This window comes from Lachnoanaerobaculum sp. (genome assembly GCF_057250505.1).
Map to the genome: position 1 here is coordinate 1 of NZ_DBHIEQ010000014.1, position 57671 is coordinate 57671.

The window sequence follows — 57671 nt, forward strand, 5'->3', positions numbered from 1 at the left end:
GAGAACTTTATAACTTTGATATGATAAGGCTTACAGGGCAATCCTGTAAGATAGGGTTATTTAGAGATGCCTTAAAAGAATTTGTACCCGGCAATATGATGCAAAGCGGTGGGAGTGTTAAAAAGGAAGAGTTAAAACTTGCCTGTGTGGACGGACTTATGAGGTATCTTTATGATAAAAGAACCGGATATGCGGGATTTGATATAAGAGATGAGGAGGCTCTGATTCCTTATAAGATAAAAGCATTGTCATACTCAGGCAGACAAGAGGTCCTTATTGACGGTTTTGAAAGCAACAAGATGACCGGAAGTTTACTTAGAAGCCTTGAAGATATATTGCTTAGAATGTATTTGTATGATGCTTCTGAAAATGTACGATTCGAGTATCTTTTCCATTTCAAAAAAGATGAGGCAAGAGAGACCGACAGAATGGAGCTTGCAGGAAGATATAGCGGATATATTAAGCAGGAAGATACGGATGATATACAAAATGGAGAACTTAAGATATTTGCCTTTGTAGACTATAAAAAATGGGGATTTCAGATAGTACCGGTATATAGGTTGAAAGATATATTATATGCAGGAGAGGGTCAGGAGTATAAGTTTGAAACCGATGAATGGATTTGTGACTTTTTTGATGGAGAACACTAAATGTAAAGGAGAAGCTGATGGAAAACAGATACCCTTTGTTTGAGACCGGAAGGATCTTAAAAAAAGAAGCACTTGAAATAATAAGAGACTACCCAAGAGATCTGCTCTCAATTCTTTATGACGGATATACAGACGGAGTTATAAGAGGATTAAGATTAAGCTCAGACCATGAGAATAAACATATTATCATCGGAAAGGGACTTGTAAAACTGAAAGGTGAGGTGTATCAGATACATAAAGAAATAAAAGTAGCATACACCAATACCGAGCAAAGGGAGTATTTAAAGTTAAAGTGTAAAGAGGTAAGGGATAAAGACTTTATAATAAGTGAAATAGAGGCTTTTCTGTCTGAAGAGAAAGAAAGTAGTGATGGAGAGATTTTACTTTGTGACTTTTTGCTCAAGTCGGGGTTTATATTAAGGGATACTTATATTGACTTTGCCGATATGAGATCCGAGTATGACACTATACATCTGATGAATGCAGATTATGCAGGTTACGGTGAGAAGTCATTTAATATAGATGTATTAAAAGCATATGCTAAAGAATACCTTAATACAAAAAAATGTGAAGAAACTGACAGAATCTTTTGCTATATGGTCATAAACAGTATGGAAGGAATAGAAAGAAGTATTATAGAAAACTATATTGCAGTTAAGGAAGGGAAGCTAAAGGGAGCTCACCTAAGCAATAAAGAAATTTATACCGGACTTTTGGATATATTAAACAGTGCAAAAGGTCCGGACGGACATAGGACTACAGGATTTAGCCCAAAGAAGATTTTGGTGGAGTAGTAGCAATTAGGAGGAGAAGATGTCAAACATAATGGACTGCCCTTACGGACACAGGTTTTCAAAAACAAGGTATGGAACAATATGCCCACACTGCGGCTTTGATCTGGACACTCCTGAAAAAGTTTATGTAAGTTTAAGGAAAGAATGTGGACTTTCCCTAAAGGAAGAGAGACCGGTATGTGCATGGCTTGTATGTATAGAGGGTGCAAGAAGAGGGAAGAGTTATGTAATAAGCTTCGGAGAAAACTTTATAGGGACTGACAGGGATAATGAGATACAGGTTTTAGGGGATGAGAAGATGCTTGGTAAGTTTACCTTAATATTTTTTGACAAAGAGACCAAGGAAGCTAATTTGATTCCTGCAAGAGCGGACGGTATTGTATATATGGATAATAAACCTGTTTATAACAAGTATGTTCTTAAAAATAAAGATATTTTGGAAATAGGTGACAGCAAGTTCATATATGTGGATTTCCTGACTGAATGTAAGAAGTATTTAAATGACTTCGAATATGAAGATACAGATAATGAAGATAAAGAAAGGTTAACTCAAAAAGAGAAAAGATATAGGAAACTAAAAAAGGAAAAGCTTACAGAAGAAGAAAAATACAGGGACAAAAGGCTTGGTAAAAACCTTTCCATGGATGAAGAAAAGCCGATTTATGCATGGCTTGTATGTATAGAGGGGAAGCGTCAGGGACGCTCTTATAATATTACAGAGGGAAAAAACTATATAGGCAGTCATGATACAATGAGCATACAAGTTCTTGGAGATGAAGAGATAAGGGATAAAAAACATGCTGTTATAGCATATGATGAAAGAAATTTGCGGGGAACACTCCTTGGAGAAGAGTCCATGGGATTTGTAAGGCTAAATGAAGCGGCAACATATACATCAAAAGATTTAAAAGAAGGAGACATCTTGGAGATTGGTAAGAGTAAGTTTTTCTACTTTGACTTTGCAAAAGAATATCATCAGTGGTAGAGAACATGGAACAATAAATATAAAAAAGAGTAATTATGGAGAAGCTATGAAAGGGAATTTGCCATATTTTTATATAAAAGAAAACTTTGAAAATGCAAGGGGGATACGAATATATACAGCGGAGAATATTCCAAGGAATATAGATGCTCTTAATGAAAGATTTTATGAAATGCCAAGAGAGTTTGTTCTTGAAATAGAAAAAACAAAGGATTTTATATTCCCTGATTTGATGATGAATGTATATCCTCTTATTTCAGAAAGGTTTAGAGAGGTATTGCTCCTTTTTGATATAGAAAATTTTACAAAAAGGGTTATTTTGATAGATAAAGATAGTGGGAAAATGAAAAACTACTATTTACTTTATACACAAAACTTGTTAAATGCTGATTTCAATAATTTATTTAGAGCAGTCAGGGAAGAGGATGAAAAGATAAGTTTTATTGTAAATCTTGATTTTGCAGAAAGTTTAATAAGAAGAGATGTTAAGGGGATAGAGTTTGTTGAAGTGGAGGAGAGTGTATGAGAGAAAACCTTATAAAGCTTGATATTTTTGATGTACTTGCAGTAATAAGCTATGAAGCAAAACATGAAGTAGGCAAGCATGGCAGAGCAATAATAAGAGCCATAATAGAAGAAAGAAGAGAAGAAGAGTATATTAACACTGCCAAAAATACAAGATGGGTAAGGGTTAATGCCATTGATGAAACAGATAAAGAGAGTACGATATTTTATGGATTAGTAGAAAGAATATGCTTCTTTAAAGAAAGTGGAAGTTTCATTGTTGAATTGGAATTAATCACAGGAAGCTCTTTAATGGAAGAAAAAGTACATACAAGAGGATTTTCTAAACATAGTGGAGAATATACCGATATACTTAATACCTTAAAAGAAGGCTATGAAGAGTCATATTATATAATTGGAGAAGAAGGAAATGGTAAAGTTTCTGATTTTTTGGTTCAATATAGAGAGAATGACTGGAATTTCATAAAAAGGATTGCAACTTTAAAGAATACAGTAATAATGGCAGATTATCAGAGTAAAGGGGTCAAGTATTTTTTCGGTATGCCCAAAAGAGAGACCAAAGTTTTAACTTCACAGGATGTGCGTGTTGTTGTAAATAAAGAATATACAGTTTATGAAGTTAAAACAAGAGAAATTCATTGTTTAGGGGACAGAGTAAGCTTTAACAGAAGGGACTACCGCATAGTAAAAATTGTATCTAAAACAGAGGGAAGTGAACTTTACCATACATATTATTTAACACAGGATATAGACTATATAGTAAAAAAAGAAAGCAAGTATGATTTGAAAATAATAGGAGCATCACTTTACGCTAAAGTTACAAATGTAGAAAAAGAAAAGGTCAAAATAGCAATAGATGATATAGAAAATAATGACGAAGAAGTGGGAAGATGGTTTGATTTTTCCACTGTATATTCGTCAAGTGACGGAGCAGGTTGGTATTGTATGCCGGAAGTGGGAGACAGCGTAAGACTGTATTTTCCTACAGAAAATGAAGAAAATGCCTATGTTTGCAGTGCAGTACATGAAAATGAGGGAGACGGAATAAGAACCGATCCTGAAAATAAGATTTGGAGAAATAAGTACGGAAAAGAAATAAGACTGACACCGGAAGGTATAACTATAAAAAGTGATTCAGGAGATTATATTGAACTGAATGACAGTACAGGAGTCAAGATAGTAAGCAGTGGAAGTATTTTGATAAAAGCAAAGGACACTGTTGAGATAAGCAGTGAGGATTCAAATATATCCATGGTGGCAGGTAAAAGGATTATGCTTTTGCAAGATGATACACAAATAATATTAAAAGACGGAATAACTGTGAGTGGTGAAGGTATTCATATAAGCTGAAAAAATATGCTTTTGATGTGAGCGGAAAGGGATTTTTTATGCTGATTATAGAAAATTTAGAAATAGAAATAGCAATACCTATTTATCTGGTTGAAAACTTTGTTATAAAAACTGTTCCGAACATGCATACCGTCTGTAATATTAGCGGAGTGCTTGAGAAAAACCTTGGGGAAACAATTCTTACAGACAAAAAGGATATGGATATTCATATAAAATACAAAGGAAATACTGTATTTCGAGGATTTGTAGAAGAAATAAGTATTCATTCATCAGCAGATGTACATTATTTTGAACTTAAGGCATATTCATACAGTAAAAAATTAGATAATAAAGAACATACAGAATTATTTCAAAATATAGAAAAAACTTATGGTGACCTTGCCCGTGAAGTGGCTAGAAGATACTCAGGAGACATCAGTAAATACAATATAAAGGATAAGGAAATTAAAAGTCCTGTGCTTTGCTATAAGGAGAGTGCCTGGGACTTTGCAGTTAGAATGGCATCCTGCATAAAAACATTTATCTATCCAAGTATGGAATATGATAAGCCACATATTCATATGGGAATACATACAGGGAATATGATTGAGCCGGGAGGTATTATAAGTGAGAGTAGAGATCTGATCAGGAAAAATGAGGATACAAGCCGAATAGAGTATAGGCTAAGAACATATAACTCTTATGATATAGGTGATAACATAGCGTTAGATAATAAGATTTTAACTTTATATAAAAAAGAGGTGGAGTTTACAAAGGGAGAGTTGATATTTAATTATCAAGGGGTTGAAAGATCATGTATAGAAGATATGATATATCCGCTTGAAAATGAAAATATGATAGGTTTGAGTCTTATGGGGAAAATCAAGAGGTATAAGGATGGAAAAGTATATTTAAGACTTGATATCGAAAAAAAAGAGCCGGAGTATGGATTTGATTGGTATCCTGAGACCGGAAATGTATTATATGCGGTACCTGATGAAGGAGAAAAAGCACAACTTTATATAGCAGGTATGGATACAGGAGATATGTATGTAGTACGAACCTTCGGCAGTAAAGGTAGTGATGAAAATAAAAAGCAATTGGAAGTGGGAGAGAAAAGTCTTAATTTCTCAAATGAGGGAATAAGCTTCATTGCAGATGATATACTTACCATGAATGACAGAAGATTCAAGCTTACAGGCAGTGGAGATGTGAACATAAGTGCAGCTGATAAACTGACAATAAAGGCAAGAAATATAAGACTAAACAGTAAAGAAGAGATAGTGTATATAAGCAAGTAAAATTTTGTAGCAGTAATGGAGTACAAATCCGAAGAACGAGGTGCAAAGTGGCGGACGGTATACAGAAAATGTATGAGCATCAGGAAATGAAGGGATATGGAGGATATGAATATGTGGTAAGAGGTGCAGAGGTTTCCTGTAGCTATGGAAGCAAAACATGTGTATTAAACTTGAAAGATGATCATGGAGTGCACACTTAGATGGAAGGCCTTTAATCACAGAAAATGACAGTACTACTGATAATATAAAAGGCTTTGGAATGTGCAATAAAAACAGGAGTAAACCTTGTGAATGTAAGCCGGAGCTTGGAAAGTGGTGGGCTACTGACAATTCAAACATGAAAATATTTGACACTGCAGTTGGTGAGGAAAGTGATGCGGTTACGGAGGACTCTTTAGCTACATGTAATAAGGGTGGTTTAGTTTCATTTAAGACATCAGGGCAAACTTCACCAAGCTACGATAATGTAAAAATAAAAGATGCTGTAGAAATAGTTGAAGATGAAAAGAAAAATTGGAGACGAAAAAGTGACAGAAAAGACTTTATAGGTCATGTAAAGGTTAAGAATTCAGGTTTATATAACTTCGGTATAGAATTTTATGATATTAAGAGTGGTAATAGCCCCGGAAGTATATTTGTTTATGAAAAAAGTTGGGGAAAGACCAAGTATATAGGTGCATATGAGATAAAAAGTCATGCAGGAAATAAAGAAATGAAATTTCCTGATGATGTACTTCAAATTAATAAAGATAGTTATGGATATGTATCCGATTCACACTATTGGTTCTATTGGATAGATATAATTCTTTATGGAGGCAAAGATTATTATTTTGAAGTCGATTGCCCGGGAAGGGATGGGTTTGCATGCAAGTTGATTGGGAATCAGGATAAAATGATCTCCAATAATATAGGAATGGCAAAATGGACACTATCACCTAAATGTAAAGATTGGTCTACTAAAAATCTAGGCTTTTCTATTATGAAACAGTATATAATATACTTAGATCAAGCATATATTAATATGTTATATTATTCATTATTGGACATTGAATTTAGAAAAGAGGTAAAGGGTAGGACTGAAAACATTATTAAAGGAGCATTAAAGACAGCTGGTATAATTACAGTAGGAGCTATAAATGATAAAGTAGGAATAGCTGTTAGTATAGTGGATTTTTTGGCAAATATTTTAGATTCATCTGAGATGCATATATTATGTGAACAGCTTTTGATTAATATTGATAGCAAATATATAAAGCTGATTATACATGAAAAAGATAGCCATTTAGCCACAATTAGAGGTGATGGTGTAGATAAAAGAATAGTTGTATCAGCGTGGACTGACGGTAATACTGCATTAGGAGAAAAGTATTTATGGGGTGAAATACAAATGTATGAAAGACTGGGAATAATGAATGAATTACAAGAAGGTAAAAAAAATGTAGATGATGTGATAATTAATCAGGGTAGTATCGAGCAATGAAGGTACATGATGTATTGAGGGATGTATATATGAAATCAAAATATAAAATTTTTGCGATAATTATAGTTGGAATAATTGCTGTTTTTATATTATATATAGCTTTAAACTTTAGATGGCATTTAGTTTTAAGGGATAATAAAGTTATTGAATATAAAGCCGGGTTAGTAGATAAAAATATAAGAAACTTGACTGTATACATACCTGAAGGTACAACGGAAATTATGGAGGATGCTTTTTCAGGTTGTGAGTGTATAGAGAAAGTATATATTCCGGAAAGTGTAAAAATAATACATCGAAGAGCGTTTATAGGTTGTAAAAACTTAAAAGAGATAAATTTACCGGAAAGCTTGGAACAAATAGACAGAGATGCATTTAATGGGTGTATAAGTTTGGAAGTAATAAGAATTCCTGAAAGTGTAGAATATATTGGTGAATCAGCATTTAGCGGATGTACTAATTTAAAAGAAATATCATTGCCACAATCACTTAAAAAGATAAAAGAGATGACATTTTATGAATGTAAAAACTTAAATAATATAGAGTTCCCACAAAATATTACAGATATTGAAATGGGTGCATTTATGGGATGTGAAAATTTGGAGGTCGTAAAACTTCCGGATACTTTAAGTCATATAGAAGGCTATGTGTTTTCCGGTTGTAAAGCTTTGAGAGAAGTGGAATTACCAAATAATTTAAAATATATAGATGATGCAACATTTAATGGATGCACAAGCCTCTCATCAATATACTTAAGTGATTCTGTTGAGGAACTTGGGTATAATACTTTTGGAGAATGTACTAAACTTAGTGAAATAAATATACCTGACAGTATCAGCCGAGTAGGAGCATATTGTTTTGAAGGTACGGAATGGTATAAAAAACTTCCTGTAGATTCAGAGGGATTAAAATATTATAAACATATATTATTTCAAGCAACTTACAATATGGAAGATGTTTTGGTTCCAACCGAGATTACTGTAATTGCAGGCGGTGCATTTATGGGACATGATGAATTAAAAAGAGTTATTTTATCAGATAGATTAAAGAGTATAGGAGCGTATGCTTTTTCAGGGTGTAGTAACCTTTATAATATAGCAATACCGGAAACTGTGAGATATATCGGTTCAGCAGCATTTTCCAATTGTAAAAGTTTGGAAAATATATCAATACCTGAGCATATCACTCATATATATAATAATACTTTTGAAAATTGTGAGAAATTTCAGCATATAGAACTGCCTCAGGGACTTGAATATATCGGTAAAGAAGCATTTAAAGGTTGTACTTTGATAAAAAAGACTGTTATCCCAAAGAATGTAAAGCAACTAGATGATGGTGCATTTAGTTTGTGTATAAACTTAGAAGATGTAGAGTTTGAGGGGGAACCGATCTATATCGGAAATTCTTTTTATGACACAAAGTACTATAATAGCATAAAAGAGGATGAGTATAGTTGCAAATATATAGGGAATCATCTTATAGAACTTGTAGATAAAAAAAGAGGAAAGGTTATCATAAAAGACGGAACAATCAGTATAGCAAATAAAGCATTCTCTCAATCCAAGATAAGAGAAATAGTTTTTTCAAAAGAACTGAAAATGATTGGAGAGTCCGCTCTAGGTCATTGCTATAGATTAGAAGATGTAGAGTTTCCGGACGGGCTGATATATATTTCTAAGCTGTGCCTTATAGATTGCAGAAATTTAAAGAGAGTGTATATACCTAAGTCGGTGGATGATATAGGTGAAAGTATACTCTTAGGATCAGGTAATGTAAAAGAAGTCTTTGTTAGCAAAGAAATAGCGGAGAAGATTGATTTTTATGAGAATGTGAAAGTGAGATACATAGATTAAATGGCAGAAAATTATTATGATAAGCAAATTATCCCTCTAAAAGTAAGGAACTCCGAAGCTGAAGCTATGTCTTTGGATACGGGGTACTATATAGAAGGCAGACTTGAAACTTTTAGCAAAGAACAGTACTTTGATGACTTGTTAAGTATATATATTCCTGAATCTTTTATAGATATGCCGGATGAAATAAAAGAAATAAAATATCCTACAAATTTTAGACCTGAGATAATAAAAACAAACCTTGCCGGAGATGTAAATCTAAGCATTAGCCTTCTTAAAGTCGGTGAAGATATGGAAATAAAAACTTTGGTAACCGATTTTAGAAATCTTCTTGCAAAAGCACATAACGGTATAAAGTTTTTGGAATACGATGAATTTGATAATGACTGCTGTGTAAAAATGTATTGCTTTGATTTTATTATACCAGGAATAGATGAGAGAATATATCATAAAACAGGTTTGGGAAAAATAGGTAGAGAAACAGTACAGGTTATGTTTAATTGTAGGGAGACATTGGCATGGACATGGAAAAAAGCTGTGAATGACATACTTCAAAATATAATACCGGTAAGAAAGTAGACAAATGAATAGGGAAAAGCAAAAAAAGGAATATTTTAAAAGTTTCAGATACAGATGGATCAGCGAAAAAATTCGGGAGTATAAAGATTATAATATACAGGATTTATCTGAAGAAATAAAAAACATACTGTCAAATGTGATAGAGGAAAAGCGGATATATAAGCTTAAGTATCTTATATTATTTTTTCTTAATACGAGTCTTTATACAAAAAGCTATAAATTTATGCTATATGCCTCAGATGAGGGCTTGTATATAGATAAACCTTTAGGTATCAGGTATTGGATTCCGGATTTTATGAAAAAAGATTCCTGTAAAATTCGTGAAGGAATGATGGAGGGTATAGGAAAACATTTATTAAGTGAGACGGAGATAGAAGAAGGGATAAGGTTTGTTTTAAAGGGATATGAAGATATCATTTCAATTCTTTGGAAAAAAGCCTTGGAAAGGGTGTTTGATACTGATGTTTTTGAAGATATACCTAAAGAGTCAATAATTCTTATTGGTGAGTATATGGGAGAATTAAAACAGATAAATTTAAACACAAAGTGAATAAAACATTAAAAAGGAAGGAGTGTCTAATGAAGAGAGTAAAGGGAAGTTCCATAAAGTTAAAAAGTGATGTAAATATATCAGCCGATAAAGTATTGCTTAAGGGGAAAAAATCAAAGACATATGAAGAATTAAAAGAGCCTTATAAGGATATGTCAAAGGACTTTGAAAGACTGCTTCCAATGATGCTTGGTGCAATGCCTGTCATGGCAGGAGTGCCAAGTGAGAAAGACAAGCTTATGTTAAAACTTATGGGAAGTTTGGCAGCCTGTGCAGGAGTAAAGATAATCAAAAATCAGGATGGAAGTTATGGTGCGGTTTATACAGGTGTGTTAAACCGTGTAAGAAATAATGCAGTGCCGGCAGCTTTAGAACTTAGTGATGTACAGCTAAAGGAAGAAATCTATAAAATCATTTCAAAGATGCTTGAAAAGAACGGTCCGGCCTTTGCCTCATGGAATGAACTTTTAAAAGATCTTATGAAAAACAACAGTATGGAAGATTTTTTAAAGGGTGCAAGGGGTGCATTATGTGCCATGACGGGAGATCCGGTAAATGCAAATACCGGAAACTTTACATATAGTAAAGAAGATATTATGCTCCGTTCAAAATTTCCGATAGGTTTTATAAGGTCTTATAACAGCAGTGAAAAAAGAACGGGAGTACTTGGAAAGGGTTGGAGACACAGCTATGAAATATCTATAAGTCAAGAAGAAAACGGATATATATTACATTTATCCGACGGACAGGATGAAGCATACTTTGTGGATGAAGAAGAAAGAATACATTCTGTTTTTGATGATTTCAATCGTTTAAAGAAAACGCAAACAGGATTTATTTACAATGCTGAAAGCGGACTTATATACCTTTTTGATAAAGCCGGGAAGCTTTTGCGTATAGAAAGAAAGGATGGTGAGGAGGTCTATCTTTCTTATGATGCAAAAGGCAGACTGATAGAAGTATCTGAAAAAAGTGGAAGCAAAATAGCCCTTTATTACAATGACTTCGGAAAATTAAGTGAGATAAAAGATCATACCGGAAGAAAAGTAGAGTACAGGTATGAAGGAAATCAGCTTGGGAAAGTATACCATGAGGGAAAACTTACATACAGCTATTACTATAAAGATGAACTTTTGGAAAAGATAAAAAATCCAAGGGGAATCTATGTACTTGAAAACCTTTACGACGGTGAAAACAGGGTAAAGATACAAAAATTTGCCGACGGAGGAATAATAAGATATGAGTACAACAGTGAGGAAAGTAAGACCTTTGTCATAAATCAGAATGGAAATGCAGAAGTACATATACATGATGAGAATTTCAGAAATATAGAAAGTGAGTACGCAGGTGAGTCGGAAAGCTTTACTTATGATACAAGAAATCTGTTGACCTCATATAAGGATAAAAAAGGAAATATAACATCCTATGAGTATGATAAGGAAGGAAAACTTACAAAGGTTACTTTCCCTGATAATCAAAGTGAAAGTATAGATTATGACAGTGAAGGGAATGCAGCAGTTCATTATATAAACGGTGAAGAGATTGAAAAGTATTTCTATGATCATAAAGGAAGAATCATAGAAAGTAAAAATACTTTAGGAGAAAGCACAAAGTTTGATTACAGCAAAGAGGGCAACACAGAAAGCCTTATAATAACTTTGCCTGACAATTCCAAAAGAAAAGTTTACTATGATAACAGAGGGAATATATCAGGTATCGAAGAAGAAAACGGTAAAGTAACTACTTATGAGTATGATAACCTTAATCGTGTGATTGCAAGCATTGACGGAGAAGGTAATAAAACAGGGTTTTCCTATGATGAGAGAGACTTATTGACCGCTGTAAAGGATGCTTTAGGAAACACCTGTAGATATAACTATACAGAGAACGGGAAGCTGTCTTTATTTGAAGACTTTAGAGGTGGTATAACAAAGATAAACTATAATGAGCTAAATAACATAAATGACTTTACCCTGCCTGACGGCGAGAGCTTTAGGATGGAGTATGATCTTTGCCAAAATCTTATAAAGGAAGTATATCCTGACGGAGGAGAGGTAGAGTATGCTTATAATGCAATAAATCTGGTAGAAAAAAAGACTTTACAAAATAAGGGGGAGTATAAGTATCACTATGATGCAAACGGAAAGCTGATAAAGATAATTGATCCTTTGGGAAATATGGAAGAGTACTCATATGATGAAATAAACAGGCTTATATCCTACAGGGACAAATCCGGAGAGAAAACCGAGTATGAGTATGGAAAACATAGCCTGAATATAACAAATAATCTTGGAACACATAAAATAAAGTATGATATTTTGGGAAGGATAATACTTGAAACAGATGTGTACGGTTTTACAAGAGAATATGAATACAATGAACTTGGAAAAATAAAAAAGATAAAGTCGGGGGAATTTGAAACTCTTTACGATTACTATAAAGGTGGTCTTCTACAAAGAAAAACATATCCTGATAAAAGATATGAAATATTTACATATGATAAAAATTTGAATGTAGTAAAAAGGGAGAATGAAAAGGGAGATTATGTTTTATTTACCTATGACAAGCTGAACAGACTTATAGAGGTAAAGAATAACTTTTCACAAAAACAAAGTTTTGAATATGATGCCATGGGAAATGTAATAAAAGAAACGGATACCATGGGACATGTGACAAAATACAGTTATTCCCTTGGAGGGAAGCTTACATCAGTTTTGGATGCTATGGGAAACAGAACTGAATACGGATATGATAAGGTAGGAAGGCTTATTACCGTATATAGGCATAAGGGTGATAAAGAACTTATATCAAGTGTTGAATCAGTAAATACTTCTCTAAAAGAACATATAGATGCAGAAAACATTCCAAGGGTTACAAGATACAAAAGAGATCTTATGGGAAATATAGTGTCTGTTACAAATACACTTGGATATGAAGAAATATTTTCATATGATCTCTTAGGAAGAGTGACAGGAAAGAAAGACAGAGAAGGTTATAATACAGCCTATTCCTACACGGAAGCCGGAGATATCAAAAGTATTATATATAATGACGGGAAAAGTGTGGAGTACACCTACAACAGCCTAAGAGAGTTAAGGCAGGTAAAGGATGCACTCGGTACTATAAATATAGAGAGTGATAAGTTTGGCAGAACCACAAAGGTAGTGGATTATAGCGGAGATGAAGTAAGTTATAGATATGGAAAGTATGGTGAGAGATTAAAGACATTATACCCTGACGGAAGTAGTGTGTCATATGAATATGATAAATATTTAAGAATGACAAGCCTTACCTCAGGAAATAAAAGAGTGGATTATACTTATGATAAAGATGGAAGACTTATCAGAAAAGATATGTCTGATGAAGTAAGCAGTATCTATGAATATAATGAAAGAGGACTCTTAAGCAAACTTTCTCATTTAAAGAAGAATGTAAAGCTTGAAGAGTATGCCTATGATTATGACCCTTTAGGGAATAAAACAAAGATTGTAAGACATAGGGATGTAAACCCAAATGGAATAAAGGAAAATGATAATAAAGAAAAGATCATACATAAACTATGGAATGATTCAGCTACCTTTTATTACAGTTATGATGCCCTAAGCAGACTTATAGAAGTAAAAAGAGGAGACAGACTTGTAAGTAAGTATACCTATGATGCCTATGGAAACAGGGAATCACTAAAAAGGTCTAATGATTTAGATATAAGATATACTTATGATGCTCTTGACAGACTTATAAAAGAGGGAGGATTACAGGGAAATAAGACATACGAATACGATAAAAGAGGAAATCTTATCGGCATAACAGATAGAGGGAAGAGAGTAAGAGCCTACGAATATGATATCACAGGTAGGCTTGGCTTAAGTTACTCAAAATCAGGAAAAGCAAGAAGCTATAGCTATGACGGGCTTGGAAACAGGATAGGAATAAAAGAGTATGAATTTGAAAGAGGAGGTTATGGAGAGAGTAAATCTATAGATATATGTGAACTTGACTTATCACAAAAAGAACCGATACACTGTGAAGAATATGTACTTGACAGAACGAGGGCATATCATAACCTTTTGCAAAATAAAACCATAAAAAAAGGCGTTCAGGCAATACAAAGCTATGTATGGGACTTTAATGTTGCATATATGGAAGAAGGAGAAAAAGAGTTTACATATCTACAGGATGAGCTTGGAAGTACAATTCGCCTTTTTGAGCAGGGAGGAGAAAGTCAAGCTATATACGGTTATGACGAATTCGGAGAAGATACCTATTACACACAGGGACATGTGCAGCCATTCGGCTATACAGGATACAGATATGATAATGTAGCCGATACATACTTTGCCCAGGCAAGAGAGTATGTGGCAGGAGTTGGCAGATTTGCAGGAGAGGACTGGATAAAGGGAAATATAGAGCAGCCATTTAGCCTGAATCAGTATGGGTATTGTTTTGGGAATCCATTGGCATTAATTGATTATAACGGAAAAACTGCAAGGGAACATGCTGAGGATGACATTTTACAAAATGAAAATGGTTCACCTTATGTGGGAGTATTTTATTTAAATATCGAATCAGGTGCTAATGGCTTTGGACATGCTGCAATGATGCTGCTTAGAAGTGACGATACAGGAGATTTATATAGTTTTGTGGGTGATATTCATAGTCCTTTAACTATTTTTAGGGGATATAATGATGCTAATGTAAATTATGCGTATGGTATAGATTTAAAAGAAATATTAAACAAGAAAAAAGAAAATTATGAATTTAATGTTAACACCAGAGAAGGTAAAGAAGGCGACAAGTACAATAGAGCAATATATTTTCCAATAACAGATGAATCCGGAAAAGCAATGGCAGATGCAGCAAGGGATACTATCTTAAAAACCAATGGAATAGGGATTGATGAAAATGATTATAAATTATTAACAAATAATTGTGATCAAAATGCAAGAAGGTGGATTCAGGCAGGAGGAATAATCTTGGAAACGGGAGATCGTGTAGCACCGAATTGGATATATGACTATAATGTTAGGCAGATGAACATAGGAAGAAAAGTTAAGTATGTAAATGCACAATATGGTGATTTATATGATATTTGGAATAGATTACATCCTCAACTTTATTTTGTCTCAGGTAATAAGAGATGCATTACATCTGATTAGGAGAAAATGTTATGAGAAGGACGATAATAAAAGCATGTGCTATTTTAATAGGCATTTTGTGTATGTTTTATATGTATAAGGGATATGTCGGCTATCAGATGGTAAAAGGAATAGTAGATCAGCCACCAATAGTATTTTCAGTGCGGTTTAAAAATGGAGACAGAGGAACCTTTAAATATAATATCAAGAATAGAAAATATGAACGAATTTCAGACTATATATTTCAGGAATTGTCTTATAGTGATGATTATGAAAAGATTATAGGTGTGATATGGGAAGACAGATTTCAGGGGTTGGCAGAACTTGATATGGAAGATTATACATTGAGGCCAATTATATCCCTTAAAGATTTAAATAAATGTGTTAAAGAGGTTAACCTGAAAGAAATTGAATATGATGGTCCCGGAGTTACGCAACTTCGTATGCCAAAATACTATAAAGATGGATATACATTTTTTTGGGGTTACTATTCAACAGTCATTTGCTATATAAGAGAAGAAGAAGGAAAGTGGAATATACGAATATTAAATAATACAGATTCTACAGGACATAACTACTTTCTAAAAAAAGAACCGGAAACTTTATTTTTGGAAACAGAGAAGCCATTTGTAGAAAATAAAACTGAAACAGGAATTATTATAAAAAAGACAATTGATAAAGATGATGAGATTGTGTTAGTTGATGGTACTGATGAAAATGCTTTTATTGATATGTCGGATGATATGACTAAGATTGTGTATTATAGTGAACCTAAAATCTATATGTATAACCTAGAAACAGATAAAAATAATTATATTAGTAGTCAATATTTGATTTGGCAACATATGTTATACCTTAAGCTGTCATCGGATGGAAGATATCTATTTTACACAGTTGGGGATATTCCATTTTTCTGGAGTGATTACTATAGGATGAATTTCTTTATAGTGGATACTAAAACCGGGAACAAAGTGAATTTAAATAGGTGGGAGAAAGGAGATAGGTTTTATGGAATTGATTGGTAGAGAGGAAGCTTAAGTTACTCAAAATCAGGAAAAGCAAGAAGCTACAGCTATGACGGTTTGGGAAACAGGATAGGTTTTAAAGAATATGAAAAACAGATAGGCTATGGAGAAGATGGGCTTAAGACTATCTTGGGAGGAGACAAGAATGCCAAGTTTAACTATTGTAATTTTGACTACATTTTTATGTTATATAATGCAGTATATTTTTTGCTTTGTAGTAGATAAGAGAGAAATAGAAAAACATGAAAAAAAGATAAAACTTAATAAATATACTGAAAAATTGTTTTTTCTATGGAATAGGAATGAAAAATTATATTGGTTGGTATATATTATAATTATAAGTGAAAGTATACTTTTTATTGTGATCTGGGTTCTTTATTTCCTAGGTGATATAAATATTTTCAGAAAATTTTTAAATATATATGTAGGAATATGTTCAATATTTGATACGATACTTGTAATAAAGATTTTGATAAAAAGAGTAAAAGATTATATTATGAGTAAAAACAGATAAATATATTTTAGTATATTGGTTCAGCTATGGAGAGAGTATGTGGAAGTGATAGGAGCAGTGTTTGGGTTTGCCGGTGGAACAATGCAATAAGGAGTGAAAGAACAGTAAGAAATTTAAAAGATAAATAGATCTACCAAAGTTGGAAAATGCTTTACAGAATAGGAGAAATTTATGCCTGATATATTGACTTTATTATTAGGGACTTTTGCATTGTATATATTACTGTATGGTGTCTGTTGGGGAACAGATAAAACTGATATAGATAAACATAAGAAAAAAATAAAGCTTAATAAGTATACAAACATGTTATTTTTTTTGTGGCCAAGGAATGAAAAAGTATATTGGCTAATATATATAATAATAATTACTGAAAGTGTCGCATTTATATTAGTGTGGATATCATACTTCTTAAATGCAGTATCCTTATATAAAATATTAATTGATTTGTATATACGAATATATTTATCTGGAATGGTTATTCTTGGTGTAATAATTTTAAAAAGAAGAATAAAAGATTTTATAAGTGGTAAGAGCAGATAAACCCAATTAGAATTCGGTAAAAGCAAGAAGCTACAGCAATAACAGGCTTTCAAACAGCAAGTTGTGCCATTGTCCCTATATGGCACATTTTTTTTATTTGTGGTAGAATGACATAAAACTGTTTTAAAAATAGGAATGGAAATATGGAAGAAAATAAAAAAGATGATAATAAATATGAAAAAATATGTTATATGTGCAGGAGGCCTGAGTCAAAGACAGGAACCATGATATCAATGCCGGGAGGAATAGATATCTGTCCGGACTGCATACAAAAGACATTTAATTCAATGCAGAGTATGGATATAAGTAAGCTTTCAGGGAAGATGAATATGGATGATATTAAAAATATTGATCTGAGCAGCTTAAATATCCCGAATATGAATGTAAATCCAATACCTGAAAGAGCCAGAGTAAAGAAAAGAGATGAAAAGAGGACAGAGCCGCTGTTTACGATGAAGGATGTACCTGCGCCGCATAAGATAAAAGAGATGCTTGATGAATATGTTATAGGGCAGGAGCAGGCAAAGAAGGTCATTTCGGTTGCTGTTTATAATCACTATAAGAGGATATTCCTTGATAAGGATAAGGAAGGAACAAGGATTGAAAAGTCAAATATCCTTATGATAGGACCTACAGGAAGCGGAAAGACATACCTTGTAAAGACACTTGCAAAACTTCTCAATGTACCGCTTGCAATAGCGGATGCGACATCACTTACAGAGGCGGGATATATCGGAGATGATATAGAAAGCGTAATATCAAAGCTTTTGCTTTCTGCAGGTAACGATGTGGAGAGAGCGGAATGCGGCATAGTATTCATAGATGAGATAGATAAGATTGCAAAAAAGAAAAATACCAATACCAGAGATGTTAGCGGTGAGAGTGTACAACAGGAACTTTTGAAGCTGCTTGAGGGCAGCAAGGTGGAGGTACCTGTAGGTACCAATCAAAAAAATGTCCTTGCACCGATGGAGACTGTAAATACCGATAATATACTCTTTATCTGTGGAGGTGCATTCCCGGCAATTGACGATATTATAAAGGAAAGATTACAAAAGAATACAAGTGTAGGCTTTAATTCAGATCTTAAGGATAAGTATGATAATGAAGCGGACCTCTATTCAAAGGTGACTAATGAGGATATCAGAAAGTTCGGTATGATTCCGGAGTTTATAGGCAGACTCCCGGTGGTATGTACACTTTCAAAGCTTGATAAAGAGGCATTCAAAAAGATACTTACCGAGCCTAAGAATGCTATCTTAAAGCAGTACAAAAGGCTTTTGGAGCTTGATGAAGTGGAGCTTGTATTTGATGATGACGCAATGGACTATATTGCACAGCAGGCTATGAAAAAGGATACCGGGGCAAGGGCGCTTCGCTCTATTATAGAAGAGTTTATGCTTGATATAATGTATGAAATACCTAAGGATAAGAATATCGGCAGGGTTATAATTACAAGAGATTATCTGGAACATAAGGGCGCTCCGAACATAGTATTCAGGAATGCATAGGAGGGGTTATGTCTGTTATTTTGATACCGATACTGTCCTGTCTTGACCTTATACTAAAGTATGCGGTGGGTTCATTTGATGATAAGGATTTGCCGAGGACATTTGCAAAGAAGATAGAAATAGATAAATTTCACAACAACGGATTTCCTTTCGGTAAGATGAAGGAAAATCAAAAAGCGGTAAAGTATGTTCCTGTGCTTATCACATCGGTACTTGTAGGTTTTCTTTCATTCTTACTTCCTAAAAAGGGAAATAAGATAAAAAAGCTGTCGCTATGTCTTATTATTGCAGGTGCGTTGAGCAATATATTTGACAGATTTACCCGCGGATATGTGGTTGACTATATTCGTATCAAGGTGAAAGGTCTTGATAAGGTGATATTCAATTTGGGAGATATTTTTATACTGGTCGGAAGCTTGATGATGCCTTTCGGAACAAAGAAAAAGATAAAAGAAATACCGGTAGATACTAAAGCTACTGAAGAATAATATAGGAGTAATTTTGGAAACGAGTGACATAATACAGTTAGTAATAGTGATTATATTATTGTCTGCTTCAGCATTTTTTTCATCTGCTGAAACAGCCCTTATGACTTCAAATAAGTTGAGAATGAGAAATCTGGCTGAGAACGGAAACAAGAGAGCGGCAAAGGTACTTAAGGTTACGGAGAATACCGATAAGATGCTTTCCGCCATACTGATAGGAAACAATATAGTAAACCTTACAGCGTCTTCAATCTCAACAGCACTTACATTGAAGATATTCGGAAGCAAGCTTGTGGGTATTGCAACAGGTATATTGACATTTCTCATACTTGTATTCGGTGAGATTACTCCAAAGAATGTGGCATCAAAGAATGCGGAGAAAATGGCGCTTGCCTATATAGGGGTAATTTCATTTTTGGTTACTTTATTGACTCCGGTAATCTTTATTGTAAATACCGTTGCAAAGTTTGTTATCTCCATATTTAATAAAAACGGTGATGATAATAATGCCGTAACCGAGGAAGAACTTAGGGCGATGGTGGAGTACAGCCACGAAGAGGGAGTCATTGAAAACGAAGAGAAGAAGATGATTGTAAATGTGGTGGACTTCGGTGATACCGTAGCCGGAGATATCATGGTGCCGAGAGTGGATATGGTGATGGTTGATGAAAAGTCAAGCTATGAGGAGATATTACAGGTGTTCAGAGAAGAAAGATATACAAGAATACCTGTATATGAGGAGACTCCGGATAATGTCATAGGAATATTGAATGTAAAGGATTTTCTTCTTATAGAAGACAAGGAAAACTTCGTTATGAAGGAGCTTTTAAGAGAGCCGCTTTATACCTATGAGTACAAAAAGACATCCGCACTGATGATGGATATGAGAAAAACAGGCGCAAACATAGTAATAGTGCTTGATGAATACGGTATAACTGCAGGTCTTATCACTTTGGAGGATATGCTTGAAGAGATAGTCGGTGAGATAAGGGATGAGTTTGATGCCGATGAGGATGAGGGTATAACCAAGGTTTCAGATTTGGAATATCTGATAGACGGTTCAACAAATCTTGACGATATCAACGACAGAATAGGACTTAGCCTTTCTTCAGAGGAATATGAGTCTATAGGCGGACTTATAATGGAGAAGCTTGGAAGATTACCTGTAGAGGGTGAAATAATCAATTTCGACAATATTGTACTTACTGTAAAGAAGATGGACCATGCAAGAATAGAAAAGGTCTGCCTGAAACTGAAGCAACCTGTAGTTAAGGAGCAGTGATGAAGCAAAAACATATTTTATTTGATTTGGACGGAACTATAGTGAAATCGGACCTCGGTATCACAAAGGGAGTACAAAAGTCTCTGGAGCATTTCGGCATCAATGAAAAGCTTGAGGATTTGAAAAAGTTTGTCGGACCTCCTATGGTGGAAAGCTATACAAACTTTTACGGGTTCAGTCTGAAGCAATATAAAGAAGCGCTTGATGTATTTCACGATTATTACAGAACTGTAGGTATATTTGAATGTGAGCTTTATGACGGTATAGAAGAGATGCTTGATAGTCTGTCAAAAGAGTATAAGCTTTATGTGGCTACTTCAAAGCCTGAAAGAGAGGCAAAAAGAGTTATAGAGCATTTCGGACTGGACAAATACTTTACATTTGTTGGTGGTTCAGACGGAGATTTTAATACAAAGAGAGCCACAAAGACTGCAGTAATTGAGTATGTGCTTGAAACAAACAAAATAATGGACAAGACTTATGCTATAATGGTGGGAGACAAGAGCCATGATATAGTAGGTGCAGGTAATGCAGGTTTAAAGAGTATCGGAGTACTCTACGGCTATGGCGGACTTGATGAGTTTGCAGAGGCAAATTATATTGTAAAGAGTGTTGAAGATTTAAGAGAAATGTTTATATGTTAAAAAAAGGTGACTTGTTAAATATAGGATATTATGATTATGGCCAATATTTCACAGGAAGTCTGGACGGGTTGAGATTCAGGCTGGGCAGAGACCCGCTTGAAAAAGTTAATTTCACACCGAAGGATAAGAGGGGCGAGGCCAAGCTGAAACTGACAGTGTGGCCTGAGCCCTTTAGTTTTGACCATACAGATGATGATAAGAAAAAAGACCATTATTTTGAATATTCAAATGAAGGTATTGAGAATATAATTGCGTTTTTAAACAATGTGGCTGAGATTGTAAAGTCAGGTAAGGAGAAAGCATGGGAGCAATAAAAAGAGAGAGCAGAGAGCTTGCATATGAGGGAACAATAGTAAAGGTATATAAGGATCATGTGGTAATTGACGGTAAAAAGGCAGTGTGGGACTATATACAGCACAACGGTGCGGCTGCGGTAGTTCCGATACTTGATAACGGCAAGATTTTACTTGTGCGTCAGTACAGAAACGCACTTGACAGATATACACTTGAACTTCCGGCAGGTAAGGTGGATGCAAAGGATGAACCCAGAAGAATTTGTGCTTTTAGAGAACTTAGGGAAGAGACAGGCTACAGAGTGGATTCGCCTGATGAACTTGAGTTTCTTATAAGGATTGATACAATGGTCGCATTCGGAGACGAGGAGATAGACATATTTGTAGCCAAAAATCTCAAAAAAGGCGAACAGGACCTTGATGAGGATGAGAGTATTGATATTGAAGAGTGGGAGCTTGATGACTTGTTGGAGCTTATCTATAAGGGAGAAATAAAGGATTCAAAGACTGTGGCTGCTATACTTGCCTATAAGAACAAGTATCAGGTATAGCTTTTATTTATAACCAGGGCAAGAAAACATCTTATTGACCAAGGAATACAGAACTTGTAAAATACTGCTTATTGATGACGGTTATGGCTTATGTATATAGGGTATAACATTTTAACAGATAGTATTAGAAAAGTCAGGTGAATTATGAATATTGAAACATTATGCGTACACAGTCCGAATGAAGATAAAATTGCTCATGCATACGGAGCGATGACGGTGCCGATATTTCAGACGGCTACCTTCTCACATCCGGGAGTAGGAGAGAGTACGGGTTATGACTACTCACGTCAGTCAAACCCTACAAGAACGGAGCTTGAGGAGAGTATATCCGCACTTGAAGGTGCTTATGATACGGTCGCTACATCCACAGGAATGGCTGCCTGCTTGTTGGTATTGGAACTTTTTAATGCAGGTGACAATATAATATCACAGGAAGATATATACGGAGGAAGTACAAGACTCTTTAATACTCTCGGAATAGAGCGCGGCAGAACATTCACATATGTGGATACAACCAAAAAAGAGAATGTACTTAATGCTATAAATGAGAATACCAAGGCAATCTTTATAGAAACTCCAAGCAATCCTACAATGCTTGTCACAGATATAAAGGAGATGGCAGAGATTGCAAAGGAACACGGTCTTTTACTTATAGTAGATAACACATTTTTAAGTCCTTATTTCCAAAACCCTCTAAAGCTCGGTGCGGATATAGTTATTCACAGCGGTACAAAGTATATTGCAGGTCACAATGATACTCTGGCAGGTTTTGTATGCAGTGCAAATGCCGATATTGCGGAAAAGATAAGATTTATGTATAAGACTGTAGGACCGAGTCTTTCGCCTTTTGACAGTTTTTTGGTGCTTAGAGGTCTTAAGACTCTGGCGGTGAGAATGGACAGAGTACAGGAGAATGCGTTAAAGATAGCGGAATTTTTGAAGAACCATAAAAAGATTACAAATGTATACTATGTCGGACTTCCTGACCATCCTGGATATGAGATAAACAAGGCTCAGTCAAGAGGTTTCGGCGGAATGATCGCATTTACTACAGATACCGCAAAGACCGCACTTGATGCATTTGAAAAGATAGAGATAATAAAGTATGCGGAGAGTCTTGGTGGTGTGGAGTCTTTGATTACATTCCCGATGATACAGACTCATGCGGATGTACCTGTGGAAGTAAGAGAGAGACTTGGAATCACAGACAAATTCCTTAGACTTTCGGTAGGAATAGAAAATGCCGATGATCTTATAAGAGATTTAGAGAGAGCGTTGGCATAGAGGAATATTTTATGTACGATTTTGATAAAATTATAGACAGGCACGGCACAAACTGCTTGAAGTTCGACTTTGCAAAGGAGAGGGGAAAAAACGGTGACGAACTTTCACTTTGGGTTGCAGATATGGACTTTCAGGTAGCAAAGCCTATCACAGATGCCTTGCAGGCTCAGGTAAACCATGGAATATACGGTTATAGTGAGGTGAAGTCGGACTATTTTGATATAGTAAAAAATTGGTTTAAAGACAACTTTGACTGGGAGATAAAGAAGGGAAGTCTTGTAAAGACTCCGGGTGTCGTATATGCAATAGCAATGGCGGTAAAGGCATTTACCAAAGAGGGTGAAGCCGTTATAATACAGCAGCCTGTTTATTACCCGTTCAGTGAGATGATAATTGCCAATAACAGGAAGCTTGTCAATTCCCCTTTGGTGTTAAAAGGCGGCAGATATGAGATTGATTTTGAGGACTTTGAGAAAAAAATAGTTAAAAATAATGTGAAGCTGTTTATACTGTGCTCTCCTCACAATCCTGTGGGAAGGGTATGGAGTGTAGAAGAGCTTAAAAGAATTGGAGATATCTGTATAAAGCATGATGTTGTGATTTTAAGTGATGAGATTCATGCGGATTTTGTATATGAACCGAATAAGCATCATGTATTTGCTTCACTTGGAGAAAGTTATGCGGCCAACTCGGTGATTGCAACGGCACCAAGCAAGAGTTTCAATATAGCGGGGCTTCAGGTTTCAAATATCTTTATAGAAAATAAGAAGCTTCGTGACGCTTTCAGGAATGAGATAGTAAAATCGGGATATTCACAGTTAAACACTATGGGACTTGTTGCTGCAAGAGCCGCATATGAGTTCGGTAAAGAGTGGCTTGATGAGGTGAGAGCCTATATAAAGGATAATCTGATATTCTTTAGAGATTACCTGAAAGAAAATATTGGAGAGCTAAACTTAATAGAGCCTGAGGGAACATATCTTGTTTGGGTGGATTTTGGAAAACTTGGGCTTAGTGAAAAGCAAAGAGAAGACTTGATAGTGAACAAGGCAAAGCTTTGGATAGATTCGGGAGCAATGTTCGGAGCAGACGGAGAGGGCTTTGAGAGGTTCAATATCGCCTGTCCGAGAAGCTATCTTAAGAAGGCACTTGACAGTCTGAAAAAGGCTGTAGAAGAATACAAATAAAAGTGTGCTTTTATATTTTGCAAAATTTATTTATCACTTGACGAATATGAGTGCCAGTGATATAATCACAATGTATAAATGGAGAGGTTGTAAACGATCCGGTGTTACAACCTCTTTTTTATAAATATTCTTTAGCACTCTTTTATCATAAGTGCTAACAAAGGAGGAGGCATGATTTTAATACCAACATATAATACGGTAGTTTTACCGGGTTCAAAAATATATTTCAGAAAAGATTATTTACAGGAAGCGGGAGTGGACAAGATATCTGTCGGTGAAAAGGTAACATTTCTTTACTTAAAAGAGTCAAAGGATAGAGATATCACCATGGAGGATGTTTATCCTATAGCGGTGGCAGGTCATGTGCTGTCTGTAGATGATGAAGGCGGTGCCAATTTGGAGGCGTTTAACAGGATAAATGTTGAATATATAGACTTTGAAACCCAAAATGTAGTGGGAGTTCAAAGGCCGGAAATAGATGATTTGGACCCGCAAATTGCCAATACAATGCTCATAGATCTTAGAGACGAGCTTTTAAACTATGTGACTAAGTTTCAGTGGGGACTTATGGCAAGAGGTTATGTACTTGCATGGAAAAATATGAATGAGTTGATGGTGGGACTGTCACCTTTTATGAATATCACACCTGAAGAAAAGTATGCCGTACTTGCTGAGGATTCCACAAAGGCAAGAGCCGAGCTTATAGCAAAGTATGCCAGAGAGTTTATGGCAATCAATGAAGTCAGCGAAGAGGCGAAGCAGGCACAAAAAGAGATTCATGAGAAGGCATACAGAGAGGACGCAATCAAAAAGCAGATAAATTTCTTACAAAAGGCCTTGGATGATATGCACCCTGAGAATGTCTCGGAGGTAAGAAAGTTTGAGGAAAAGATAGAAAACTCAGGCATGAACGAGATTGCAAGGAAGGAAGCCGACAATGTATTAAATCGTATGAAGCAGGAGGGAAAGGACAGCCATGAGTACGGACTGCTTTACAACTATCTTGACTTTGTAACTTCACTGCAGTGGAAGAAGGAAGAGCCTAAGGAAATAGAGCTTGATAAGGCTATGGAGGTTCTGGACAGAGAGCATTACGGTCTGAAAAAAGTAAAGAAAAGAATTATAGAGCAGCTGGCTGTAATGTCGCTTAATAAAAGTCAAAGCGGTTCTATACTTCTGTTTGCAGGTGCTCCGGGTACAGGAAAGACAAGTATCGGAAAGAGTATCGCGGAGGCTCTCGGAAGAGAGTATGTGCGTATTTCTTTGGGCGGTATAAGAGATGAGGCGGATATAAGAGGACACAGAAGGACTTATATAGGAGCTATGCCGGGAAGAATAATGGACGGTATGAAAAAGGCAGGTACATCAAATCCTGTAATGGTACTGGATGAGATTGATAAGCTGGCATCATCTTATAACGGTGATCCTGCAAGTGCATTGCTTGAGGTGCTTGATCCTGAGCAAAACAATACCTTTACCGACCACTATATGAATGTACCTTACGATCTTTCGGATGTATTGTTTGTATGTACCGCCAATTCACTTGATACTATACCGGGACCTCTGCTTGACAGAATGGAGGTTATCAGATTTACAGGATATACCGCGCTTGAGAAATTTTCTATAGCAAAGGATCATCTGATTCCTAAGGCAAAGAAAAAGGCCGGTATAAGTGATGAGAATCTTATAATAGAAGACGATACGATAAAAGCACTGATAAACGGCTATACTATGGAAGCCGGTGTGCGCGGACTGAAAAAGCAGATAAGCTCACTTTGCAGATATGCTGCCGTAGAGCTTGTAAGAAATAATAAAGAGATACTTGATGTAAAGCCTGAGGATCTGAGCGATTACCTTGACCAAAGACCTATAAAACATGAGAGCATCTTGGAGAAAAAGCAGGCCGGTGTGGTAACCGGTTTGGCTTGGACTGCAGTAGGCGGTGAAATACTCTTTATTGAGACTATGCTCACAAAGGGTAAAGGTAATATAAAGGTAACAGGTCAGCTGGGCGATGTAATGAAGGAAAGTGTGGATATTGCACTAAGCCTTGTAAAGTCCATGTACCTTGAAAAGTCGGAAATCTTTGAGAAAAACGATATTCATATACATGTACCTGCAGGTGCCGTACCTAAGGACGGACCGAGTGCAGGTATCACAATGACTACTGCAATTGCATCACTTATCAACAATATTCCGGTATCTCCTGAGTATGCCATGACCGGTGAAGTGTCACTTCGCGGCAATGTAATGCCTATAGGCGGATTGCCTGAAAAACTTATGGCGGCTGCGAGAGCCGGAATCAAGAAGGTATTTATCCCTGAAGAAAATGAGGATGATTTAAAGGAAGTGGCTAAGGAAGTTTTGGATGAACTTGAGATTATTCCTGTAAAAAGGGTTGAAGATGTACTGAAGATTGTTCTAAAATAAGAGTAATAAAATTTTGAAAAGAGGTAGTGTATGCTGAACTTTAAACATGATATCCCGACCAAGTTGTATTTCGGTGAGGGACAGATAAAGAAATTGGCAAGCTCATTGGAGAGATTCGGTAAAAATGTACTGCTGGTATACGGTGGCGGATCAATCAAGAAAATAGGTCTTTATGATGAAGTTATAAAGATTTTAAAAGAAAATAACTTCAATGTCACAGAATGTGACGGTGTGGAGCCGAATCCCAGGATTACTAATGTAGAGCGTGGTGTAAGGCTTTGTAAGGAGCATAATATCGATGTGGTTTTGGCTGTAGGAGGCGGAAGCACCATCGACTGTGCAAAGGCTATTGCAGTGGGACGCTACTATGAAGGCGATGATTTATGGGAGATGGTAAAGACAAGTTGGCATCTTGCAAAGGCTCTTCCTCTTGTAGATATTCTTACAATCAGTGCAACAGGTTCGGAGTTTGATGCAGGCGGTGTAATCACAAATATGGATACTAATGAGAAGCTTGGTGCTGTATACACATATCCTTCAGTCAGCATATGTGACCCTACATATACTTTCAGCGTATCAAAGTATCAGACCGCGGCAGGCAGTGCGGATATAATGAGCCACATATTTGAATGTTACTTTTCAAGGACTATGGACAGTGACCTCTCGGACGGTATAGCGGAAACGGTTCTTAAGTCAGTAATGAAAAACTGCAAGATTGCACTTGAGGATCCTACAAACTACTCTGCAAGAGCCAATTTGATGGCTGATGCTTCCGTAGCCTGCTCGGGAATTCCGGGGTACGGCAAGCAGGAAACGGGTTGGCCATGTCATGCGATGGAACATGAGCTTTCAGCATACTATGACATTACACATGGTGTAGGTCTTGCCATACTTACAATCAGGTGGATGCGTCATATCCTTAATAAGGATGTAACTGCTACAGAGAGATTTGTAAAGTTTGCAAAGAATGTAATGGGGCTTAGCGGTGATGACGACAGAGCATTGGCGTTTGCAGGAATAGATGCACTGGAGTGCTATTTTAATGAGACCGGCATACCTATGACCCTTGGTGAACTCGGTATTGAAGACAAGTATTTTGAAGCTATGGCTGCTCATGCAAATGTGGACGGATATTTAAAAGATGCTTTTGTTGCACTTGATAATAATGATATAGTGGAGATTTATAAGGCCTGTTTATAAAAAAGACTTGATTTATTTTACCTAATGTCTTAAAGTATCAAGCGTAATCGGTGAGTTCGAGACCTTCCTCACCTAAAACAAAACTAAAGGAGAAGATATGAAAAATATTACAACCAAGATGATGGCACATGGTGCCGTCATAGCAGCAGTATATGTGGTGCTTACACTTGCATTTGCACCTATAAGCTTCGGTGCAATCCAGTTCAGAATTTCAGAGGCACTTTGCATTTTGCCTTTCTTTACAGTGGCTGCAGTGCCGGGAGTAAGTATAGGATGTCTTTTGGCAAATATACTTGCCGGAGCGGCACTTCCCGATATTATATTCGGAACATTGGCTACACTGATAGGCGCGATAGTAAGCTACAGACTTAGAAGTGTTTCAAAGTGGCTTGTATGTGTGCCGCCGATACTTGCAAATGCAATTATTATCCCTTTTGTGCTGAAGTATGCTTACGGTTTACCTGATTTGATACCGTATTTAATGCTTACAGTCGGAATAGGTGAGGTGCTTGCAGTAGGTGTTTTAGGTAATTTATTGATGCTTGCTCTTGAGCCGAAAAGTTCGTTTATTTTCGGTCATGAAAACAAGGCTTATCAAAAAGCTTAGAAAATTGAATTTTTTATAATGAAATATCCTGACAAAGTCACAAGGACAAAATGCCTTGTATTTGTCAGGATATTTTTCGTTTTATGTAGAGATTAAATTTTTTAAAAAAATTATACATATTATTTACATTTTAGTTTTTTCTGCTATAATTTACTACAATATGTATATATAGATATTGTTTAGCCGATAAGTGCGATTAAAAAAATTAAAGTGCTTTATCTTTCGTCCGGACAAATTAATAAGATAAAAACACTTTAAAAATAAAAATAGGAGAAACAAAATGAGTATGAAAAAAGCAATGAAATTTACTTTGTTATTAAGCATAGCTATATGTATCCAATTATTTGTATTTGCTTCAAATGTAAAAGCGGAGCAAAAAACATATACAGATAACGAAGTAAATATCAGCAAGAAAGACTTGATTATATTACTTGAAAAGCTTTCCGGAAACTTGGATTCCGATGTGGCTGATATAGGTAATTATGCAAATGCGAATGAAGAGTATATTAAAAGCTCTGTAGAGAAATTAAAAGGACTAAATATAATAGATGAGCATGTATCATTTGCAAATCTTTATGAAAGTCCGAAAAAGGAAGATGTTTATTATATACTGGCAAGGTATATAGGTGTTGAAGCGGCTGAGGGAAAAACTTCTTTTATTGATGATGAGAAATTACATTCATGGTCAAGAGGTTATATAAAAGAACTTGAGAACCTTGGTGTTATTGAAGGAAAAGATAAGTACTTTGAGCCGGATAAGGTCTTAAACAGAGGAGAATTAAGGAATATAATTAAAGAACTCTTCCTTACAGTTATCAATAACTCTCAAAGTTTTAGAAGGGATGAGAATAACAAGTCAAAGGCTTTTATAGTTGTAAATTCCAATAATGCCTTGATAGAAAATATCAAAATACAAACTCCGATACTTATAAACTCAAAGGCGAGTAACGGAAAATTAAGAATAATAAACTCAGATATAAGTAAAATCTATATTGCAGCCGGAAGCCAAAATTTTGAAGTACAACTTTCAAACTCCAAGCTGCAATCGGCAAAAAGCCTAGGTAAAAATATTTCCTATACAAATTTGGGACCTGACGGGAAGGTAGGACCTTTGCCAAATCCGGAAGAGTATAAACCTGACGGTAGAAGGTCGGTTAAAAAGATAATAAAAGGAAGCAGAAGTCACAGTTCATCAAGCAGTTATTTTGGAAACAACAGTCAAAAAGAAAATAAATCTCAAAGTGATAAAGAGACCGAAGAAAAAGTAATACCTCACGATAAGGATGTAGCAAAACCGGAGGAAAAAAACGGTGAAGGAATTGTTCCCGATAATAAAAAAACTCCGGGTGAAGTTTTGCCTAAAATAAATGAAGGTAATCCTAATGAAAGCGGTAAAGACAGTTCAGCAGAGAATTTGAGCGAAGACTTTATAATCCTGAATAAACATTTGTATGCGGATAAAACATTAAGATATAAGGCTGCTGATGGAGTGAACCTTGACGACAAAGCACTTATAGGACTTAAATTAAGCGGAGAAAATAACGGAGTAAAGCTTAATGTAAAGTGGGAAGGTGATAGTCTTCATCAGGTAAAAAATGCTCAAAAAGGGGAATATCGTCTTGCTGTAAGCAGCGAAGAGGATCTTATAATCAACGACAAGAACTATGGCAAGGTAAAATTTATAGTTAAAATAATTATAGAATAGGTGAGTTATGAATAGAATAAGTAAAAAACTTGCCTTGTTTTGTGCAGTGCTTCTTATAAATCCCTTGGTTTCTACAGCTAAACCGGGATTTGCGGCACAAAATAAAGGGGATAGAGTTTCTGAGTATGTAAAAGAGGCAGATAAAAAATTAAATTCGGCTGATACCGATGCCGAAAAAAATGAAGACAAGCCCAAAGAGCTGAGGCTTATAATAGAGCTTGATAAGGACTCCTTGGTAGAAGAAGCCATAAATAAAGATATGGACTATGATAAACTGGATGATTCCTTTATAGATGAAAAAAAGCAGGAGCTGAAAGAAGATCAGGATAAGCTTGTAAAAGATATAAAAAATGAGGATATAAAGGCGGATACTAAGGAAGTAAGGCACTATGATACCATATTTAACGGAATATCACTAAGTGCCGATGCGACTGAGATAGAAAAAATAGAAGCGCTTCCGGGAGTAAAAAGTGTGTATGTATCACAGGAGTTTCAAAGACCTTATCTTAAGTCATCCAACAGTATAATAGGTTCGGGATATGCGTGGAATACACTTGGATATAAAGGCGAGGGCAGTGTTATTGCGGTAATAGACTCAGGTATAGACTACAGACATAAGGCACTCAGGTTGGATGAATCTGTACATCCTATGTATACAAAGACAGATATAGAAAAGATAATAGCTGAAAACGGATTAAAAGGCTCTTATTATTCGGATAAAGTACCTTATGGCTATAATTATTATGATTTTAATAAGAACTTACGTAACAGTTACGGTGTAATGCACGGTATGCATGTATCGGGAATAGCTGCCGCTAATGATATTGAGAGCGGGACTTTCGGAGTGGCACCTAATGCACAAATACTTGCGCTTAAGGTATTTTCAGATGACCTTGAGTATCCTACAACATTTACCGATATTTGGTTGAAAGCCTTGGATGATGCTATAACATTGAAGGCGGATGTAATAAACTTAAGCCTTGGAACGGCAGCAGGATTTTCAATGGAGAACAGAGCCTATCCGGAAAACGAGGTTATAGAAAAGGCAAGAAAAGCCGGAATTGTGATTTCAGTTGCTGCCGGTAATGACGGAAATATTACATCCGGCAATATAAACAATGCAGAACCTTTAAAAGAAAATTATGATACCGCTTTAATTGCAAATCCTGCTGTAAATGAAGGAACTATAGCAGTCGCATCCATGGAAAATACTAAAAGGCATATGTATGTCATAAGGTGGAAGGACAGTTGGGATGCCTATGTAAATGAAGAGATGGATTTGCATAAAGGAGAAAATCCGAAAAAGATTATAAGTGCAGAAATATCCGATATAAAAAACGGAAAATCGGATCTTATTAAAAAAGAAAATATAGAAGGTAAACTGGTATTCTTTGAGATTCCTACAACAAGAGACAGCTTAGGATTCGGGGATAAGCTTGAGGCTATAGCTGAATTAAAACCTGCCGCCATTGTTTTTTACAATAACAGGGGCATGGCTGAGCAGATAGGCGGTAATCTTGAAGTTCCGGGTAATGCGGGAAAGCTTACCTGTATCCGTATAAAAAGAAGTACCTATGATAAGTTAATGGAGGAATACGGTTATAATAATAATCTGAGACCTGAGATATTTACGGAAATGACGGATGTCGACAATGTAGCGGGAGGAAGCGTTTCAAAGTTTTCTTCATGGGGGCCCACTCCGGACCTTAGAATCAAGCCTGAGATAACCGCTCCGGGAGGACATATATACTCAAGCGTTGAAGATAATAAGTACAAGGATATGTCAGGTACCTCTATGGCGGCTCCTCAGGTAACGGGAGCTACAGCCATACTTAAACAATATATAAAGGCAAAGCATATACAAACAGATAACAGTTCGGATTTTATAAAACTTTTACTTATGAATACCGCAACTCCTTTAAAGGATGAGGGAATATTTGAAGATATACCTTATTTTGTAAGACAACAGGGAAGCGGTGCTCTAAATATTGAAAATGCGTTAAAAACCACTGTAGTAGTAAGGGCACAGGGAACCAATGACAATATAGCCGACGGAAAGCTCGAGCTTAAAGAACTTAAGGATAAAAGGTTTGATGTAAGACTCAGTCTTGAAAACTTTGGTGACAGTACAAAAAGCTATGATATAAATTCAGTTGCACTTTATGAGCCTACAGACGGTACATACAGGCTGCAAAGATCTGAAATATTACATTCAAATGAGTCTAATATAAGTAGAGAGATAAGCGTGGAAGCACATTCATCCGCAAGTATAGATTTCACTATGGATTACTCGGATGCAGAAAACCTTGAAGAGGATAACTTTATAGAAGGTTTTATAAGTCTTAAGGACAAAGAAGGTATATCAAATCTTAATATACCTTTCCTCGGATTTTACGGAGATTGGGGCAAACAAAGAGCTATAGATGCATTTCAGCTTCCTGAGATAGGAAGCGAAAAAAGAAATGTACAATTTTTTGTAAATAAAAATGCCGGAGTAAGCTCTTCAATGCTTGGAACAAGTATGATGCTTAAACTTCCACTGTACAATAATGAAATATATTTCTCACCGAACAGTAAGTACTATCCCGATGTGGCGGCAAGAATAGCACCACTAAGAAATATGGAGCAGGTAGAGTATTCGATACTTGATGCTAAGACAGAGGAAACTTTAAGAGTTTTAGGTGCTTCAAAGCAGGTAAGGAAGCTTAGCAGACTTTCGGTCAATAAAAGCTTTAAGTTTATGCCGGAGTCGGTATGGGACGGAAAACTCGGCGAAGGAATTGCAGAGGACGGTGCGGAGTACATATATTGTATTAAGGCAAAGCTTAATAATAACAATATAGGAGGCAGTGGAGAACAGATATATAAATTCCCCGTACGTGTAGACAGTATGGCTCCTAAGCTAAGTACAGACAAGGAAGTGCAGGTAAATGATATTGACGGCAATATGAAGGAGATAGTATTTAATATTCATGATAAGGGCATAGGTATAGAGAATGTATATTTGCAGTCAATAAGATATGCACAGGACGATAATTCCGATAAAAGTATAAGGTACGGAAAATCTTTTGTTATAAGATTTCAAGATGAACCTGTGAAGGATGGAAAGGAACTTATAAAGGTTGAAGACGGCAAGCTTAATATACCTTTAGAAGCGGTACCTGACAGTCCGACTGCAAGAGGGGAAGTATATGTTTATACCAACGGTTACAGAAATTCGGATATTGAAGTCCATTGCCCGTATTTTGCGGATACTTCAGATCTTATAATAGATGCCGTTGACTATATGGATAATAAAAGCAGAACCACTCTTTCAGATGTTAGAGAAAGCAATTATAATCAGATTAATTTCCTTAACTTTTTTGACTATATAAGCAATAAAAATGCAAGCGTTTATGTAAACGATATAAAACTTGATGATATGACTTACAGTCTGATAGAAAAGGAAGCGGTGATTAGGATAAAGCTGGCGGATGAAGAGTCACATTTGCATAAACTTACTTTGAAACATGATAATATCGAAGAAAATATAATTTTGGATAATAAAGTAAATTCCGAAATATCAAAAAAATATAATTTCAAATATGATGAGGACAAGCTTTGTTATGAATTTACAATAAATCCTGTTGAAACAAGCTTTGATATTACAACAGTATTTAGAGACGGGAAACCTATGCAAAATACTCATGAGAGCATAGAAGAAGCAGGTATTACAGATATTACAATTAATAATGCTACCACATCAAATGCGGAAAGAAAGCCATATCCTGCAGTATTCCTTAAAACACCTGAGTTTTTTGATGTACTTGGCAATACAGAAGGTGAAGAAAAGCAGATAGATGTATCAGGTTTTGTAGGATATGTGGACGAGGATGACAGTGTAGAAAATGTACAAATAAAGCTTGTAGATAATGATGGAAATGAACTCTCAAGTCCTATAAATATTGGAAAAGAGGATCTTGTAAAAAGCAATATTATCTATAGAAAAAATGGAAATATAATATATAAGGGCGAGGCGTATTCTTTTGAAAGCAAACTGAAACTTGAAGCATTTAATGTTAATATAAAAGTTGAGGTAAGTACTAAAAACGAAAAATCGGCAAGTATTGTTAGAAGGTTATTCTATGATAAGATAAATCCTTCTATTGATTATAAGGTATATGAAAGAGAGCTTGATTCCGATACGGTAAAGATAAAGGTTCGCTCACGTGATAATTCATTTAAATTAAGTCTTTATAACGGAGACTCACTTATAGGTACTGACGATAAAACCTCAATTTCTTATATTGAAGGTAAAGACGGTAATACTACGCAGATAGTTACACAAATAGAAGTTCCGCTAAACGAGGGGCAAAACAGTATAAAAATAAGTGCCATAGATCTTGCCGGGAACAAGTCTGAAAAGACCATATATATTTACAGGGCAAAAAATAATTAGCACATAAAAAGGAGAGTCAATTTGATATGAGGCTCTCTTTTTTATATTTTGCACAATCTATCTTGCCATATATCGACCGAACAACGGTTTAGTATTGCATAAGGATATTTTAGGATTTATAATGTATTTACAGACGGAGAAAGGAGACATATAGATAACTTTTATAAATGATAGTTTAGCCATCAAAGTCCCCAATATAAAAGTTGTAACAAGTAATATCTAAAAATTCAATTTTATCTTAGATTTCTAATTATTATTCAAACCGAAACCAAAGGATTTATACATATGAGAATAAGAATATCATCTGCTTGCATAGCACACACTGCTTTAGTGGATAGAAAGAAGGTACATACAGGTGTTTTCTATATTTTATTAAAGACCGTCTATAAGTATATGTAAAAATCAAATATCAAAAAGATTTATCAATGAAAAAGTGTCACAGAAAGGCTTAACTAGGTAGCCTAACATTGATAAAACAAATCAAAAAGAGAAATGCCGTGTAAGTATAACTGCCAGAACAATAAAAAGTTTTGGCAGTTTTTTAAGTAAAATTATAATTATGTTTAAATAACTATAATTTTAAACATTTATACACATTTATACTGTATACTGGTGGTAAAGACTATTTATATTTGAATTATATGGAGGCAATGTGAAGAAAAGAGTTTTGATAGGTATTGTAATAGTCCTATGTGCTGTGCTTGGGATTATATTTTTGCCGAGAGAGATAGAAGAGATAGTCGGTTCAAGTGAGAAAATCTCTGAAGCGCAGATTTATCAGGTAAAGGATGATGAGGTGGCGCTTGTATACAACTACTCACTGCAAAAGGCAAAGGCCGTATACAAGGACGGTGTGGTATATATACCTTTGAATTGGACGAGGTCAATACTTAATGATAAGTTTTATTACAGTGATGATGAAAAGCTGCTTTCGTATGCACTGCCTACAGAGATAGTATACGCAAATTTTGAAAATAAAGATAAGAACGGTAAGCCACTGCTTCTTGAAAAGGAAAATAAGACATATATTTCAATAGAGACAGTAAAGACATATACCGATATTTGGACAGATATATTCACAGACGGTGATATCAAGAAGATATATATAAATGATAACTTCGGTGAATATGAAGAGTGTAATGTAAAAGCAAAGTCGGCACTTAGAGTTGATGCAAGTATGCTTTCCGCAAGTATAGAAAATGTCGAGTTTGAGAAAGACAGCAAGGTAACTGTAGTAGAGCAAAAAGGCAAGTGGGATAAGGTGCTTACAGAAAGCGGTGTTATGGGCTATATAAGAAGAAAGCATCTGAAAAATATAAATAAAGGTAACAGAGTCAGCAGCTTTGTAAAGCCTGAGTACACATCTATGTCGATGGATGAGAAGGTTGTGCTTGGATGGCATCAGGTTACAACTGCGGCAGCCAATAAAAACTTTACAAAGGTAGCGGATAATACAAAGGGGATGAATGTCATATCTCCTACATGGTTTAAGCTATCTGATAACAAGGGTAATTATACTTCTATAGCGAGCAAGGATTATGTGGATGCGGCACATAAGAAGGGCTTGAAGGTTTGGTCGCTTATTGACAATTTCAGTGATAAAATCAGTACATTGAAAATCCTTTCATCTTCAACCGGTAGAAAAAAACTTATTGAAAATTTGATGAGTGATACCAAGAAATACGGATTTGACGGAATAAATATAGATTTTGAATATTTGACACAGGACAATGCTCCTCATTTTATAGAGTTTATACGTGAGCTTTCGGTTTCATGCAGGAACAATAAGGTGGTACTTAGTGTAGATGTACCGGTTCCGGCATCATACAATACATTCTATCAAAGGGCTGAGCTTGCAGAGGTAGCGGACTATGTTATAAACATGGGTTATGATGAGCATTACAGCGGCTCTGATGAAGGCAGTAGTGCCTCTATAGATTTTGTGAAAAATTCAATTACAGACAGCCTAAAGGAAGTACCAAAAGAGAAGCTTATCAATGCGGTACCTGTATATACCAGAGTGTGGACTAAGGAAAACGGTAAGGTAAGTTCAACCGCCTTAGGCATGACAGGAGCGTCAAACTGGGTCAAGGAAAATAATGTAAGTCTTAATTGGGATGATACTGTAGGTCAGTATGTCGGTCAGATAAGTGTGGGCAGTGCCACCAAGTATATCTGGATGGAAGATGAGAAGTCCATGAAGCTTAAAATGGATGCTGTAAAGGAAGCGGACCTTGCAGGGGTGGCGGTCTGGAAGCTTGGACTTGAACCGAAAGAGATTTGGGACGTTATATCATATAAATGATAATGGATATTTAAAATAAAATGTAGTATAATACAATTGTTTGCAGAACTTCAGTCATTATGATGTGACTGATTTTTTGTGCAATTTTGAGGAATGAAAGGGTGGCATGGTAAGAAAATTTAAAGTCGGTCCTATATTTTTTGGACTTACCATATCGATATTTACAGCGTTTAATGCTTATGCAGGCAGTGACGGCTGGAAGTTGGAAAATAACAAATGGAAATATTATAAAGAGGATAAGGCACTTAAAGCCTGGCAGCGAATAAATAACAATTGGTATTTATTTAATGAAGACGGAAGTTTAAAAACAGGCTGGTATTTGGATGCTTCAAATAATTGGTATTTTTTGGACAGCAGTAAAACTTCAAATGAAGGAGTGCTTTTATCAGGTTGGAAGTGGATAGACGGATACTGTTATTATTTTGAAGGAACAGACAAGGCTACAGTTGGAAAGATGTATGCAAATACTGTCGTCCACGGATACATAATCGATGCTGCAGGTAGATGGGTGAATGAAAGCGGAAAGGCATATTATGAAGCCGGTAAAGGAATAAGTACAGATAATGCTTCATATAGCTCATCAAATACAGCAAAGAAAGCGGGTACTGTGGGAAGTTCGTCAGGATCAGGAAAAAGCGGAACATCAGGAAAGGGCGGCGGTTCAAGCAAGAGCGGAGACTCAGGAAAAGTAAGCGGATCAAATACCGGTGGAAACTTGGGAGGAAGCGGGTCCTCGGTAAAAGGCAGAGGTTCGTCAAACTCGGGAAAAAGTGAAAGCCCGGAAGGAAGCGGATACATAAGCCAAGGAAAAAGTACGAAAGAAGGCAAAGTATCAAACGGATCAGGTACCGGTAAAATAGGAAGTTCTCTAAAAAGTGATGATGCGGCTGTTTCAAATGGAAACAAGACCCCGGATATAAGTGTTTTGCCGGGTAACCTAAGCGATAAAGCCGATAAGATTAAAACAGGAAATTTAGTAGATGATGCAAATACTAAAATAAAGAAAAGTACCTCACAAAATTCTGGAGAGGGTAATTTAAGACCTGATGAAAGTACTGATGAAAACAACAATAAAAGTACTGAGTCAGATAAAGTAGAGAATAATGTAAGTCAGCCTGAAAATGTAAAATCAAACGACAGTCGTATGAAGCCTGCCACATCTTCCAATGCAGAAATAATAAAAGAAACCAAGGATAATAAGAAAACCGAACAGGAAAGAAAAAAGAGTATACAGGATAAGGCTGAAAGCATAAAAGAAGCGCTTATTACCGCAAAGAATGACAATGTTGTTCAGTACACCGATGAAGAAGGTGAAATAAGAACTGTTATCTGGGCAAAGGGTATAAATGCGCCGGTTATGGGAGTAGGCGGAGATTTTAGAAAAGAAGTTACACAGGGCGGTTTAGATACCTATGTAATCTATAAGGCTCCTTTTTCAAGCGGAGACGGATGGTATGATGTTAATAAGACAAGGAGCGGTGGAAATATTGATATAGATAAAAACCTTTGTTTCGCTGCGGCGGCATCAAATATGCTGCATTGGTGGTTTGATCAAAACAGTGAGAACGTTGACAATTACATAGAAAAAAACGGAGATATAATACGTGCCGGCAGACGACTCTCAGAACTGAAGAATTCTTTTGAAAGTCAGGAAGAGAGTAAAATATTTGAACTTTATAAGGTTTTGTACGGTTATAATGAGAGAGGTTTTTATTCGGATCTTTTAATGGATTTGTTTATAAACGGGTACAGACCTAAACTTAGCGGTGCAACAAACATAGAAAATGATAATCTGATTCCTGATAGTAACGGAGGATTTTTCTATGATATATTTAAAGGTGAGAAACTTACAGACCGCACTTATGGAGGCAACTATGAATCTTTAAGTGAAATCCTTAAAGAAGTGCTTGGAGACGGCGGTTTAGTCGGCTTATCTCATAAGGTATTTTCAAGAAATAATCATATAGTAACCCTATGGGGTGCCGAGTATGATTTAAACGGAAAGTTAAGAGCCGTATATGTCAGTGACTCGGATGATCAGGATGAAAGCAATGTCGGAATGAAACGCTATGAAATTCGAAATGTGGGCGGAATTGCAAAGTTATCCACAAATATTACTGATAAGTCGGCAGGTGCCGCTGTAGGATATCTGCATATACTCTACCTTGGAAGCAATCAGTGGAATAATTATTTCAAATAATATAAAGGTCTGAATCATATACAAGTAATCTTGTTATATTGATTCAGACCTTTTATTATATTATCTTTTTTATATTATTTTCCAGAATTTTATCAAGCGCCTCTGAGAAATGACCGTTTGAAACCAATACGTCAATGTCATTAAAATCTGATACCTTAAAAAATCCTACCGCTTCTTCCTTAGTATTGTCACATAAAAGCACGGTTTTATCGGCATTTTCTATCATACTCTTTTTTACAAGTCCCTGTGAGTCGTCTCCCTCAAAAATTCCCTTGGTACTTATCGCCTTACATGACATGAAGGCAAGCTCTGCATTAAAGTTTTTGATAAAGCTTGACGCGAATTCTCCTACAATTGAAAGGCTCTTGTGCTTTAATACGCCCGGACAAAGAAAGCATTTGAGGTTCTGAGCATTTGAAAGCTCATTTGCAATATTTATTCCGTTAGTAATGATAGTTATATTTTGTCTCAACTTCAACATAGGGGCCAATTGGCAAACTGTGGAGGATGAGTCAAGAAATATGACCATATCATCCTTTAAAAGCGGTGCGGCCTTACCTGCAATAATCTGCTTTTTGTCAAGATTTTCTATTCGTCTCATTCCGATAGGGCTTTCATTGGCGGACTTGACAATTACCGATACATAGCCGTGAGATCTCTTTATAGTGCCTTCTTCTTCAAGTGCAATCAAATCTCTTCTGACAGTTGAGCGTGAAGCATAGACACGTTTGCAAAGACTGTCTATGGTAGATATACCGTTGCACTTATTAAGTACATCCAATATCTGTTGTTTTCTTACATTTGAATCCATAAAATCCTCTTAATATGTCTTTTTATATTGATTGCATTAGAGAGCATGGCAATCAAAATATAGGTTTGAACAAAAAAGTTCATACATGAACATTATATCATAAAATAAAAAAAAGTATTCAAGAATATATCCATATATATATTTTTATTATTAAATATGATATATTCTAGTTAATGAAAAACATTTTCGGTAATACCTTAGGAAGATGAAAGTAGAACCAAAAGTTAGAAAAAATAAATTATTATATTAAAAATTTTTCTAACAAAGAGGCCATAACTGACAAATGATTGAAACAAACTTTCAAAGCATAGTTTAAGGCGATCTTGAAATTTTATTTTCACGGGGGTGTGAGTTTTCTAAAGTATTATCGACTTTATTATTGAAAGTTGGTGAAGTATGAACAAGGTATTGGCTTTCGATATGGGTGCGACTTCCATCAGAGGTATTGTTGGATATATTGCTGACGGAAAGCTCATCACTGAGGAAGTTATGAGAATGTCCCACAGTATAAAGAACAAAGACGGCAGGTTATATTGGGACTTCGATGCGATTTTGGACAAGATAGTAAATACAATCATCGAGAACAAGGATGTGTCCTGTATAGGTATTGATACATGGGGTGTAGACTTCGGTATGATTGACAAATACGGAGAGCTTATAGATACTCCTTTCTCATACAGAGATGAAAAATACTCTATAGGAAGAGAAGAAGCAAAGTCAAAGATAAGTGAGCTTGAGATATTCAAAAACAGCGGTAATCAGATAATGACTATAAACACCGTATTTCAACTTCTCACTCTGAAAAAGCTCAACCCTGATATATACGAAAAGGCTGACAAGCTGCTTATGATGCCGGATCTTATCTTCTATATGCTTACAGGCAAGAAGATAGGAGAGGAAACCATATGGTCAACTACAGGACTTTACGATATGGGCAAGAAAAAAGTTTCAGATACTATATTTGAAAAGCTTGAGCTTAAAAAGAGTCTGGTTCCTGAGATTGTAAAGGCTACAGAGGTAGTGGGAAATACAAAAGATTCAAGGATAGAAGTGTTAAAGAGTTTGAATATAGATGTGATTCCTGTTTGTACACATGATACTGCAAGTGCACTTCTTATGACGGATTCTTTCCTTGATGAAGACAGTATGTTCTTAAGTTGTGGAACATGGTCACTGATAGGCAGTGCGGTAGATAAATGTATCATAACCGATGAGGCATATGAGAACAATCTTACAAACGAGCTGGGATTTGATTCAAAGCCGATGTTCTTTAAGAATATCACAGGTCTTTATCTGCTTGAAAAGTATAAGTCACAGCTTGAAAAGAAGCTTGGAAGAAAAATTTCATTTAATGAAATAAGTGCTTATGTAAACGGCTTGGACAAAAAGCTTCCGACTATAGATATGGATGTGGAGGTCTTTGCAAGAGAAAGTATCGATGTAAAGACTGAAATTGATAAATTCATTAAAAATAACGGAGAGAATATTCCGGAGGATGAATTTGACTATTTTGCGGTTATTTATGAGAGCATGGTAAATAAGTATATCGAAGTAAAAACCGATATTGAAAAGATTTTACATAAGAGTTTTAAAAGAATACATATCATCGGTGGAGGTGCCAAGTCAAGTGTACTTACATCAATGATTGCAAACAAAATGGGCGTAGCGGTAAAGGCGGGACCTTATGAGAGCTCAGCCCTCGGAAATATACTTCTTTCACTATTACATATGAAGGAAGTAAAGGATTTAAAAACAGGTATTGAATTGATCTTAGGATCATGTGAGATAAAAACAGTGGATTTCAAATAAGGAGGAAGTATGAAACATCCAAAAATCGGTATCAGACCTACAATTGACGGTAGATGGGGCGGCGTTAGAGAGTCGCTTGAAGAGCAAACAATGGGAATGGCAAAAAGAGCTGCAAAGCTTATAGAAGACAACTTAAGGTATCCTGACGGAGAGAAGGTGGAGGTTGTTATTTCACCTACAACTATCGGCGGAGGTGCCGAGGCGGCTGTTTGTGAAGAATATTTTGCAAATCAGAACGTAATCGGAACACTTACAGTTACACCTTGCTGGTGCTACGGAACAGAGACAATGGACTTAAACCCTAACACAATCAAAGCGGTTTGGGGATTTAACGGTACCGAGAGACCGGGAGCCGTTTATCTTGCAGCTGTTATGGCGGCATATGCACAGAGAGGACTTCCTGCATTCTCAATCTATGGAACGGAAGTTCAGGATAAGGATGATGAAAGTATCACTCCTGACGTTGCAAAGAAGATTTTGGACTTTGCAAGAGGTGCCGTATCTGTAGGAATTATGAAGAATCAGTCATATGTAAATATCGGTTCGGTTTCAATGGGTATTGCAGGCAGTGTTGTAAATGTAGACTTCTTACAGAAGTATCTCGGAATGAGAACGGAGTGGGTTGATATGACAGAGGTTCTTAGAAGAATCACACTTGGAATATATGATCCTGAGGAGTTTGAGAGAGCTTTTGCATGGGTAAAGGCAAACTGCAAAGAGGGATATGATACCAATGCCGGAAAGGACTTCCCTGAGATTATTAAGAAGTCAAGATATATTAAGGATGACGAGCAGTGGGCTTTTTGTGTAAAGCATGCAATGGTTGTAAGAGATATTCTTGAAGGAAATCCGAAGCTTGCAAAGCTTGGATGGCATGAGGAAGCACTTGGAAGAAACGGTCTTGCAGGCGGATTCCAGGGACAGAGAATGTGGACTGACTGGCTTCCTAACGCAGACTTTACAGAGGCTATTATGGCATCAGGATTTAACTGGAACGGTAAGAAGATGCCTACACCTTTTGCAACTGAGAATGATACATTAAACGGTATTGCAATGATGTTCGGATGGCTTTCTACAGGAAAGGCTCCTATATTCTCAGATGTAAGAACATACTGGTCACCTGAAGCAGTAAAGAGAGTTACAGGCAAAGAGCTTAGCGGATATGCTAAGAACGGTATCATCCACCTTATCAACTCAGGTGCAAGCTGTCTTGATGCAAGTGCGGCTGCAAAGGATGAGAACGGCAACGGAACCATGAAAGAGTGGTGGAATCTTACAGATGAGGATATCAAGGCTTGCTGTGATGCAACCGACTGGTGCAGAGCAAACTACGAGTACTTCAGAGGCGGCGGCTTCTCATCACACTTTAAGACAGCTGCAGAGATGCCTGTAACAATGATCAGAGTAAATATCGTAGAGGGCGTAGGACCTACACTTCAGGTAATAGAGGGTAATACTTGTGTACTTGAGAATGACGTTCACAAGACACTTGATGAGAGAACAGACAGAACATGGCCTACAACATGGTTCGCTCCTAAGATCGGAGTAGGTGCGGCAGACTCGGTATACAATGTTATGGCAAAGTGGGGTGCAAACCACGGCGCTACTGTAGAGGGTCATGTAGGAGACAGACTTCTTACACTTGCTTCAATGCTTAGAATTCCTGTAGCATTCCACAATGTAGAAGATGACAGAATATTCAGACCGCATTCATTTAACGGATTCGGTACAGCAGATTTAGAGGGACAGGACTACAGAGCATGTGCTTACTACGGTCCGCTTTATAAGTAAAAATTAAATACAGGAGGGCAGTACATGCCCTCTTTATAGTAAAGGGGAAAGATTATGTTGATGGAGAAGGAAAGACTGCTTTTAATAGAGTACGGAAAGAAATTGGTAAAAGCAGGTCTTACCAAAGGTACAGGCGGTAACTTAAGTATATTTGACAGAAAGAACGGACACGTGGCAATCACTCCTTCAGGAATAGATTTCTTTGAGATACAGCCTGAGGATATAGTTATTATAGATGTGGACGGCAATGTAATAGAAGGAAACAGAGTGCCTTCATCAGAGTGGGCAATGCATGTAATGCCTTATAAGTATAGAGATGATATTGATGCGGTTATTCATGCACATACAATGTATGCAACAGTTATGGCATGCTTAAGAGAGGATTTGCCTGCAACTCACTATATGATCGCTGTAGCCGGTGAGAATGTAAGAGTGGCTAAATATGCCACATACGGAAGCCCGGAATTAGCTAAGAACGCTTTTGAAGCTATGAAAGACAGAAAAGCCGTTATTTTGGCAAACCATGGAATACTTGCAGGTGCAAATGATCTGCTTAACGCATTCAATATAATAGAAGAAGTTGAGTACTGTGCCGAAGTTTATACAAAGGCAAAGGCAATCGGAGAGCCGGTGGTACTGCCTCATGAAGAGATGACTTTGATGGCTGAAAAGTTTAAAACATATGGTCAGAGGGTAAGCATAAAAGATAAATAGGAGGGAGATTTTATGTCAGCATTACTTACAATGAAAAATATAAAGAAATCTTTCTCAGGTGTTGCAGCACTGAAAAATGCCGAACTTGAACTTAATAAGAGTGAAGTCGTAGCGCTGATGGGTGAAAACGGTGCGGGAAAATCCACTCTTATGAAGATCCTAACCGGAATATATTCAAAAGATGAGGGTATTATAACCTTTGAAGGAAAAGAAGTTGAATATAAGTCGGTATCCGAATCGGAGGAGGCAGGTATTGCTATTGTTCATCAGGAACTTAATATGATGAACGATTTGACGGTAGCACAAAACCTCTTTATAGGTAAGGAAAGAAAAAAGGGCTTCTTTATAGATGATGCAAAGATGGCACAAGATGCCAAGGAGCTTTTTAGAAAGCTTAATGTAGATATAAATCCGAATGTAAAGATAGGAAATCTGACTGTAGGAAAGCAGCAGATGGTCGAGATTGCAAAGGCTATTTCAACCAATGCAAAGGTTATCGTGTTTGATGAGCCTACGGCAGCCCTTACAGACTCTGAGATTGAAGAACTTTTCAAGGTTATAAACGATCTTAAGGCTAAGGGTACGGGAATAATTTATATCTCACACAGAATGGACGAAATCAATGTTATCTCGGACAAGGTTATTGTTATGAGAGACGGAGAGTATGTCGGAACACTTGTTACAAAGGAATGCACGAAGGATGATATCATAAAGATGATGGTAGGAAGAACAGTCTTTATGGAGCCGAAAAGCAAGTCCGAGGTGGCAGAGGATGCGGAGGTGGTTTTAAAGTGTGAGAATCTCAACAGGGGAAAGTATGTAAAAAATGTCTCATTTGATCTGAAAAAAGGTGAAATACTCGGATTTTCAGGACTTATGGGTGCAGGAAGAACAGAAGTTGCCAGACTGATATTTGGAGCCGATCCTATGGATTCGGGAAAGATATTTATCCATGGTAAAGAAGTAAGTATCAAATCTACAAAGGATGCGGTAAACGCAGGTATAGGTTATTTGTCCGAGGACAGAAAGAGATTCGGTCTTCTTGTAGATAAATCTGTAGAAGAGAATACAACAATCGCTTCACTTGAAAAGTTCGCAAACGGTCTTTTCATAGACGGAGGCAAGGAAAAGACCGTCAGTGAAAAGTATGTTCAGGAACTTAAAACAAAGACACCTAATGTAAAGCAGATTATAAAGAAGCTTTCAGGCGGTAATCAGCAAAAGGTGGTTATAGCCAAGTGGCTGGTGAAGGATTCGGAGATACTTATATTTGATGAGCCTACAAGAGGTATAGATGTAGGCGCAAAGAGTGAAATATATGATTTGATGGAAAGATTGGTCAAGGAAGGTAAGTCCATTATAATGATTTCTTCAGAGTTGTCTGAGGTGCTCAGAATGAGCGACAGAGTCATTGTAATGTGTGAAGGCAGAATAACAGGATGCCTTGATATATCAGAGGCCAGTCAGGAGGGAATCATGACATGTGCAACAAATAGACAGGGGGCAAAATAATGAACCTAAAAAAGATTTTTTCAAATCAGCAGGCGGTTGTTATCGCTGCACTGGTATTGATATGTATAGTTTTTTCATTACTGACAAACAAGTTCTTACAACCTACAACATTTACAAACATTTCAAAGTCGGCATACTATGTAGCGTTTATGGCAATCGGAGTTACATTCGTTATCGCTACAGGAGGTATTGATCTTTCAATAGGTACGGTTGCCATATGCTCGGCACTTATAGGCGGAACCTTTATGGAAAAGGGCGTACCTATGTTTGTAGTTATACTTATAATGCTTTTAGTAGGCGGAATCTTCGGACTTATAAACGGTATCTTGGTATCACACTTTGAGTTGCCGGCATTTATCGCCACACTGGGAACCATGATGGTATCAAGAGGTCTCGGATCGATAGTATCACAGACAAAGACAATCTCATTCCCACAGGGAACCAGCGCAGGTGCATGGTTCAGAGAGATATTTATGGTAACAAAAGACGGCGGAGTGTTACCTAAGAATTTCCCTACAGGTTTTATACTTTTAGCAGTATGTGCCGTTGTAATGGCAATAGTACTTAACAAGACAAGACTTGGAAGATATATACTTTCAATAGGTTCAAACAAGGAAGCTACAAGACTTTCAGGTATAGATGTAAAGAAATATGAGACTTTGGCATATGTGTTCTCAGGATTGTTCGCAGCACTTGCAGGACTTGCATATGTAGCGGTATTCTCAACAGCACAGCCTAACACAGGTAACGGATTTGAGCTTGATGCTATCGCAGGAGTAGTTATCGGCGGTACATCACTTTCAGGCGGTGTAGGTTCAATAGTCGGAACAATTATCGGTGTATTTATTATGACGGTACTTAAAATCGGTTTTCCGTATATCGGAGTACAGTCACACTATCAGCTCTTCATCACAGGAATCATATTGGTATTCGCTGTGTATATGGATATCTTAAATAGAAAAAGAAAGGGTTAATAAGGAGGAAATTATGAAGAAGAGAATTTTGGCAGTTGCAGTAGCAGGTTTGATGGCAATGTCACTTGCGGCATGTGGAGGTAGTTCAGGAAGCGGTTCAAGTGAGGCTGATAAGACAACAGCAGCGGCAGACAGCTCACAGGCAGACGCATCAAAGACAGACGGTGCAGGCGGAAAGAAGATCAATGTGATCGCAAAAGGATTCCAGCATCAGTTCTGGAAGGCGGTAGAAAAGGGAGCAATGCAGGCAGGTAGTGAATTAGGTGCAGAGGTAACTTTCCAGGGTCCTGATAACGAGTCGGCTATTGCACAGCAGATTGAGTATCTGGATGCCGCAATTGCACAAAAGCCGGCAGCTATATGTTTTGCTGCACTTGATACACAGGCAAGTCTCGGTTCAATCCAGACAGCAATGGATGCAGGTATTCCTATCATCGGTTTTGACTCAGGTGTTCCTGATGCACCGGAAGGAGCTATCAAGGCAAATGCATCTACAAACAACTTGGAAGCAGGAAAATTGGCAGCTGATGAGACATATAAGCTTATCAAGGACAAGATTGACGGCGCTTCAGGTACGGTAAGAATCGGTGTTGTTGCACAGGAATCAAACTCACAGTCAATCGTTGAGAGAACAAAGGGATTTGTGGAGGAGATGAAGAAGAACATCGGAGAAGATAAGGTTTCTGTAGAGGGACATGACAGCTTAAAGGCTGAAAAGTCAGGTGCTCCTGTAGTTATCGATGTAGGTATCCCGGCAGAGGTAAAGGATGCAGATGCAGCGGCAGTAGCATCTGCAATCTTAGAGAAGTCTGACCTTATCGCAATCTATGGTTCAAACGAGTTTGCAGCAAACGCAATCATCACAGCTAATGAAGGTCTTGATAAGATCGGTGACGGCAAAGTTACAGCAGTAGGATTCGATGCAGGTAAGAAGCAGCTTCAGGCAATCAAAGACGGTTTATTTGCAGGTAGTGTAACACAGGATCCTGTTCAAATCGGATATAAGGCTGTAGAGCTTGCAGTTAAGGCTGCAAACGGCGAGAGCGTATCAGACGTTGATACAGGTGCTTTATGGTATACAAAGGATAACATGGAAGATCCTAAGATTGCTCCTTGTCTTTATGAATAGAGGCAATTATGCTTAAAGGTATACCTAAGATAATTTCACCAAAACTTTTGAAATACCTTTGTGAAATGGGCCACTCTGACAGATTGGTAATAGCAGACGGCAATTTCCCCACACATAGTGTGGGGAAAAATGCCCATATCATAAGGATGGACGGTCACGGTGTATGTGAGATACTTGATGCCATACTTAAGCTTTTCCCGCTTGATACCTATGATGAGCATCCGGTAAGAATAATGGAAAAGGTGCCGGGAGACACTGTCGAGACACCTATTTGGGACGAGTTTGAAAAGATAGTATCACAGTATGATACAAGAAAAGATATCATAGGCGGAATCGAGAGATTTCAGTTCTATGAGGAAGCAAGAAAGGCATATTTAATAATTGCCACATCTGAAGAAGCACTTTACGGCAACATAATGTTACAAAAGGGCGTTGTATAACAAATTAGGGGGATTCATTATGGCTAACAAAATTGTATTAAATGAGACATCTTATCATGGAAAGGGTGCAATCTTAAATGTTACTGCAGAGGCAAAGCTTCGCGGATTTAAGAAAGCATTTATCTGTTCGGATCCTGATCTTGTTAAGTTTAATGTGACAAAGAAAGTTACTGATTTACTTGATAAAGAGGGGCTTGAGTATGAATTGTATTCCAATATTAAGGCAAATCCTACTATTGAGAATGTTCAAACCGGAGTTGAGGCTTTCAAAAAATCCGGAGCCGACTATATAATAGCTATTGGTGGAGGTTCATCTATGGATACCTCAAAGGCTATCGGTATAATTATTGCAAATCCTGAGTTTGAGGATGTAAGAAGTCTTGAGGGACTTTCACCTACAAAGCACCCGAGCGTTCCGATATTTGCAATACCTACAACAGCAGGTACCGCGGCAGAGGTTACTATAAATTATGTTATCACAGATGTTGAGAAGAAAAGAAAGTTTGTCTGTGTAGATGCACATGATATTCCTGTAGTGGCATTCGTAGATCCTGATATGATGTCAAGTATGCCTAAAGGACTTACAGCATCAACAGGTATGGATGCACTTACACATGCTATCGAGGGATACACCACAAAGGGTGCAAATGTTATAACAGATATGTTCAACCTTAAGGCTATTGAGCTTATTGCAAAGTCACTTCGCGGTGCGGTAGAAAATACCACCGAGGGAAGAGAGGGCATGGCTGTAGGACAGTACCTTACAGGAATGGGATTTTCTAACTGCGGACTTGGAATAGTTCATTCAATGGCACACGGACTTGGAGCATTGTATGATACACCTCACGGTGTGGCAAACGCTATCATTCTTCCTACAGTTATGGAATACAATGCCGATGCGGTAGGCGAGAAGTTAAGAGATGTGGCTAAGGCTATGGGCGTTGAGGGCACAGAGAACATGAGCGAAGCCGAGTACAAAAAAGCGGCTGTTGATGCGGTAAAGAAGCTTTCTGAAGATGTAGGCATTCCGAAGGATTTGAAAGAGATCGTAAAACCTGAGGATGTAGACTTCTTGTCACAGTCAGCCATGGATGATGCCTGCAGACCGGGCAATCCAAGAGATCCGAAGTTTGAGGAGATCAAGGAATTATTCTTAAGCTTGATGTAAAATTGATACCTTCTATATTATTTTAATAAAAGGGTGTATACTTACCTTAGGGTGAGTATATGCCCTTTGTGCTTTACTTACTAAATTTTTATTTACAAATTCGGTCAAATAAAGTGTAAGCATAGCACCGGTCAAAAATTTTTCCTGGCTTTGTGAAAAATAATGTAGTACTGAAAATTTAAATAAATGGAGAAAACTAAATGGAAGTTATAGAAACTCCGTGGAATCGACTAGGTAAATTTATAGAGCTGGGATTTGGAATTCCATTTTTTATATTAGGGTTATTTTGGTTTTTTCAAGATAGAAGTGTTGCATTTTTGTACAATGGTGTTCTATGGATTGTGGTTGGTTTAATATTGCTATTAAAGGCAAAAATTGATAAATATAAATTTAAAATATTGGAAAAAGAAGGCTTGTGTTATGAATGTTTTGTTACCGGAGTCATTCTGATAAATATGATTAGAATCGGCAATTATCTTACAGCCCGAATTAAATATACGTACAACAGTGAACAGTCTGAAATCAACGATATAAGCGGTTGTTACTTGCTTTCTCCATGGGATAGAGTAGAGAACTTGAGTGCAAGAATTTATATAAAAAAGAATAATAATAGACAAAGGATACTTATTTTATTTAGAAACAAAGATATTTTTAAAGTATGAAGTATTATTTTTAAAAAAAATAATGTAATATTATTGTGTCAGGAGATTACCGCCATATTTATTTAATTAAATATAGTGAGTTAGTCGTGCTTGCACTGAAAGATGTCATAAGAAAAAAATATATATACTTAAATATAAAATGGAGATTATATGGAAAAGTTTAATAAAAGATGTCCATATTGTGGAAAGATTATGGAAAGGGGAGAAATTCCCAGAGGTGGAGGGGATTCACCTCATGATATCAATTGGATTCCTGAACACGAAAAAGGTAAATGGTATGAGGAGTTATTATATTTCTTTTCTCAGGAAGATGAAGATAAAGTAATAGAATTGACGAGTAAGTATTATCCAACAATTTGGGATGAGAAGAGGTGTATAGCCTACCTTTGCAGGGAGTGCAAAATAATAATAATTGATATTTAACAGTAAGAAGGATTTATATAAGACAACTGACTACCGGTATAATATATCATATATTTATCAGATTATTATGAAAGGGGGATTATGGTAAGTTATTATAAGAAATGCCCTTATTGTGGCAGAGCAATGGAAAAGGGGAGTATACCTCCGGGAAGATATTCGCTTAAGTGGAAGAGTGATTATGAAAACAGAAGCAGTTTAAACTATATGTTCAATTTTGATAAAAGGGATGTAAAACTGTCTTCTGTTTGGGGTGAAATATGTTGTACCGCCTATCTTTGCAGAGTTTGCAGGAAGATAATAATTGATGTATGACTTTAATATAGCTGTTTTAATACAGCTATTTTTTATATTTATTGACAATGAAAATATATGGTGATAATATATATATCAGGTGACATGGTGTCACTTGACAAGTTTATTTTAAGGCAACCGAGGTTGCCTATATTTTTAAAAACAAAGTGACAGGGTGTCATTAAATAAGGAGGAGATTGTGCCAAGTGCGAGATTTGATAATTTAGCGGAAGAGAAAAAAGAAAAGATAATAGAGGCCGCAATAGAGGAATTTGTGGAAAAGGGATATGAAAGAGCTTCTATAAACAGCATTATAAAAATGGCAAATATATCCAGGGGCAGCTTTTATACATATTTTGAAGATAAGGATGATGTTTTAAGTTATATAATAAATTCTTTTACAGCTAAATCCACAGAGTTTATTATAAGTACTTTAAAAGAATCAGATGGAGATATCATAAAAATGATGATAAGGTTATATGATGTGCATATTAAGTTTAAAAAAGAGCATCCAGAATCAATTTTATCTTTATTTAATGCAATGGCTGAAAGAGTATTTTCTTTAAAAAGAGCATATTCAGACAAGGAGATCATAGGTCATGACTTCTTTAAAAGTAAAGCCGGAGAAAGGTTGTGTGAGTTATTATGGGAAAACAGCAATGAACATTTTAAAAAATATAACAGGCGAAAATTCACATCATTGACAAAACTTATATTTACAGTTGCATTTAGATCAGTAATTAGAGCGGAAATATGCGATGAAATAACAGCAAGAGAGCAGATGGTGGAATGGTTCGGCTTTATAAGAAACGGTATTTGATGAAAGGATAATATATGAAAGTAGGTAGAATTGTGGCCATTGTACTTGGTATTGCAGTAGTAGGGTATGTAGGTTATCGATTTGCAACTCCGAAAAAAGAGGTGGTAACAGATACAAGACCGAGTGTAAGAACTCTGAATCCTTCAAATAGGGATATAGCAGTGTATACGGAACAGATAGGGACAATAGAACCTGCAAGGAGCACCTCCGTATTTCCGAAGATGGCTGGAGAAGTATTAAGTGTGAATTTCAATGCGGGAGATACGGTGAAATCAGGAGATGTGCTTGCAACCATCAATTCCGATGCACTTACATCTCTAAAGATTCAGGTGGATGCGGCAAAGGTAAGTATGGATGATACCGCCACCGCTCTTTCAAGGACTCAGGCACTTGCAGATACGGGTGCGGTGGCTGAGCAGGCACTTGAACAGGCAAACTCGGCAGCTACAAGTGCAAGATTAAAATATGAGGCGGCAAAGTCACAGTATGATCTTCAGGCGTCATATACAAGTATAAAGGCACCGGTTTCAGGTATAATAGAAACTAAAAGTGTAGAAGTCCATGATATGGTTGCAGGCAGTGCTCCTATTGCGGTGATATCGTCAAATGACGGAAAAGAAGTAAAATTCGCAGCGACAAGTGAGGTACAAAGAGTTTTAAAACCTGGAGATGAAATAAAAGTAAGCTATGACAAAACGGATTATCAGGGGAATATAACTGAGATTTCAAATGTCGTGTCGACAGCAACAGGATTATATGAGGCAAAGGCAAGCCTGGATGATGCCGCCGCATTGCAGACCGGAACAAAGGTTAAACTTACGCTGCTTAAGGATAGAGAGACCGATGCACTTACAATACCTATATCCGCAGTGCTTTATTCGGGGAATGATGCATTTGTATATGTATATGAAGATGGGAAGGCGATAAAAAAAGACATTACTGCAGGTATATATGACAGTGAGTATATTGTGGTAAAAGAGGGATTAAGTTCTTCGGACAATGTGATATCCACATGGAGTAATGAGATGTATGACGGTGCCGAGGTGGTAATTTCAGATGACAGTTCAATGGATATGCAAACAAGCCAAAGCGACAGTGCTAAAGAATCCGAGACTACAGGCACTGAGACTGAAAGTGCCGAGACCGGCGATTCTGCCGGCAATAATTAGGAGGTCATATGATAGGATTAACGAAATTTTCTCTAAAAAGACCTGTTACTCTTATTTTAGCACTTGTAACGGTTTTGTTTTTCGGTCTGCGTTCAGTAATGTCGTCACCTGTAGAATTGACGCCCGATATGGATTTTCCTATGATGGTTGTGACCACGGTATATGCGGGAGCTTCGCCGGCGGATGTGGATGAACTTATATCAAAGAAAATAGAAGCACAAGTGTCGACTCTTAGCGGTATAAAAGTTGTCAAAATGAATTCCAGAGAAAATGTATCGGTTATTTTATTGAGATATGAATTCGGCACAAATATGGACAAAGCATATATAAATTTAAAGAAAGCTTTAGACTCGGTAAAAGGGAGTTTGCCTGAGGATGCGGATGAGCCGAACATATTGGAAATAAATATGAACTCACAGGCGGATATGGAACTCAGTATTGCAGGAGGAACAAATGAAAATCTGTATGACTATGTCAATTCAAATATTGTGCCGGAGCTTGAGAAAATATCCTCGGTAGGTGAAGTTTCAGTATCGGGAGGTCAGGCAAGCTACATAAGAATAGAACTGATTCCTGAAAAACTCTCACAATACAATCTGACTATGTCATCTGTAGGTGATATTGTAAAGAATGCGGATTTTACTACTCCTACAGGGAGTACGGATTATGGAAGACAATCTCTTAGTGTGAGTATAGGTGCAGATTACAAGGATATTGAAAAGCTGAAAAATATAGTAATACCGTTAAAATCAGGGGATGTAATACATTTGTCGGATGTGGCAAATGTATATAATACTTTGGAGAAAAAAAATTCACTCAGCAGGTACAATGGAAAAGATGTTGTATCGGTATCACTTACAAAAAGACAGTCATCTACAGCAGTGGAAATGTCCAATGAAGTGAAGAAAGTTATAGATGAATTGCAGTCCGGCAATAAAACCTTGACCATCACTACAATAACCGACAGTGCAAAAAATATAAAGGATTCCATCAGTGATGTTTTTCAAACATTGATAATGGCGGTAGTACTGTCAATGATAGTATTGTTCATTTTCTTTGGAGATATAAAGGCATCTCTTATAGTAGGAAGTTCAATCCCTATATCCGTAATGGTTGCACTCACACTGATGCGAGCGGCGGGATTTTCACTGAACCTTATATCTCTCGGTTCTTTGGTACTTGGTATAGGTATGATAGTGGATGCTTCAATAGTTGTATTGGAGAGCTGCTTTAGAGCAAAGGAAGATAAGAGTTTCTTTGATACTGCAATTGAGGGTACAAATATAGTGATTAACTCAATTGTGGGCTCGGTAGTCACAACATGCGTCGTATTCATACCTTTGGCACTTTTAAAGGGTTTGTCTGGACAGCTGTTTTCACAGCTTGGTTATACTATAGTATTTTGTATGGTATCCTCACTGTTCTCGGCAATAATGATAGTACCGCTGCTGTATTTTTTCTTCCATCCGAAAGAAAAGACGGACTCTATTGCAAGTAAGGCACTTATGCATCTTCAAAACAGTTACAGAAACATGGTTAAACGAATTTTACCGAGGAAATTCAGTGTAATAGGAATATCTGTGGTTTTGCTGGTGATATCATTTATATTGGCAGTCAATGTGGGGATTGTGATGATGCCAGATTCGGACGAAGGACAGATAGCCATAAGTGCAAGCACGGCACCGGGACTTGATATAGATGATGTTGACAGGATTTCAAAGCAGATAGAAGACTTTGTATCGGCGGATAAGGATGTGGAAAGTTATCAAATGACATATGGTTCTTCAAATACCTTTAGAGGAAGCTCAGGGATATCAATAACGGCATATCTGAAGAAGAAAAGAAGCAGAAGTACAAAAAAGGTCATTGAAGAGTGGCAGTCAAAACTTACTAAAATGCCGGACACTTCCATATCAATAAAAAATCAATCAAATACTTCAAGCAGTATTTCAAACAGCGGTGTAGAAATAGATCTTGAAAGTACGGATTATGAAACTGTAAAAAAAGCCGCCGACGATATAGTGATGAAGATGCATTCGCTTGATTATCTGTTAAACATACATTCAAGTGCGGAGAATGCCGCTCCCATAGTAAAGGTCAAGGTGGATCCGGTACAGGCTGAAGCCATAGGTATGACACCGAGAAGTATTGCAGGTATTGTTTATCAGACTTTGACGGATACCGAGCTTATGAAATATTCATCGGGAGATTCAACCATTACCGTAAAGATGAATTATCCGGACAATCAATATGATACGATTGACAAGATAGACAGTATAATGATACCGAGTGTGACGGGAACACAAACTCCGCTGTCAGATATTGCCGAGGTTGTCTTTGAGGACAGTGCGGTTACTATGACCAGAGAAGACAAAAAGTATCAGGTTGCCATAACGGCGGATAAGGTGGAAGGATATAAAGGAGATGCGTCCAAAGAAGCGGATGCGTTTGTAGACGGAATCGGTCTTCCAAAAGGTGTTAAAAGGGCTGTTAATTCCTACAATGAAATGATGAATGATGAGATGAGTGCTTTGTTGAATGCAGTGCTTACAGCCATATTCTTAGTGTTCATAGTGATGGCAATGCAGTTTGAATCACCGAGATTTTCACTGATGGTAATGTTTACCATTCCGTTTTCTTTGATAGGTGCATTTGGACTTCTTTGGGCATTCAATGTGCCTATAAGTATGGTATCAATGCTCGGCTTCCTTATGATGGTAGGTACTGTTGTAAACAACGGTATTTTGTATGTGGATACCGTAAACCAGTATAAAACACATATGCCTCTTGATGTTGCCTTGATAGAAGCAGGTGCCACAAGAATAAGACCTATACTTTTGACTACGCTCACTACGGTTATCTCTATGATTCCTATGGCACTTGGCTATGGTAATGATATGTTACAAGGATTGGCATTAGTTAATGTGGGAGGACTTATAGCATCAACATTATTATCATTGCTTTTACTGCCTACATTGTATAAAATGATTGATAAGGCAGGAAGAAGAGCAACAGGAGAAAGTTTAACGGAAGGATTGGATATAGACTGATGAATAAAAATAGAAAAATAAAAACTATGTTGGTACTTGCACTTGCAGGAAGTATAACAGCATCAATACCGGTATTTGCAAGAGAACCGAGATTTTCAAGAAGCGATGAAGAGTGGGCTACACTTGAAGACAATAATCTTGAGTATGGCGAGATAGAAGATCTGATAGCGGAATACAATGCCACAGTTCGTTCAAATGAAGTGGCTTTGGCAAAGTTTAAAAGAGACTATGGCAGAACAAATACAGAAATATCAGATAAGTACAGAGAAAATGCACAAGAGATTTTAGATAATCTGGATGACCCGGATCCAAGTGATCCGACATATGTTGCAATGCTCTCAAGTGTGGCAACTGCAAGAGCGACAGCACAAAATCTCCTCTCAAGTGCAGATTCGACATTGGAAGATGCGGACATTATAAGACTTGGGTATGAACAGGCGGAAAAGACTTTAGCACAGACTGCCACTACAAATATGATTTCTTATAAATCAGGTCAAATAGCAATAGAGGTGGCAAAGGGCAATCTTGAACTTGCAAATATTGCATTAAATACGGCAAATGCAAAGTTAAATGCCGGAACAGGTACAAATATAGATGTACTTAATGCAAGGGAAAAAGTACTTAACGCACAGAATGCTGTGAACAAGGCGATATCCGATAACAATACAATACTTAAGAAGCTGCAGGTAATGACAGGATGGAGCTATAATGCCACACCGAATGTAGGAGATATACCGGCGCCTGATATGAACAGAGTATTTGATCCGAGTGCGGATTTACAAAAAGCATTGGAAAATAACTATACACTGAGAATAAATGAAAAGAAATTGGAAAATGCAAGCGCAGACTCGGACAAGAAAAGTTTGAAGCTGGCTATAGAAGATAATAAGAAAAATATAGCAACAGCTCTTACAGTGGCGGCACAAAATATTGCATCTGCAAAGGAAAGCTATAACTATGCAAACACCTTTGCAAATTTTCAAGAGACTAATCTGGCTACTGCAAATCAGAGATTTTCACTTGGAATGATAAGTAAGTTTGAACTTGATACACAAAGGGTAACAACGGATAATGCAAAAAGAGCATTGGAGCAGAGCAGATATGCTATAAATCAGGCAATAGCAAACTATGATTGGGCACTAAAAGGACTTGCATCAACATCATAAGGAGGCTTATAAATGAAAAACAAAATAATAGTTTTGTCACTTTGTATGGCACTTGCTACACCTGTGACATCACTTGCATATGTGAAAAGTCCGGGGAATCCTTCAGAGGTGGGAAAGACACAGGCGGAGTTAAACGGCTACAGTGAAGAGACTTGGGCAAAACTTATGGACAATACTTTGGAATATAGTGAGATAGAGGACTTGGTGAAAAATTTCAACGTAAATATTTCCTCTGCATGGAGTAAGTTTAATGACAATGTAAACAGCTTAAATATTGCACTTGACACTTTAAGGTCTGCAAAAAGAGAAATGAGCAGTGAGGCGACTGCCGCAATGAATGACGGTGATATTGTAAATACAATG

At 36.7% G+C, this 57671-nt stretch carries 46 protein-coding genes and 1 pseudogene (1 of these 47 running past the window's edge); 46 read left to right on the forward strand and 1 reads right to left on the reverse strand.

Features of this window, described 5'->3' with window-relative positions:
• The 30 genes and pseudogenes from ACO6FI_RS07355 to ACO6FI_RS07500 all read left to right on the forward strand — a co-directional run.
• Positions 1–650, forward strand: a pseudogene (locus ACO6FI_RS07355) (acetate and sugar kinases/Hsc70/actin family protein); the annotation flags it as partial.
• Positions 651–667: 17 nt separating this feature from the next.
• Positions 668–1444 carry a hypothetical protein gene (locus ACO6FI_RS07360; protein WP_485456784.1) on the forward strand — a complete coding sequence of 259 codons (777 nt, stop codon included), beginning with the start codon at positions 668–670 and terminating at the stop codon, positions 1442–1444.
• Between the two features lie 19 nt (positions 1445–1463).
• On the forward strand, positions 1464–2429 hold the full coding sequence (locus tag ACO6FI_RS07365) for an FHA domain-containing protein (RefSeq protein ID WP_485456785.1): 966 nt from the start codon (positions 1464–1466) through the stop codon (positions 2427–2429).
• A gap of 46 nt (positions 2430–2475) precedes the next feature.
• Complete coding sequence (locus ACO6FI_RS07370; protein ID WP_485456786.1) at positions 2476–2952, forward strand: hypothetical protein; 477 nt, start codon at positions 2476–2478, stop codon at positions 2950–2952.
• Complete coding sequence (locus tag ACO6FI_RS07375; RefSeq protein ID WP_485456787.1) at positions 2949–4301, forward strand: phage baseplate assembly protein V; 1353 nt, start codon at positions 2949–2951, stop codon at positions 4299–4301. The genes ACO6FI_RS07370 and ACO6FI_RS07375 overlap by 4 nt, the downstream gene beginning before the upstream one ends.
• A gap of 38 nt (positions 4302–4339) precedes the next feature.
• The gene (locus tag ACO6FI_RS07380; protein ID WP_485456788.1) at positions 4340–5581 is read left to right on the forward strand and encodes a hypothetical protein; all 1242 of its coding nucleotides are present in this window, start codon (positions 4340–4342) and stop codon (positions 5579–5581) included.
• A gap of 47 nt (positions 5582–5628) precedes the next feature.
• Positions 5629–5781 (forward strand): hypothetical protein, encoded by a 153-nt coding sequence (locus tag ACO6FI_RS07385; RefSeq protein WP_243113968.1) that lies wholly within the window; start codon positions 5629–5631, stop codon positions 5779–5781.
• A 44-nt stretch (positions 5782–5825) separates the two neighbouring features.
• A complete protein-coding gene (locus tag ACO6FI_RS07390; RefSeq protein WP_485456828.1) occupies positions 5826–7061 on the forward strand; it encodes a DUF4280 domain-containing protein in 1236 nt (411 codons plus the stop codon).
• A 29-nt stretch (positions 7062–7090) separates the two neighbouring features.
• Positions 7091–8914 (forward strand): leucine-rich repeat domain-containing protein, encoded by a 1824-nt coding sequence (locus tag ACO6FI_RS07395; protein WP_485456789.1) that lies wholly within the window; start codon positions 7091–7093, stop codon positions 8912–8914.
• The gene (locus ACO6FI_RS07400; RefSeq protein WP_485456790.1) at positions 8915–9493 is read left to right on the forward strand and encodes a hypothetical protein; all 579 of its coding nucleotides are present in this window, start codon (positions 8915–8917) and stop codon (positions 9491–9493) included.
• A 4-nt stretch (positions 9494–9497) separates the two neighbouring features.
• On the forward strand, positions 9498–10043 hold the full coding sequence (locus ACO6FI_RS07405; protein WP_485456791.1) for a hypothetical protein: 546 nt from the start codon (positions 9498–9500) through the stop codon (positions 10041–10043).
• A 29-nt stretch (positions 10044–10072) separates the two neighbouring features.
• Positions 10073–15199, forward strand: a complete 5127-nt coding sequence (locus tag ACO6FI_RS07410) for a DUF6531 domain-containing protein (protein ID WP_485456792.1) — start codon at positions 10073–10075, stop codon at positions 15197–15199.
• An 11-nt stretch (positions 15200–15210) separates the two neighbouring features.
• Positions 15211–16203 (forward strand): hypothetical protein, encoded by a 993-nt coding sequence (locus ACO6FI_RS07415; protein WP_009444883.1) that lies wholly within the window; start codon positions 15211–15213, stop codon positions 16201–16203.
• A 145-nt stretch (positions 16204–16348) separates the two neighbouring features.
• The gene (locus ACO6FI_RS07420; protein WP_485456793.1) at positions 16349–16717 is read left to right on the forward strand and encodes a hypothetical protein; all 369 of its coding nucleotides are present in this window, start codon (positions 16349–16351) and stop codon (positions 16715–16717) included.
• 171 nt (positions 16718–16888) lie between these two features.
• A complete protein-coding gene (locus tag ACO6FI_RS07425) occupies positions 16889–17257 on the forward strand; it encodes a hypothetical protein (protein ID WP_040457861.1) in 369 nt (122 codons plus the stop codon).
• Between the two features lie 143 nt (positions 17258–17400).
• Positions 17401–18768, forward strand: a complete 1368-nt coding sequence (gene clpX / locus ACO6FI_RS07430; RefSeq protein WP_009444880.1) for an ATP-dependent Clp protease ATP-binding subunit ClpX — start codon at positions 17401–17403, stop codon at positions 18766–18768.
• A gap of 8 nt (positions 18769–18776) precedes the next feature.
• Positions 18777–19256 (forward strand): signal peptidase II, encoded by a 480-nt coding sequence (lspA, locus tag ACO6FI_RS07435; protein WP_009444879.1) that lies wholly within the window; start codon positions 18777–18779, stop codon positions 19254–19256.
• Between the two features lie 13 nt (positions 19257–19269).
• Complete coding sequence (locus ACO6FI_RS07440) at positions 19270–20535, forward strand: HlyC/CorC family transporter (RefSeq protein WP_009444878.1); 1266 nt, start codon at positions 19270–19272, stop codon at positions 20533–20535.
• Positions 20535–21179 (forward strand): HAD-IA family hydrolase, encoded by a 645-nt coding sequence (locus ACO6FI_RS07445; protein ID WP_009444877.1) that lies wholly within the window; start codon positions 20535–20537, stop codon positions 21177–21179. The genes ACO6FI_RS07440 and ACO6FI_RS07445 overlap by 1 nt, the downstream gene beginning before the upstream one ends.
• The gene (locus ACO6FI_RS07450) at positions 21173–21493 is read left to right on the forward strand and encodes a hypothetical protein (RefSeq protein ID WP_314610750.1); all 321 of its coding nucleotides are present in this window, start codon (positions 21173–21175) and stop codon (positions 21491–21493) included. The genes ACO6FI_RS07445 and ACO6FI_RS07450 overlap by 7 nt, the downstream gene beginning before the upstream one ends.
• Positions 21481–22023, forward strand: a complete 543-nt coding sequence (locus ACO6FI_RS07455) for an NUDIX domain-containing protein (protein WP_274970260.1) — start codon at positions 21481–21483, stop codon at positions 22021–22023. Before ACO6FI_RS07450 ends, ACO6FI_RS07455 begins: the two co-directional genes overlap by 13 nt.
• 144 nt (positions 22024–22167) lie before the next feature.
• The gene (locus tag ACO6FI_RS07460) at positions 22168–23307 is read left to right on the forward strand and encodes a trans-sulfuration enzyme family protein (RefSeq protein ID WP_274970261.1); all 1140 of its coding nucleotides are present in this window, start codon (positions 22168–22170) and stop codon (positions 23305–23307) included.
• Positions 23308–23318: 11 nt separating this feature from the next.
• Positions 23319–24494, forward strand: a complete 1176-nt coding sequence (locus ACO6FI_RS07465; RefSeq protein WP_485456794.1) for a MalY/PatB family protein — start codon at positions 23319–23321, stop codon at positions 24492–24494.
• 171 nt (positions 24495–24665) lie between these two features.
• Positions 24666–26924 (forward strand): endopeptidase La, encoded by a 2259-nt coding sequence (gene lon, locus ACO6FI_RS07470; RefSeq protein ID WP_485456795.1) that lies wholly within the window; start codon positions 24666–24668, stop codon positions 26922–26924.
• A 30-nt stretch (positions 26925–26954) separates the two neighbouring features.
• Positions 26955–28124, forward strand: coding sequence for an iron-containing alcohol dehydrogenase (locus tag ACO6FI_RS07475; RefSeq protein WP_485456796.1), 1170 nt, complete (start codon positions 26955–26957; stop codon positions 28122–28124).
• Positions 28125–28221: 97 nt separating this feature from the next.
• Positions 28222–28731 carry a QueT transporter family protein gene (locus ACO6FI_RS07480; protein ID WP_485456797.1) on the forward strand — a complete coding sequence of 170 codons (510 nt, stop codon included), beginning with the start codon at positions 28222–28224 and terminating at the stop codon, positions 28729–28731.
• Positions 28732–29011: 280 nt separating this feature from the next.
• Entirely contained in the window at positions 29012–30436 is a 1425-nt protein-coding gene (locus ACO6FI_RS07485) for an S-layer homology domain-containing protein (RefSeq protein WP_485456798.1), read from the forward strand.
• Between the two features lie 7 nt (positions 30437–30443).
• A complete protein-coding gene (locus ACO6FI_RS07490) occupies positions 30444–34874 on the forward strand; it encodes a S8 family serine peptidase (RefSeq protein ID WP_485456799.1) in 4431 nt (1476 codons plus the stop codon).
• A 652-nt stretch (positions 34875–35526) separates the two neighbouring features.
• Positions 35527–37179 carry a glycosyl hydrolase family 18 protein gene (locus ACO6FI_RS07495; protein WP_485456800.1) on the forward strand — a complete coding sequence of 551 codons (1653 nt, stop codon included), beginning with the start codon at positions 35527–35529 and terminating at the stop codon, positions 37177–37179.
• A 106-nt stretch (positions 37180–37285) separates the two neighbouring features.
• Positions 37286–39379 (forward strand): IdeS/Mac family cysteine endopeptidase, encoded by a 2094-nt coding sequence (locus tag ACO6FI_RS07500; RefSeq protein WP_485456801.1) that lies wholly within the window; start codon positions 37286–37288, stop codon positions 39377–39379.
• Between the two features lie 55 nt (positions 39380–39434).
• On the opposite strand, the gene ACO6FI_RS07505 is transcribed toward ACO6FI_RS07500, so the two are convergent.
• Complete coding sequence (locus ACO6FI_RS07505; RefSeq protein ID WP_485456802.1) at positions 39435–40190, reverse strand: DeoR/GlpR family DNA-binding transcription regulator; 756 nt, start codon at positions 40188–40190, stop codon at positions 39435–39437.
• A 396-nt stretch (positions 40191–40586) separates the two neighbouring features.
• Here ACO6FI_RS07505 and ACO6FI_RS07510 point away from each other — a divergent pair, with 396 nt between their 5' ends.
• The 16 genes from ACO6FI_RS07510 to ACO6FI_RS07585 all read left to right on the forward strand — a co-directional run.
• The gene (locus ACO6FI_RS07510; RefSeq protein ID WP_485456803.1) at positions 40587–41999 is read left to right on the forward strand and encodes a rhamnulokinase; all 1413 of its coding nucleotides are present in this window, start codon (positions 40587–40589) and stop codon (positions 41997–41999) included.
• Between the two features lie 9 nt (positions 42000–42008).
• Positions 42009–43790, forward strand: coding sequence for an L-fucose isomerase (locus tag ACO6FI_RS07515; RefSeq protein WP_485456804.1), 1782 nt, complete (start codon positions 42009–42011; stop codon positions 43788–43790).
• Positions 43791–43844: 54 nt separating this feature from the next.
• Positions 43845–44504 carry an L-fuculose-phosphate aldolase gene (locus ACO6FI_RS07520; protein WP_485456805.1) on the forward strand — a complete coding sequence of 220 codons (660 nt, stop codon included), beginning with the start codon at positions 43845–43847 and terminating at the stop codon, positions 44502–44504.
• 12 nt (positions 44505–44516) lie between these two features.
• A complete protein-coding gene (locus ACO6FI_RS07525) occupies positions 44517–46016 on the forward strand; it encodes a sugar ABC transporter ATP-binding protein (RefSeq protein ID WP_485456806.1) in 1500 nt (499 codons plus the stop codon).
• Positions 46016–46990, forward strand: a complete 975-nt coding sequence (locus ACO6FI_RS07530) for an ABC transporter permease (RefSeq protein WP_485456807.1) — start codon at positions 46016–46018, stop codon at positions 46988–46990. The genes ACO6FI_RS07525 and ACO6FI_RS07530 overlap by 1 nt, the downstream gene beginning before the upstream one ends.
• A 13-nt stretch (positions 46991–47003) precedes the next feature.
• Positions 47004–48119, forward strand: coding sequence for a substrate-binding domain-containing protein (locus ACO6FI_RS07535; RefSeq protein WP_485456808.1), 1116 nt, complete (start codon positions 47004–47006; stop codon positions 48117–48119).
• A gap of 8 nt (positions 48120–48127) precedes the next feature.
• Positions 48128–48559 (forward strand): RbsD/FucU family protein, encoded by a 432-nt coding sequence (locus ACO6FI_RS07540; RefSeq protein WP_485456809.1) that lies wholly within the window; start codon positions 48128–48130, stop codon positions 48557–48559.
• A gap of 19 nt (positions 48560–48578) precedes the next feature.
• Complete coding sequence (gene fucO, locus ACO6FI_RS07545) at positions 48579–49727, forward strand: lactaldehyde reductase (RefSeq protein WP_448947534.1); 1149 nt, start codon at positions 48579–48581, stop codon at positions 49725–49727.
• A 200-nt stretch (positions 49728–49927) separates the two neighbouring features.
• Positions 49928–50389 (forward strand): hypothetical protein, encoded by a 462-nt coding sequence (locus ACO6FI_RS07550; RefSeq protein ID WP_485456810.1) that lies wholly within the window; start codon positions 49928–49930, stop codon positions 50387–50389.
• Positions 50390–50539: 150 nt separating this feature from the next.
• Positions 50540–50812 (forward strand): PF20097 family protein, encoded by a 273-nt coding sequence (locus ACO6FI_RS07555; RefSeq protein ID WP_485456811.1) that lies wholly within the window; start codon positions 50540–50542, stop codon positions 50810–50812.
• Positions 50813–50893: 81 nt separating this feature from the next.
• Positions 50894–51124, forward strand: coding sequence for a PF20097 family protein (locus tag ACO6FI_RS07560; RefSeq protein WP_008754378.1), 231 nt, complete (start codon positions 50894–50896; stop codon positions 51122–51124).
• 178 nt (positions 51125–51302) lie between these two features.
• Complete coding sequence (locus ACO6FI_RS07565; RefSeq protein ID WP_485456812.1) at positions 51303–51923, forward strand: TetR/AcrR family transcriptional regulator; 621 nt, start codon at positions 51303–51305, stop codon at positions 51921–51923.
• Between the two features lie 14 nt (positions 51924–51937).
• Complete coding sequence (locus tag ACO6FI_RS07570) at positions 51938–53092, forward strand: efflux RND transporter periplasmic adaptor subunit (RefSeq protein ID WP_485456813.1); 1155 nt, start codon at positions 51938–51940, stop codon at positions 53090–53092.
• Between the two features lie 8 nt (positions 53093–53100).
• Positions 53101–56142 carry an efflux RND transporter permease subunit gene (locus ACO6FI_RS07575; RefSeq protein ID WP_485456814.1) on the forward strand — a complete coding sequence of 1014 codons (3042 nt, stop codon included), beginning with the start codon at positions 53101–53103 and terminating at the stop codon, positions 56140–56142.
• Entirely contained in the window at positions 56142–57308 is a 1167-nt protein-coding gene (locus ACO6FI_RS07580) for a TolC family protein (RefSeq protein WP_485456815.1), read from the forward strand. The genes ACO6FI_RS07575 and ACO6FI_RS07580 overlap by 1 nt, the downstream gene beginning before the upstream one ends.
• A 12-nt stretch (positions 57309–57320) precedes the next feature.
• Positions 57321–57671, forward strand: the beginning of a protein-coding gene (locus ACO6FI_RS07585; RefSeq protein WP_485456816.1) for a TolC family protein. The gene runs 840 nt beyond the window's last position; the window shows 351 of its 1191 coding nt (coding positions 1–351); its start codon is at positions 57321–57323; its stop codon lies beyond the right edge, outside the window.

What these genes read in the sequence shown, in the direction of transcription:
- ACO6FI_RS07360 (WP_485456784.1), top strand. Translation starts at nt 668, where the DNA reads ATGGAAAACAGATACCCTTTGTTTGAGACCGGAAGGATCTTAAAAAAA.
- ACO6FI_RS07365 (WP_485456785.1), top strand. Translation starts at nt 1,464, where the DNA reads ATGTCAAACATAATGGACTGCCCTTACGGACACAGGTTTTCAAAAACA.
- ACO6FI_RS07370 (WP_485456786.1), top strand. Translation starts at nt 2,476, where the DNA reads ATGAAAGGGAATTTGCCATATTTTTATATAAAAGAAAACTTTGAAAAT.
- ACO6FI_RS07375 (WP_485456787.1), top strand. Translation starts at nt 2,949, where the DNA reads ATGAGAGAAAACCTTATAAAGCTTGATATTTTTGATGTACTTGCAGTA.
- ACO6FI_RS07380 (WP_485456788.1), top strand. Translation starts at nt 4,340, where the DNA reads ATGCTGATTATAGAAAATTTAGAAATAGAAATAGCAATACCTATTTAT.
- ACO6FI_RS07395 (WP_485456789.1), top strand. Translation starts at nt 7,091, where the DNA reads ATGAAATCAAAATATAAAATTTTTGCGATAATTATAGTTGGAATAATT.
- ACO6FI_RS07400 (WP_485456790.1), top strand. Translation starts at nt 8,915, where the DNA reads ATGGCAGAAAATTATTATGATAAGCAAATTATCCCTCTAAAAGTAAGG.
- ACO6FI_RS07405 (WP_485456791.1), top strand. Translation starts at nt 9,498, where the DNA reads ATGAATAGGGAAAAGCAAAAAAAGGAATATTTTAAAAGTTTCAGATAC.
- ACO6FI_RS07410 (WP_485456792.1), top strand. Translation starts at nt 10,073, where the DNA reads ATGAAGAGAGTAAAGGGAAGTTCCATAAAGTTAAAAAGTGATGTAAAT.
- ACO6FI_RS07415 (WP_009444883.1), top strand. Translation starts at nt 15,211, where the DNA reads ATGAGAAGGACGATAATAAAAGCATGTGCTATTTTAATAGGCATTTTG.
- ACO6FI_RS07420 (WP_485456793.1), top strand. Translation starts at nt 16,349, where the DNA reads ATGCCAAGTTTAACTATTGTAATTTTGACTACATTTTTATGTTATATA.
- ACO6FI_RS07425 (WP_040457861.1), top strand. Translation starts at nt 16,889, where the DNA reads ATGCCTGATATATTGACTTTATTATTAGGGACTTTTGCATTGTATATA.
- clpX (WP_009444880.1), top strand. Translation starts at nt 17,401, where the DNA reads ATGGAAGAAAATAAAAAAGATGATAATAAATATGAAAAAATATGTTAT.
- lspA (WP_009444879.1), top strand. Translation starts at nt 18,777, where the DNA reads ATGTCTGTTATTTTGATACCGATACTGTCCTGTCTTGACCTTATACTA.
- ACO6FI_RS07445 (WP_009444877.1), top strand. Translation starts at nt 20,535, where the DNA reads ATGAAGCAAAAACATATTTTATTTGATTTGGACGGAACTATAGTGAAA.
- ACO6FI_RS07450 (WP_314610750.1), top strand. Translation starts at nt 21,173, where the DNA reads ATGTTAAAAAAAGGTGACTTGTTAAATATAGGATATTATGATTATGGC.
- ACO6FI_RS07455 (WP_274970260.1), top strand. Translation starts at nt 21,481, where the DNA reads ATGGGAGCAATAAAAAGAGAGAGCAGAGAGCTTGCATATGAGGGAACA.
- ACO6FI_RS07460 (WP_274970261.1), top strand. Translation starts at nt 22,168, where the DNA reads ATGAATATTGAAACATTATGCGTACACAGTCCGAATGAAGATAAAATT.
- ACO6FI_RS07465 (WP_485456794.1), top strand. Translation starts at nt 23,319, where the DNA reads ATGTACGATTTTGATAAAATTATAGACAGGCACGGCACAAACTGCTTG.
- lon (WP_485456795.1), top strand. Translation starts at nt 24,666, where the DNA reads ATGATTTTAATACCAACATATAATACGGTAGTTTTACCGGGTTCAAAA.
- ACO6FI_RS07475 (WP_485456796.1), top strand. Translation starts at nt 26,955, where the DNA reads ATGCTGAACTTTAAACATGATATCCCGACCAAGTTGTATTTCGGTGAG.
- ACO6FI_RS07480 (WP_485456797.1), top strand. Translation starts at nt 28,222, where the DNA reads ATGAAAAATATTACAACCAAGATGATGGCACATGGTGCCGTCATAGCA.
- ACO6FI_RS07485 (WP_485456798.1), top strand. Translation starts at nt 29,012, where the DNA reads ATGAGTATGAAAAAAGCAATGAAATTTACTTTGTTATTAAGCATAGCT.
- ACO6FI_RS07490 (WP_485456799.1), top strand. Translation starts at nt 30,444, where the DNA reads ATGAATAGAATAAGTAAAAAACTTGCCTTGTTTTGTGCAGTGCTTCTT.
- ACO6FI_RS07500 (WP_485456801.1), top strand. Translation starts at nt 37,286, where the DNA reads ATGGTAAGAAAATTTAAAGTCGGTCCTATATTTTTTGGACTTACCATA.
- ACO6FI_RS07505 (WP_485456802.1), bottom strand. Translation starts at nt 40,190, where the DNA reads ATGGATTCAAATGTAAGAAAACAACAGATATTGGATGTACTTAATAAG.
- ACO6FI_RS07510 (WP_485456803.1), top strand. Translation starts at nt 40,587, where the DNA reads ATGAACAAGGTATTGGCTTTCGATATGGGTGCGACTTCCATCAGAGGT.
- ACO6FI_RS07515 (WP_485456804.1), top strand. Translation starts at nt 42,009, where the DNA reads ATGAAACATCCAAAAATCGGTATCAGACCTACAATTGACGGTAGATGG.
- ACO6FI_RS07520 (WP_485456805.1), top strand. Translation starts at nt 43,845, where the DNA reads ATGTTGATGGAGAAGGAAAGACTGCTTTTAATAGAGTACGGAAAGAAA.
- ACO6FI_RS07525 (WP_485456806.1), top strand. Translation starts at nt 44,517, where the DNA reads ATGTCAGCATTACTTACAATGAAAAATATAAAGAAATCTTTCTCAGGT.
- ACO6FI_RS07530 (WP_485456807.1), top strand. Translation starts at nt 46,016, where the DNA reads ATGAACCTAAAAAAGATTTTTTCAAATCAGCAGGCGGTTGTTATCGCT.
- ACO6FI_RS07535 (WP_485456808.1), top strand. Translation starts at nt 47,004, where the DNA reads ATGAAGAAGAGAATTTTGGCAGTTGCAGTAGCAGGTTTGATGGCAATG.
- ACO6FI_RS07540 (WP_485456809.1), top strand. Translation starts at nt 48,128, where the DNA reads ATGCTTAAAGGTATACCTAAGATAATTTCACCAAAACTTTTGAAATAC.
- fucO (WP_448947534.1), top strand. Translation starts at nt 48,579, where the DNA reads ATGGCTAACAAAATTGTATTAAATGAGACATCTTATCATGGAAAGGGT.
- ACO6FI_RS07550 (WP_485456810.1), top strand. Translation starts at nt 49,928, where the DNA reads ATGGAAGTTATAGAAACTCCGTGGAATCGACTAGGTAAATTTATAGAG.
- ACO6FI_RS07555 (WP_485456811.1), top strand. Translation starts at nt 50,540, where the DNA reads ATGGAAAAGTTTAATAAAAGATGTCCATATTGTGGAAAGATTATGGAA.
- ACO6FI_RS07560 (WP_008754378.1), top strand. Translation starts at nt 50,894, where the DNA reads ATGGTAAGTTATTATAAGAAATGCCCTTATTGTGGCAGAGCAATGGAA.
- ACO6FI_RS07570 (WP_485456813.1), top strand. Translation starts at nt 51,938, where the DNA reads ATGAAAGTAGGTAGAATTGTGGCCATTGTACTTGGTATTGCAGTAGTA.
- ACO6FI_RS07575 (WP_485456814.1), top strand. Translation starts at nt 53,101, where the DNA reads ATGATAGGATTAACGAAATTTTCTCTAAAAAGACCTGTTACTCTTATT.
- ACO6FI_RS07580 (WP_485456815.1), top strand. Translation starts at nt 56,142, where the DNA reads ATGAATAAAAATAGAAAAATAAAAACTATGTTGGTACTTGCACTTGCA.